Here is a 44668-nt window from a genome sequence, read left to right as displayed (position 1 = left end):
TCTGTCCATCATCAAAAGCTATGGCTCGATAAATGAGGAAAAACAAAAACTTATATTATTGTCGGCTTGAATCACTAATCAAGCCTTCTCTGGGTCTTCCATTATTTATTCAGCAAGCCCTAACTAATGACGAGATTATCTCGATGGATGACGGTTTCGGCTCCGGTGTAGCCTAAGATGGTGGGAATTTCTTCGGAGCGGTGTCCGCGAACCATCTGTAGCTCGTCGCTGCTGTAGTTCACAAGCCCTCTGGCGATTTCCCGCCCTTGTTGGTCGCACAGCTTTACGGCATCTGATGCCTGGAAGTCTCCTTCGACTGCGGTAATGCCAGCAGCTAAGAGAGATTTTCCGGCTTGCGAAATTGCCGCGATCGCTCCCTCATCTAGCATCAGTTTGCCAGATGGAATCAAACCATGAGCTATCCAGCGCTTCCGGGCATTCCCCGCTGTGTCGCGGGGTTCAAACTGGGTGCCGATGGGTTCTCCCTGCAAAATTTTCTGGATGTTACCGGGAAATCGTCCTTCTGTAATTACTGTCCGCACGCCTGCGCTGGTGGCAATCCGGGCAGCAGTAATTTTTGTAACCATGCCACCAGTACCCCACGCAGAACCGCGATCGCCTGTTTGCACTTGTAATTCTTCTAACTCATCAATGTGGTTCACCAGAGTTATCGGCTGCGCGTCCGGGACTTGGCGCGGATCGGCAGAGTAAAGTCGATCTACATCGGTCATTAAAAACAGCCAATCTGCTTCTATCAAGCTGGCTACTAAGGCTGAAAGGGTATCGTTATCCCCAAATTTCAGTTCATCTACTGCTACGGTGTCATTCTCGTTCACCACGGGAATCACGCCCAGCCGCAGCAGTTCCCGAAAGGTATTGGAGGCGTTAATATACGCCGTGCGTTCTCTAAAGGTACTGCGGGTGAGGAGAACTTGGGCTATGGGTTGTTGCAAGGTGGTAAATAAATCATCGTAAACGCGCATCAACCGTCCCTGACCTACCGCTGCTACAGCTTGTTTTAGTGCCAGCGTCCGGGGGCGATCGCGTAGTCCCAATCTAGCGCAACCAACTCCCACGGCACCGGAAGATACCAGCACTACGTTATTACCTTGCCGCCGCAACTCCGTGAGGCTTTCTACTAAGGAGGCTATCGTGGAAAGTGCCAGATTACCTGTTTCTGGCGATGTCAGGCTGGAAGTACCAATTTTTACAACAACGGTTTGAGACACTGGGGGCTGGGGACTGGGGGCTGGGGGCTGGGGGCTGGGGGCTGGGGACTAGGGGGTGGGGACTGGGTAAGATTCCTTGCAATTCCCAATTCCCAATTCCCCATTCCCCATTCCCTATCGAAAATTGTAAAACGCCAGTTCCGCTTACAGGAGGAACTGGCGTTTTACGCAGGTATTTACGGGGATTTATTTTTAGGGTCTTTATATTGGCTGACCCCACTTGAACCATAATTATAATCTCAGGAAAATTTGACAATAATGGATTTCATAATTATTTTTTTATATTTCCCTTTCTCATGAATTGTCAGGGTTTTTAAAGTTTTGTTGCTTTGCGTGGAGAGAAACGCCCAAAGCTTGAGATATCCAGACTTCAACGGTGCGGACTGGGTAGTATTTCGCGGCAACTGAGGGGTCAACCATCGGCTCCACGAGGATAGTAAACATACCTAGTCTGTTACCTGCTAGGACATCTGTGAATAAGCGATCGCCTACCATCGCCACCTGTTCAACTGGTAAGTTCATGGCAGTGACAGCTTGCCTCAACTTGCGTCGAGAAGGTTTGGCTGCACTGGTAATATAAGGCAGGTTTAACGACTTGGCGATGCCGCTAATCCGGCTTTCACTGAGGTTATTACTCACCAGCCACAACGTTGCCACATTTCTAATTTGTTCCACCCACTGCACAAGTTCTTCAGAGGCTTGCGCTACCGAGAGTGGTACTAGCGTTTCATCGACATCCAACACTAAACCTTTGAGATGATATTGCTGGAGAATTTCCGGCGTGAGACTCAAAATTGGTTTACCCAAAATTAAGTCAGGTTGTAACGGTGCTATTAAGGACATAAAAGTATGGGGGCTGGGGGCTGGGGACTGGGGACTCTTCAGACTCCACGAACAATTCAGGGAATTTAAACTTATAGAGGTATGGGTGAGTTGTTAGATTTTTGTCAGTGGCTAATGGCTAAAAGCTGATTATTCTGGCTATTAGCCATTAGCTTATAGCCAGTATCCAATGACTACTGATTTTGTTGTTGTCGTTGTCTGCGAATGGCATTTTTCGCGGCTTCGTGTTCTTGTACTGTTCGACTAAAAACGTGAGTGCCATCGTAACGAGCCACAAAAAATACGTAATCTGTTTTTTCCGGATTCAGAGCGGCTTTCAGACTAGCTAAGCCAGGGCTAGCGATGGGAGTAGGAGGTAATCCTGGGTTGAGGTAAGTATTGTAAGGAGAGGCAGTTTTTACTTGAGCAAAAGTCAGTGGCTGATCCGCAGTTTGCCGAATGCCCAATCCGTACTCAACAGTAGGGTCGGTTTCAAGTCTCATTCCCTGTTTGAGGCGTCGAGTGAAGACACCAGCAATCAGACGGCGTTCGGTAGGAATTACCGCTTCTTTTTCGACGATGCTTGCCAATGTTACCCACTCAAGAAGGGTTAGCGCTGGTTTCTGTTCGCCTTGTTGATAGAGGGGGAGTGCGACCGACTCAAACCGATCGAGCATTTGTTTGATAATTGCCTCTGGAGTGACGCGATCGCCATTTAGCTTGTAGGTATCCGGATACAAAAAACCTTCCAGATGAGGCACCTTATTTGGAAGCCAGGGATATTGGTTTAGAGGAATCTGAGTAACGGCTGCTAAGAAATCTTGGCTTTTGAAAAATCCTTGTGATTCAAAGTATGCAGCCATTTGAGTTAGCGACCATCCTTCCGGGATGGTGAAACTTAGCTGTACCACTTCGCCAGTCCAAATTTTATCCGCGATCGCAGATAGCGGCTCAGTAGGTGAGAGTTGGTAAGTCCCGGCTTGAAACCCACCTGGTCGCTTTTGCCATCGCAACCAATATGCCCACAGATCCCAAGCTTCAGCCGAGCGAATCAAACCTGCTGCTTCTAAATCCTTGCCTATTTGCTGGCTCGAAGTTCCTTGCGGTATGCGGATTTGCAGCAATGCGTCTTTTTGTTCAGCAGAGGAAGGTGATTGAGTTTGAGTCACAGGAGGCCCACTCGCCCAACTCCACCATGCCCAGCCCTGCCATGTACCGACTCCCAGTACCACAGGTATGAGGGCGAGAAACGTCCATTTGGAGATGCGTTGGATTGCTTTCATCTTGATTGCGGGTAACAACCCCTGCGTGAAGAAAAGTTATGAATTTTGAGTGTTGAGTTTTGAATTTTAAAATTCTAATTTAACTCCTCACTCATTACTCATAACTCATCACTTTGGGTGTTTATTCCATGTCATCAAACAGTTGATCTTCTAGTATCGGTTGCACTTTTTTAAATTCCTCTGGAGAAAGTAACTCTGGTTCACCCGCTTCGTTAATGCGAGCAAACAACAACAACGGATCTAAAGGAGTGTAAATTGTATACTCTTGTTCCTTGTGGTAGAAGCTGGCGAGTTTCTGAAATTCCTCTGGTTCCAACTGAGTATCTTCATCCTCAATTTCCAATGTGAGGATTTCGTCCTCATCAACAGCAGGCAATTCCCCGGCTACAGTCAGGGCAAATGCTGTCCGCTTTAAGTCCAGATTTCTTTCTGCCAAGACTGCTTGAGCCGTAGAAAAGATTTCGTCAATTTCGGCTTCGTCTTCGACCAAGGTGGCTTCTTCTTCCTCCTTGTCCTCGTCCCAGGCAACAATTTCTACAGGTGAATCTATCGGCAGGAGGATGACGTATTCTTCACCTTCTACCTCTATGGAATGTTCAATGTAACAACTAAGCGATCGCCCGGATTCATCGGTCAGCGAGACGGCTGGCACTGAAGATCCATTCTCGTCAGGGGGTTGGGATGAGAACATTGCAGATATGCTGCTATCGACTCTGGATTGTGGACTTTGAAACTGCACTCCCCAAAGTTTTTACACTTTGAGGAAGCAGCTTGCAAAAATCAGGATATCACGACGTTAGTAACCAAAAGTTAGAAGCTACTAAATACCCGCTGATTAACCTGTCCAATTTTATTATGTCAATAGACCTATCCGTAAATGGGTGTAGAAATTAAGCAGGACAGGGATCTAAATCCCTCTTAGAGAATTAAATGACTAACACCTTCGCTGCGTACTCTGGCAGGTCGATGCTCAAGCCATCTTCACTGGCTTCGACCTGGGTGTCACCCATCCAATCTTGCCACGTCCCAGAGGCAGGGAAGTTAGGAAGGCGATACCCCGACAGAAATTTATCTGATAAATTTGCCACGACGACAACACGGGAACCCTCATCATTCCAGCGGACGTAAGCTAGAACTTTCTCCTCTGGGTTTTCGTAGAAAAAATCAATGTTATTGCTACAAAGAGCTAGATTTTGTTTGCGGAGGGCAATTAATTTTTTGTAATACTCAAACAAACCCCGATTCAAATCTTTTGACAATAAAGGCCATGCTATTTTATTTGGCTGAGTCACTGTTTCACTTTTGCGCTCGTGTTCGCCAAACTCTTCTCCCATCCACAGCATCGGTACACCCATCGCCGTCATTAACAGAATAGCTGCTAACTTGGCTCGTCCAAATGCGGCTTCGCCAAAAATACCGCGATCGCCTAACTCTCTCATCAGGTGTTCGCGATCGTGAGTTGCCAAATAATTCACCACATTCGTAGCAGCCGTATAACCCTGTCGTTTTGGGTCTAATACCTCTTTGAGCTTTTCTAATTCAAATGTTTCACCACAAATATGCGGAACCACAAAGTAGCGGAAACTTTCATGCCAACAGCCATCTAACGGCCCTTGTGGATAAACTACAGTGTGTGTATCGGGAATGTGTTCGGCAATGTTGTAAAACGGCTTCGGTGCAGTATTTTTTTTCGCTTGTTTAGCAAGCCAGTCCATAAATTCATAGTTAGCCAATTGGCGCAGGGCATCAAAACGAATACCATCAATGTGATACTCCTGAACCCAGTAACGCACCACATCCCCGACGTATTTCCAGGCAGGTTTGATATCTAAGTTTTCGTCGTAGTTGTCGTAGTTAAACTCTGGCCCCCAGTAGTTTGCAGGATCTTCTAGATAGTGCATATTCTCGTAGTACCAGTAATTCCGGTCTATGAGCATTAAAGGGCATTCTTCATCTGTATGGTTATAAATTCCATCGATGAAAACGCGAATACCTCTACCATGACACTCGTCAATAAACCGCTTCAAATCTTCTGTCGAGCCATAGCTGGATTCTGTAGCGAAGAAATGGCGGACTTTATACCCCCAGCTATAATCACCAGGATACTCATTCACTGGCATTAATTCGATGGCATTTATTCCCAGTTCGCTCAAGTAATCTAACTTAGCGATCGCGTCCACATATTTCCCCCGCTTGTGAGGATCGTCCTCACCGCCAGAAAAGTCCGCAACGTGCATTTCATAAATGACTATTTCGTGATTATTAGGCAACAATGTATCGTCGTGTTGCCAGACATAAGTATCAACTATCCTTTTGCCATCTTTTATCCGCACTACACCCTGTTTTCGCCCTTCATCCACATCTGTCGCGTAGGGATCTATAACATCCACCCATTGATCTGGTTCAAAATTCGGGCTTTTTGTTTGGAGGCGGAATTTATATTCATAAACCCCATCCTCCAGTTCTACATTGGTGCGAAAGTAACCATCCTCACCTTTTTCCATCGGTATTTCTTTCCATTCAGAGAAAGAGCCAATCAACGCGATCGCATTGTTTCGAGGAGCAAACAAGTTAAATTCAATTGAGCTTGCCATGTAACCTTTTTTTGATGTAAATCACTTAAGTTAAAACTTGCAATTTTTTCCTAAAGTTTTTAACTTAAGTTACAGTATTTCTTTAAGTTAAATTAAATTTTAATAATAATTCATCTGCTATACCTAAAGAAATACTTATACTCAAAGCAAATTGTAATGATGAATACAATATTATTTACTTTCTGGATTATTATCGCAGTGTCCTACAAATACCAAAGCTTTTAAAACTTTAGACAGAGTTATTCAAAGAGAATAAATAACGCTCTAGAGAGAGGTGATTCAAGGAGTGAATGGAGAGGATTGGGACATAGAATATCAGCTCAAAGGAGCTGAAATATGAATAAATTACAATGGATTCCTCTTATCTCTACCCTTAGCATTGGTGTTGGTTTCATCATCCTGGCTCATCGCTTTGCAGCGCTTATTGTCTACTCGCGACTTGTTTAAAAAGTAAATTTTACCTGATTGAAGTTAAGGAGTGTGACGTGATGAAACAAATGTGCTGGTTGCCTGTAATGGGAACGACTGGGGAGAAAATATTGCACTTACGAACTGCACCTAATCAGCCGTGGCGACCTTATACAGCTTTTCCGGAATATGCTGTACCAGACTACGAAATCCCTGGAGGTTCTAAGGGCTGGGCAACCTATCAGAAATTAATGTCCGCCGGATGGAACTTAGTAGCTAGTATGCCGGGACAGCAACTGAAAAGTGCTTAAAGTCATCCGCTGATTTTAACCAAACGTAAAATTAAGTGGAAGATTTTTTATTGTAATCTTCACAGCCGCCTTAAGAAATTTATTAAAACTTATTTCAGGCGGCTGTTTATTTACATCTGCTAAGTTACTGCCAAACAAACACCTTAGCTTCGTAAGATCCCAAGTCAGTTATAATACCTTCTTCCCCAGCTTCAACATCATAATTACCCGTCCACTCGTGCCATGTTCCTGCTTCTGGGAAGTTAGGAACGTGATACCCACCAAGGAAGTTGTCGGAGAAATTCGCTACGACAACTACACGGGAACCTTCACCATTCCATCGGCTGTAAGCTAATACTTTAGCTTCAGGGTTTTCATGGATGAAATTAATGTTCTCGGTGTAGAGGGCATGATTGTTTTTACGAAGATGAATTAACCCTCTGATAAACTCGAACAGACCACGATTTTCGTCATTACCTAGTAGAGTCCAATCAATCTTTGCTTGTTCAGTTGTTTTGTACTTGTACTCGCCAAACTCTTCACCCATCCAGAGGAGAGGGACTCCAACTGCTGTCATATTGATGACAGATCCCAACTTTCTCCGCTTAAACGCTTCCTCTCCCAAAATGCCGCGCTCGCCTAATTCTGCTAATACATGATTATGGTCATGATTTGTTAAGTAATTGACGACATTGGTGGCACCCATAAAGCCTTGCCGTTTGCAATCAATCACATCTTTGAGGCGTTCTAAATCAAAAGTGTCGCCGCAGATATGTTCGAGAATGCAGTGATAGAAACTATCGTGCCAGCAGCCATCCATCGGACCATCTACATTTGTGATACTGGTAGTTTCCGGAATGTGTTCGGCAACGCTGTAAAACGGTTTCATGCTAGCAGCTTTTTTGGCTTCTTGAACTGCCCAGTGCATAAAGTCGTAGTTAGCGATTTGTCGGGCAGCATCAAAACGAAGCCCATCAATGTGATACTCTTCAATCCAAAAACGTATAGTGTCACCAGCAAATTTGCGGGCTGGGAAGGTGTCCAGATTTTCGTCGTAAAATTCGTAATTAAACTCTGGCCCCCAGTTATTATCTGGGTCACGCGGCGAGTGGTGATACCAATAATCGTGGTCAATTTGTGTAAGCGGACTTTCGGCTTCTGAGTGGTTATAAATCCCGTCCATGATGACGCGGATTCCACGGGCATGACACTCATCAATCAGATGCTTTAAGTCTTCCGTTGTGCCATAGCTGGATTCTGTGGCAAAAAAATAGCGAGGGTTATAGCCCCAGCTATGATCGCCCGGATATTCTTTTACTGGCATCAATTCAATGGCGTTAACTCCCAGGTCGGTGAGGTAATCTAACTTCTCAACAACGTGTTTATATTTGCCTCTGGCGTATTTGTCATCTTCCCCACCGGAAAAATCGCCTACGTGCAGTTCATAAATAACTAATTCTTTATCCGCCGGCAGTGGTTTATCGTCGTGCTGCCAAACGTAGGTATCAACAATTTTTTCACCATCTTTAATGCGTATAACACCGTTTTGGGTAGGGTTATCAATATCTGTCGCGTAGGGGTCAACAACGTCTATCCATTGATCCGGTTCAAAAAACCATGATTTTGATTGGACGCGGAATTTATATTGATAAACTCCATCTTCTAACTCAACTTTGGTACGAAAATAACCATCTTTACCTTTTTCCATTGGGATGTCCTCCCAATTAGAAAAATCACCTATTAAAGCTGCTCCTTTGTTATAGGGGGCAAATAAATTAAATTCAATGGAAGTTGCCATATAAGTGTCTGGAATTTCGGGTAAAAATTGCTTACAACAATATTTTCCACGTCTTCATCTCGCTTGGAAATCAATCTTGAGATAGAAAATGGCTTTATCGGGAATAATAATTAGGGAATAAGAGGTAATAGAAACTAAAGGTGATTTAGGATAGATTTTGGCGATTAATGCTAAATATGGCTAAATAAAGGAGCGATCGCGCCATAAAAAAAAGCCGGACGACTAGAAGTCGCGGCTAAATAAAGAAAGCCAGCTTGCGTAGGCTAGTGGGTTATATGTTACAAACTCAACCACGCGATCGCGTGTCTGATCCAATCTTCTGCATTTTGGCTTTTAGCCAGCAGCGCGTCTTGACTAACAGCAGAAAGTGCTTGCACAACCTCACTGCTGCTATATCCCAAGGCAAGTAGTGTCATCTCCACATCTTCTAAAATTCCTGGTGGAGGCCCAACTCCGGCGCTGGCGGCACCAGCAGATTGTCGCCATTCTGCAAGTTTGGTTTTGAGTTCCAATGCTAGACGTTCTGCGGTTTTGGCACCGATACCGGGAGTTTTGGCTAAGGCGCGAGTGTTGCCATTGACAATTGCTTGCACTAAGTCTTGCAGTCCCAAAGTGTCTAAGAGGGCGATCGCACCTCTGGCACCAATGCCACTCACGCTTAAGAGAGCGCGAAACAAATCCCGTTCCGCTGCCGAGGCAAAGCCATACAGGGTGATTTGGTCTTCCCGAATTTGCTGGTGCGTAAAGACTTGAACGGTTTCTCCTGCTGCTGGTAACTTATTCACCAGGGTCGGCGGGACTTGCAGTTCGTATCCTATTTGATTAACTTCCAGAATTAGAATAATGCGATTGGCGGTGCTTTTCTGGATGCCAGCTACCGTTCCTTTGAGATAAGCGATCATGGGGTTGTATCCCGACGACTAAAGTCGCGGCTTTCGCGTACAAAGTCCGCCTGCGCGGACTTTTAATATTAGCCGATGCCAGTCTGCTCTCGCTACGGCTTGGTTTATGTAGCGCCTGACTTTAGTCAGAAGGGATTTTTGCCAGAATTCTATCCTAAAAAGCCGAAGTTCTTCAGACCTTCTAGAATACCTCCAGCACAATAGGCTTTAGCAAAATAGCGATTTTCAGAAGGATTGGCTTGATGCCACTTCAGCAGTTCTGGCTGAGCATTACCGACAATGATTCCCCGTGTTTCACCTGACTCAAACATAGACAAATCGTTGCCGGAATCACCGCAAACAACGGTTTGAAGCGGAGGGATGCCAAAGCTTTCCCGCAGAAAAGCTGTTGCAGCTCCTTTGTTACCGTAGCGAGGTAGAATGTCTAAGTCTTTGCCGCTGCTGTACACGAGTTTGACATCCAGCCCCCGCTCTTGCAATAAATCTTCAAGCTGGGGGAGAACTTCAACTGCGGCTTCTGGGCTGAGGAAGTAACTAGCTTTGAAAGGGCCTTGTTCTGATTGTGGTTGGGGAACTAGGTCAGAAAAGTGTGCGGTGGTGGCGACGACGCGATCGCGATCCCAATTTTGCGAAAGGCGTTTTATCCAATCGGGATCTGGCTTATCGCTGCCGTTATGATAAATTTCCGTACCCACAGATAAAACCAAAACATCAGGTTCTATTAACTCTCTTTCAGTTGCGAGTTCCTGGTAGAGAACAGGCGATCGCCCCGTGGCATAAACAATTTTAGTTCCGCATTCTTCACGATGCTTACTCAGGTGGCGGTTCAATTCTGCCAGAGCGTCGTCATCACCCACTAAAGTATTGTCTAAATCGGTCACAAATAGAAATGGCTTCACATTCACATCGCTCATGGCTACGGATTTGATTTTTGGATTATTTTCCTATGCAGGCGCTATTAATGGTGCTGTGCGGTAAAAATCGCACTATCCATCTTTGTCAATTAACAATAAAAAAGCCTGGAAGTATTCAAAACACTCCCAGGTTGGAAATTGAGGTTACATGATGTCAGACATTAAGCAAAATTGATTCTAGATCAAGCCCCAGAAGTGCAGAAAACCTTGACCTGAAAAGATTTCGATAAGAGCAGCGGCTAAAAAGCCAATCATAGCTAGTCGCCCGTTCCAAATTTCGGCTTGAGGATTGAAGCCATATCTCCAAGCGTTGCGGTCATCCATCACGGGAGGTGTTATTTTCTTTGTCTCTTGCATGGTGGAAACTCCGGTTTCGCTATTTTGTTAAGCTTTATATGCTTATGTAACTAAATGTAACGTTGACCGAGGAGAGTGTTCTCTATCTCAGGGTAGAGACTGCAAGCGATCGCACCAGCAGTTAAAACTATCTTTATCACCCACAGAAAGTTAATTTTGCTCAATTTAAGCAATTCCTCAATTTAAGCGATGCGCTAGACGTGCTTTTGTACACAGGATTATTTTTATAAGCTTGATTAATTTATCCTTTGGGCATGAAATTTTTTCGCAAACCCACATCTTCCTGGTTGCCTCAGCTAAATTCTCAAGTTTGGATTCTTGCGGCTGGGCGATTTTTATCAGGAGTTGGCACTGGCTTTACTTTGTTTTACGCGCCCATCTTTTTTGTAAATCAAGTGGGGCTATCCGCCACCCAAGTAGGCATTGGCTTGGGTAGTGCCTCCATTTCTGGCGTACTTGGGCGCATTTTGGGCGGTTCGTTTGCGGATTCGCAATTTTGGGGACGCAGGCGCACCCTGTTACTTTCAGCAGCGGTTTCGGCGGTTGCTTCACTTGTATTAGCTATTAGCAACGATTTTCACATTTTTGTTGTGGGTAACTTGCTCATGGGTATGGGCATGGGTTTATACTGGCCGGCTACTGAGTCAGTAGTAGCAGATTTAACCCAGGGAGAACAACGAAATGAAGCTTATGCAATAACGCGGCTGGCAGATAACTTGGGCTTGGGGATAGGAATTGTATTAGGGGGTGTATTAATCGGCACAACGGGGGCTTATCGAGAGCTGTTTGTAATTGATGCAATTTCGTTTGTGGTGTTCTTTGGGGTGATTTATGTAGCGATCGCAGAAACTTACAAGCCAGGAGAACAGGAACAACAAGCATTAAGCAGTTGGACATCTGCACTACGCGATCGCCGTCTGTTAATTTTTTGCTTAGTTAATATCATTTTCACCACCTATATCTCTCAAACCCAAAGTACAATGCCGCTGTACTTCAGCAATTTCTTGCTTGTAGGATCTGGCAAAGGTTTCTCACCCACAACAATTAGCGCCTTATTTACCTGGCACCTAGCTTTAGCAATTATCTTACAGTTGCCAGTTGTGAGAATATTTAAACGTTTGAGCCATCCCTACGCTTTGTGTATTTCCGCCTTATTTTGGTCTTTGGGATTCAGCTTAATTTGGTTTACGGGAGTAGCCGCATCTAACCAGCTATTGTGGGCAATTTTAGCAATGGGAGTGTTTGCGATCGCTGTCGTCTCCTACACACCCTCTGCGTCTTCCCTAATTACAGTCTTAGCCCCCGAATCTCAGCGTGGCGTATACTTCTCTATAAATTCCCTGTGCTGGGCGATTGGCTATTTTATTGGCCCTCCCTTGGGTGGTTGGGCATTAGATCAACCGCCAGTAGTGGCGCATGGTTTCTGGCTGGGTTTGGCGTTAAGTGTAGCCATCACAATTGCGATTTTGCAATATTTAAATCGGATATTGAACAATCAATAAATCGCCGAAACCTTGAAAATTAGGGTTTTTCTTACTTTTAAACCTGTGTGATGTTAATTTGTATTGATTTCAGTGATTACTTTGACCTAGTAAGATTAAGTGTTTCGTAACGTAATTTATGGTTATACCGTTAGTACGGTTTTCTCTACATTTTTTAGCTAGAAAACCGTACTACCTGTGGTACTTTGCCAGCTAGTATATAGTGCTACTATATACTGGTGAGCTTTATTTAGGAGTTGATGAGTGATGACCATAAGCCAAACAAAACTTTTCCCCAAAAAATTATTATGCAAAAAAATAAGTTACTTCAATCAATTTTCTGTTTTCTATGTTTCCTTCCTCTAATCTTTATCGCTACCTCGGCGAGAGCAGATGGGGAAAGTGAATGTCCAGTATCTCAAAGTAAAGAAATACACAAAGTAAACCAAACCCAGAGTGTAAATGTAAATATTAAGCCAAATGATGAAGAAGCGAAGCAGCAAAGGAATAAAGATTCTACTCCAGAAACGCCTCCTGAGCATATACCAAAATCCACTTATATTTTTTATCTAATTATTTTCCTGTCCTTAAACATAAAAAACCTTGATTTAAAAGTAGTAGTTTTGATCAATTGGTGTTCAAAAAAAATAAGTAGTTAATATTTTAACAAAAATTACCATTAAATAAACCTCAAAACTTTAAATAAAGCACACAGGCAGGGAAGCTTACTTAAGTCTCCCTGCTTTAATTATAGTTTTAAAATCAATCAGTAAATGTTCATAATTCCATTAGTATAAAATTTTTAATAACTAGACACTTACTATCTGCGACGTTCCTGCAACTTGCGATAAACGTCTCTAACATCGACGTGATGGTGAGCTAAAGCAACCAAGGTGTGATACAACAAGTCAGCAACCTCACCGGCGATCGCTTCCTTATCATCATCCTTGCAAGCCATCACCACTTCAGCTGCTTCCTCACCAATTTTTTTCAAAATCTTGTTATCACCACCAGCAAATAGCTTGCAAGTGTAGGAAGTTTCAGTTGGATTGTCGCGGCGATCGCAAATAGTCGCAAACAGATCCGAAAGGGTATCTGCTGGCGGCGGCACTTTTTCCCCATCTACTTGATGAAAACAGCTGCGTTCGCCAGTGTGACAGGCAATATCTCCCACCTGTTCCACACTGATAAGTAGCGCATCGCTATCGCAGTCATAGCGAATACTTCGTATTTTCTGAATATGACCGGAAGTTGCCCCCTTGTGCCATAACTCGCCGCGAGAACGGCTCCAATACCATGTTTCGCCCGTTTCCAGAGTTTTTTGTAACGACTCCCGATTCATCCATGCCATCATTAGCACAGTGCCATCAAGATAATCTTGCGCGATCGCACTCACCAGTCCCTGCTCGTTGTAGCGGATTTTATCAACCGGGATGGCTTGACTTAAAGCAGAAGGTTCAACTGGCATTTTCAGAATAATAGACTCGCCTTGTACAAGATATCATTGTGCAACCGCCAGCTGTTCAACACAATTTTGCTGCCCCAGAAATTACACCGATTCTTGGCTAAATTAATAAGAAGGCGCAAAAATTGGTTCCAGGCATTTGCCAATGGTACTGTTAAGGTTTGCCGATTCACTTCTAACCGCCCGCCGAGCCACCTCGTGAGCTTTAGACTCTTCTGCGTACCATTGAACCGCATTGAACGCAGCCCGATACAAGTCTTGGGCTGCCTCAAAGAGGCGAGAACCGATACTCAAGGGTTAAATCCTGATTCTTTCCTAGGAAATGAATTGGTATTGCCCTCAGTAGGATAATTTAACAACGTAATCTTTTTCATCAATACTCGCGCCTATCTAGCGGCAGAGATTTTATCATCAAACGGAGGAATAGCATTGGTTACTTCAACAAATTTGAAAACTAGCAAATCAGACGAAATATTTGCAGCCGCTCAAAATTTGATGCCAGGAGGCGTTAGTTCACCTGTAAGGGCGTTTAAATCGGTGGGAGGACAACCCATCGTCTTTGACCGCGTAAAAGGAGCATATATTTGGGATGTCGATGGCAACCAGTACATCGACTACGTTGGCACCTGGGGGCCAGCGATTTGCGGACACGCCCATCCAGAAGTTATCAGCGCCCTTCACGAAGCGCTGGAAAAAGGCACCAGCTTTGGTGCGCCCTCAGCGCTGGAAAACGTGCTGGCAGAGATGGTAATTGATGCCGTACCCAGTATTGAAATGGTGCGGTTTGTCAACTCTGGGACAGAAGCTTGTATGGCAGTTCTGCGCCTGATGCGGGCTTTCACCGGACGGGACAAGGTAATTAAATTTGAAGGCTGCTACCACGGTCACGCCGATATGTTCCTGGTAAAAGCGGGTTCTGGGGTTGCTACCCTTGGTTTACCCGACTCTCCCGGCGTTCCCAAGGCTGCAACCAGCAACACTCTCACCGCCCCCTACAATGATTTAGAAGCCGTCAAAGCTTTATTTGCGGAAAACCCCAACGAGATTGCTGGCGTTATTCTAGAGCCTGTGGTCGGAAACGCTGGCTTTATTACACCTGACGCTGGTTTCTTGGAAGGCTTGCGAATGCTGACTTCTGAAAATGGCGCATTACTTGTATTTGACGAAGTGATGACCGGATTCCGAATTGCTTACGGTGGCGCACAGGAAAAATTTGGCATCACTCCCGACTTGACAACGCTGGGTAAAATTATCGGTGGCGGCTTGCCAGTGGGAGCCTATGGCGGACGGCGCGATATTATGTCGATGATTGCTCCAGCAGGGCCCGTGTATCAAGCTGGAACCCTTTCCGGGAATCCTCTGGCAATGACTGCTGGTATCAAGACGCTGGAGTTGCTGCAAAAACCGGGTAACTACGAGAATCTAGACCGGATTACCAAAAAGCTCAGCGATGGGTTGCTGCAAATTGCCCAGGAAACTGGTCATGCTGCTTGTGGCGGTCAAATTAGCGGGATGTTTGGCTTGTTTTTCACCTCTGGGCCAGTCCACAACTACGAAGATGCTAAAAAGTCTGATTCGAGCAAGTTTAGCCGTTTCCATCGTGGGATGCTAGAACGTGGCGTTTATCTAGCACCTTCTCAGTTTGAGGCTGGGTTTACTTCCTTAGCACACACTGAGGAAGATATTGACCGCACTTTGGCAGCTGCGCGTGAGGTAATGTCGAGTCTATAGACATGATTGCTTTTTAAACGCTCTCGTAAGGCAAAGGATATCGCAGAGGAACGCAAAGAAAGTTAGCCTCTGCGTATCTTTGCGTTTAAAATCCTTCTCTCAAGTTGTTCGCTGCGGCGGGAAGATGGGGTACTAGGAGTGGATGGTTGTCGCCACAGAACGAAGGGAATGCTCAAGACTCCTACAATCATCACAATTCCCGCCGTTATCCAGACAATCAGGCGGTTAGGCTGAAAGTTACCCCGCTCAATTTGCCAAAAAACCTGGTTGTAGCGCCACGCTGATAATGGGATAATTAGAATGCCAGCAATTACCAACCCTACACCCAAGCTTTGGGAGTTGATGAAGGGTTCGGAGATGGCACCTTGACCTGTAACAGCTGATTGTAACTCGCGCAAAAATAAACCAAAACGAGCGATCGCAAATCCAAATCCAATCAGCGCAATAGAAGTCCGCAACCAAGCCAGGAAGGTACGCTCGTTGGCTTGGTGTTCTCGTTGTCGGTCAATTTTCGGCTCCTGCCCATTCGACATCTAAATCAACTTTTGTATCGTGGGCATTGTACTAACGATAGTTGGTAAATTGTAGGGCAACTGGCAAATCTTCCTGCTTCAAACGTTGAATTATCTGTTGCAGTTCATCTTTGGATTTCGCCGAAACTCGGACGGAATCGCCTTGAATGGAGCCTTGAATTTTTTTAAATTCGTCTCGAATCAATTTGGTGATTTGTTTGGCGATTTCCTGGCTGATGCCCTTACGCAGCTTAATTTCCTGGCGAACGCGATTACCACTGGCTGATTCAACTTTGCCGTAATCAAATATTTTCAAGCTCAGATTACGCTTAGCTGCTTTGGTTTGCAAAATTGTGTGAACGGCATCCAGAGTAAATTCGCTGTCGGTATTAACTGTAATTGCTTCTTCGCCTAGCTCTATGGTTGTTTGAGTGTCTTTAAGGTCAAAGCGACTTTTGATTTCCCGTTCGGTTTGGTCTACGGCATTAACTAATTCTTGCCGATCGAAATCGCTGACAATATCAAAAGAGTATGTTGCAGCCATAAAAAAAGTTGTTTGTTAATTGTTAATTGCTATTGGCTTGCAGCAGGCTTAATACAATGAGGGTACCACTGGATAGGGAGCCGATGGCGAACATGAGACTTCGCGCTAACGGAACATTCAGTATATAAAAAACAGAGTATAACAACCTCGCCACAACGAAAGCGATCGCTGCCCATGCTGCCAGTGACGAATTCACCCCCGCCACATAAGCCATCAGGGAAGCCGCCGCGAATATCATAAACGCCTCAAACGAGTTCTGGTGCGCCCAGGTGGCTCTTTGTCCATAGGGAGGCAGTTTGTCAAACATGGCGCGGGGTGCCGCCGTGTCATACCCCACGCTAGCACGGGCGTAGCCTACCACCAAAAATGGTAGATAAATCAGGACTGCGGCTGCGGCAATGCAGTCCAACAAAACAGTTGATACAGGGAAATTTATCATTTGGTTGTCGAGACGATAGCGACCCGTCCTCTTAATCAAAGTAGAACAAAGTCACCAATTTGCGTTGATCTTCCGCATCCTGACAAGTTTTTAGCAGGGTGTGGCTGTCGTGAAACGCAAAACAGATGAGTTGTTGACACCGGGAAACAATCTCTTGATTGCACAAGGCGCTAGCTTCAGCAAGGGATAGATTGTCATTTTCGGGACTTTCTACCAAGTGCATCACCTGTTCTAGCTGTTCTCGCGATTCCCGTGGCTGACGTTCCAAACTTTGGGGCAAAATCACCGTCAGCAGGCTAGCATCGGCACGCATGGCACCGCGTATGGCGGCTAAATTAGTTCCCGTAGCACCGGAAGTGAGTAGACGATTGCCGGATAAAACCAGGGCATAACTCATCATCTCAATCAGATGCTGGTGAGTGATGGGAACATGACGCGACCCCAACAAAGCAATCCGCTTGGCACCCGTTTGTTGGATTGTCGCAAGTTCTTGCGCTAAGGCATCGACCTTGGGTAGGTCTATAGATTGGCTCAAAGACGATTTCTAGCTGAACGACCATAAGATTTTAACAGACCTAGTAACTGTTGCGATTCCCTTTCAGCGGTTTTGTTGCTAATTAAAAAGTTAAGAGGCGGGAGTTATGAGTTATGAGTTTTGAATTAACAACTCCTCACTCCCAACTTTTCCCATTCCCCTTGCACATTTACTAAAGCCTGTGTTATATTGATAAATCGTCGGACGCATAGCTCAGTTGGTTAGAGCACCACGTTGACATCGTGGGGGTCACTGGTTCGAGTCCAGTTGTGTCCATTACAGAGACTGCTAACCCTATAAGGTTGTCATTTAAAGTTTGATTTTGCCGCTCCGGCAAAGTTATGCCTGAAAACCATAGCGGCAAAAGTATGCGTAAAAAAAATGACGAGAAAATAGATGTAGACGATCGACTATCCTCATTCACACTGAAAGCTCACAAGCTACTTAGAGTAGATTGAAGCTCTTGCTTATACAGTAGCCGAATGAACATTAAGCTATAGGTGACGACTGCTGCTGACTTAAATTTGCACTGAGAACAGTTCGCCTCTCGGAAAATGGGGCGACGCTTTAGGTTCCTTTAACTGATTAAATAGGACGCTTGAAATAAGCGGCAATCCCATAAACTTCTGACTCTCCGCCTCCTAATGGAGCTACCGCAACAAGCTCCCACTGCTCTTGTGCCATATGATTCAAGAAATCTGTCCAGTATTTTCCTTCCCATTGGACAACTTTCTCCCCCTGTATACGAAGCCAGGCAATCTCCTGAGTCCATCCTCTTCCAATCCAAGCGTAGGCGACGCTGCAATATTCCACCATTAATTTATCTTCCAGTTTGCATCTCTAGAAGTGCATTTGTATTAATAGCTGGTATCCAATACCTATAACCAATGACACCTTTAACTCTATCAGATTTGATTTCTACTTTGTATGTCTAACAGCTCAACTAAATTACCTTGCTAAGAACGCTCCACCGACAAAGCCAACGTACCGCCCCAAAAATAATCTCGCAGTAACTTGGCGCTGAACGACAGCAGATAATTTGGAGGCATTTCCCTCACCGAGGGCTCCAGTGGGTTAACTACTTATTAGACAATCTTTTTTTACCTAATCTCTCTTACCCGTAAAAAGTATATATTTGCTCTAGGGAGTGACACGCGCCCCCTCAGCATTACCTCCCAAGTTTTCCAGCTAACAAAAGTATTGATGTTATGATTTAGCCCAAATTTTCAAAAAAGGTATTTCAGAATAAATGGTCTTGCTACTTGATAGAGCAGAGCTAGAGTAAACGGGATAACGATCGGGAGAGTCACTATCAGTCCCCATTTTCCAAATTGAAGTTCTTGATTATCGGATTTGAGGACTGCGACCACTGCTGCGGCTCCCATTAGTATCCAGATACAACCAAAGATAATGAAAAGAGTATATGCTGAGTCTTGCATTTGTTTTCCCTACTAGCGAAAGTAGTCTATTTTTAGATTAGCTTGACCCCATTTGTATAGTTGACTTCCTTTAGTTAGGTTATTCTTATTGGCTAAGGAATGTGGATTAAATAAGTTATAAAATTCGCGTTCTATAGGGGCATGGCACTACCATGCCCCTACGTAGGGAATTGGAGGTTAATAAATCCACTATTTTAAGGTTGATTATCATCATTTAGCCGACAGCGCCCCTGCGTCTCGCACTCAATGCGCTTCTGGCGATCGCTTACAATGGTCGCCAAATTCGGTCGTCCAGTAACGGCGAGTCGCCAGTCAGCCCAAATCCCATACAGCCAGTCCACGGCTGAACCGATAATCGGCAACTTTGTCACCGCATAGATCCACCCCATCCCCAGAATCTCGTAGACGCGACGGAAAACTTCTACATTCTTGATCACCGTACCATCAGGAAGCACGGCATGGATTCGCCCCATCGCCGTTTCAAAGTCAACACCGCCATGCGCTTCTGGGGTGTAGCGATCGCCTGCGATGTCCACAAACGCCACCAACCCTCGACCTGCATCCCGTCTCTTTAAGAAGTTGACCTCTCGCAGACACAATGGACATTCACCGTCGTACAGCAGTTCAATCTGCCATGACTGGGGTTTAGTAGCGACTTCCACCGATTCGGGAAATTGGGTATTCAACGACATAGGTACTTCTCAATTAGCTTATTCCTCAAGCGAGGATTCTACTATTTTAAGAAACTTAACATTTTTAGGTGTCATCGGTTTCCTGCCCTAATTGCCGCTTGCTGAGGCTTGTGTGTGCCAGTAACGCGATCGCCAGGTTCTAACAGACGCTACAGTAATTCCAATCGCGCAGGTAAACAGCACCTAATCAATTAAATAGTATGTTTGCGATCGCTACTTGCCTGTGGGATAGATCAATATCTTCAAGCAGCTTAGTGAGATAATAGAGAAGTGTGAGGAAGAAAACGGAACCAACCTTTGTTATAAAGGGGAAAATCATGAAACTCAAGCTTTTAGCAATATGCGCCTTATTCACTCCCCTATTTTTCATTAACCCAGTTCAAGCTGAGAATCCGCTTCACGTAAAGCAGCTATTGTCCACTGGGCAATGTTTTCGGTGCGATTTATCAGGGGCGGATCTCCGTGGCGCACATTTGCTTGGTGCTGACTTGAGAGAAGCGAATTTACAAGGCGCAAACCTTACGGACGCCAACCTCGAAGGCGCTGACCTGACTAATGCAAACTTAACAGGAGCTAATTTAACCTTAGCTTTTGTAACCAATGCGAATTTTCAACAAGCAAATCTCAACCAAGTTAATTTTACTAACGCCAAGATTTATGACGCGAATGTGTATGGCGCATCTATGGATGGGCTGATCATTACTGATGCCGAAATATTTAACACGGGCATTGGTATTGGTGGAGAAGATGCGGGTATGCAACCTTGGGACTAGGTTGTATTGAACGGCTAGACCTGCTTTAAATAGCTCTCATAGCACAGATGATTCTCCCATTTTTTGAGTAAAACTTCAGAAAATGGGAGTTTTCTATTTAGTGGGTTTCTGGCAACCTTAAAAGAATTTTTTCTTCTTAAAGCTTAAACCCGTTAAAATGGGTTGAAACATTTACCCAAAAATCTTAACGATTAACTTTAGCTACCAAGCCTCGAACTTTAGTTCAGGGTTGATTGTAAGAATTCTAGTAGATAATTAATGCAAGACTGCAAAGCAGTCCAGTAACTAAGTTTATTTAACACTTAAAACTTTCAGATAGTAAAGTCATGGTCACGACTCAGGATTATCTTGTCCACCCAATGGCAACGCTGACCGTCACCTGGGAAAAGTTGCCTGACGACTTTCAATTAGAAGAAAAACCTGTGGAAAATACTGGTCAACCTCTGATTGCAGGCGCACTCCGAGAAATTCTAGAACTTATGGGGTATATCAAGCCAGAAATGCTCATTGCCTCAAATTTTGGGCTGTGTGCAACTGTTAACGGGAACTTGATAATCAAAGCGCCAGATTGGGTTTACGTCCCTTCTGTGCTAGAAGCGGGTAAAGAACGCAAAAGCTATACCCCTAACCTAGAAGGCGACAACCCCAGCGTCGTCATGGAATTCCTCTCTGAAACTGATGGTGGTGAATATTCAGTTAAACGCACCTACCCGCCTGGTAAGTGGTTTTTTTACGAACAAATACTTCAAGTCCCAACTTATGTAATTTTTGACCAAGAAACCGGACTGCTGGAGGTATATAAGTTGGAAGCAGGACGGTATGAATTGGAATTACCAAACGCCGAAGGTCGCCATTGGATAGCGGACATGGGATTATTTTTGGGAGTTTGGCGAGGGGAAAAGGAAGAACGTACAGGTTATTGGTTGCGCTGGTGGGATGAGGGGGAAAATTTGCTGTTGTGGGGGAAAGAATTATTAGAACAAGAACGCCAAAAAGTTGAACAAGAACGTCAACGGGCAGATAAATTAGCCGAATACTTGCGTTCTCAAGGAATTAACCCTGATGAAATTAGCTAATGACTAATAGTTTTTTTACAATTAGCTTTTGCCTTCTATCTTGCCTGGTTTGGTTGTACTGTTGGTTTTACCGTTGGAAGTGGTCTAGAGGGAGGATTGACAATAGTTACATCTGTCGAACGCATCCCATAAGAAGTAAGATACTGGTAAAAAACTCCTGCTGTTTGTGGAGTGGGAAATGGGCCGATTTGGATGCCATTCACATTCCTATAGGAAGTGGTGTCTTCCCAGTAACATTCGCTGAGTCGTAAACTTGGATACTCTCTGGCTAGACGTTGAAGAACAGTGCGATTCACGTTTTTAGCCCGAACTAACCACTGACCTCCGGAATAAGGACAGTTTGTTTTAGGAGTTACCTGAGCAGTAGCTTGAGCGCAGGACAAGGAATAACCTAAAATTATGGCGAGAGCAAACTTAGCGCTATTGTTCATTTAACCTCTGGAAATTGAAGAATGACGAAGGATATCTTTGATCAGCAAGTAAATACTAGAAATGGTTAATAGCAATTGCCCAAATTGTAAAACCGGATCGAGTCGCCATCCCTGGAAAAAGAATATGATACCGGACAATAAATATATTACAGCAAAAACTATATCTTGAATTACATTTCCCACTCTGAAGGGTCTACGAAGCGATAATCCTAAAGGTATAATTAATATACCTATAAGTGCTAGTAAGATGCCTAAAAGGCTGGCTATGTTGAGTCCAAAGTTTATCATATTGACTTTTATTAATTCGCTAGGGGATTAATTCATTTTTAGAACTTACAAAATTTCTACAATTCCTTGTTGACCATCAATTCTAACACGCTGACCATCTTGCAACAGCCTAGTAGCATTGTGAATATCCATCACTGCTGGGATACCATATTCACGCGCAACAATTGCACCGTGAGAAAGTCGCCCACCTACTTCTGCAATTAAACCGCCAGCACGAGATAATAGCGCCGCCCAACCAGAATCGGTGTAAGGTACAACTAGAATTGTATCGCGGTCAATATCAGAAATTGCTTGTAAATTGCGGATAACTTTCACTTTTCCCTCAGCTTGTCCGGGACTAGCACCAATTCCTTGCAACAACTTTGTAGAAATTGAAGATTGAGGGATAAAGTTGAGAGTTGGCGGCGCATTACCGTAAACTAAGGGGGAAATATTAGTAAGCTGACTATCTTGTTTAAGTTGCGATCGCCTTTTTTCCACCAACTGCGAAACTTTCTCAATTAAACTTTTATTCTCCCCTTCAATTATCCGCCGAACCTCATCAAATTCTAGGAAAAAGATATCACCAGACTCAGATAGTAAACCCGACCGTAACCAAATTTCCTCCAAAGCAACAAAACACCATCTTACCTCAGCCAACAAACGGCTATAAACCTCAGTAACCTTTCCCTTCAAATCAAGTCGCCGCTGCACAGCATCAACCTTCCATCCCCTTTTCTCTCTGCGTTCTCTGCGCCTCGGCGGTTCGTTCTCTCCCAAAAACTGAGTAAACAATTCTCGCGCCGCATGGGGATCTTCCTTCCAAGTTGGAACCGCGATATCTGTCGCCACCTCACTCAAATAACCGTAACGATCAAGCCATTGATCGAATCGTTCCAAAATAGTCTGTCCATCGGGAATTTCAGCCAGCGTTGCGAATAAAGAAGGCGAATCCGAGGATAATTGCGAAGATGGGAGCAAATTACGGGCTTCCCGTGCAAGTTCTTGGAGCGATCGCAAAGAAGCAACTTCCGGAGCTATACTATTATCCAAATCAATATCTTTGACTTTCCAAACCCCCTGCCGGATTGCCAAACTCAAAGGAGCTAAAATGCTGTAATAAGTCGCAGTTTTTAGCACATCCAAAAGTTTCTCAATCCGTTGGAATAACGCATCTTGGTTATTTAAAGCAGTTTCTACCGTTAGAACCGGAAAAAGTAAATTTTTATAATCTTGTTCAAAATCTTTTTCCAAACTCAATTCGCGTCCAAGCAACCGCATTAAACCAGGCACATTTTGCACCGTAGAACTAAAAGGCGGCTTAGAAAATTTGGCACCTCTAGTTAAAAATTCCAAACTTTCCGGCGGTAAACCCATCCGAAGGAAAATCTGACCCAACAGCGTTGCATTAAAATAGGCGTGGGAAAAGTGTAGAGTAGCAGTTTCATTAAAGTCTAAACCAGCCGCTCTTTCTCCCAAAACTAAAGTAAAAATTTCTCCCCAAACTCCACAGGTCAAAGGACGATTAATCGACCAAGTAAGAGGACGAATTATTCCCGGAATCACCTCAGCGGCAATTTTGCGCGTCCAAATAGGTTGTAAAGTGGTGATAGAACGCGATTGTAAAAGCCACAGCGTTTGTCCGTCATAACTCCATTCGATATCTTGCGGAATACCGTGAAATTGCCTCTCAAGTTGACGCGCTAAATAGGCGACTTCCCGAATTAATCCCTGCGGTACATCACCACTACCTTCAACTTCTAGAGAATTTACATCCAAATTTTCTACATTGCCGAGAAAAACCCGATACTGTTCTGGTGTAACTTGTCCAGAGACAACTTGCGTAGCATCTCCCGGTAATGCTTCAATTACCACAGCATCGCCTTGCTGGAAAATCGGATCGCGACTGAAAGCAACGCCAGAAAAAGCACCCCGGATTTGTTTTTGAATCAGCACCGACATTGAGGATTCTGGCAAGTCGCGAGGAGCGCTTCGCGCATAGGCTTCGCGATCGCGTCTATACTGGACAGCAGCCGGATTATTGTATGAAGCTAGAACTCGCGTAATCGCCTCTTCCAAAGCTTCCCCACTCGTCACATTTAATATTGTTTCGTATTGTCCCGCCGCCGAAGATTGTTCCGAATCTTCGCCCACCGCACTAGAACGCACTACCAAAGGTTCTGCAACAGAAGGCTGTAAATACTCAATTAGCAGCGCCGGATCGTCTCCTGGCGGCAAAACCCAACCCATCGGCACCGAATAACCCCAACGCTTCAACTGGGATAACGTGGCGGCTTTCTGACCGACTTTGTTTGCGTCTAACGGTTTATCCAGAGAAACGATAGCTCTATCACCTCGGAAAAAACGAAACACAGCCTTATTCCCATTTTGTGCTTGCGTGGCTGGAAGATCGAGGTCATCGGGGATATTTTGGTAAATCCAGGCGATGATAGAACTGAGAGCGATCGCGGCGACAACTTCGCCGGTGGTACGATTCGGCAAAAGTAGCTTCAGCACGGGTAACAAAATCAAAACCCAGATGCGCCCCAGCTTCCTCTCGCGTACCAGTGTAAAGCCAATTCCCCCAATTATAAATACCAAGACCGACACCACCGGGTCATGCACTACATAACCCCACACCACATTCGTTGTCCCCGCACCCCGCGCCATCCAATAACGCCCCATCACCAGCGCAATTAGGGCGATTAGCTCCCACGCTGGATCAGTCTCAAAGAAGGCACGAGCTAGCAATACTGCGGCAATGCCTTTCAAAGCCTCCGACAACACGGCTAGAATCCCCGCCAGCCGTCCCCCGTGATAAAAAGCCGCCGAGACTGACACATTCCTCGTGCCGAGTCTTGACAGTTGCCTTCCAGACAATGCGCGAACAATCCAGGCAGTTAGCGGCAATCCTCCTAGTAGAGGACAGACAATAAAGATAAGTAGCGCTCCCCAAACTTGAGTCAGCGTCATGATTTCCGTTGTAATAACCACTCACCTGAATTGTAGTAGTGTTTTTCAACGCCAAGGTACGCTCCAAGCGATCGCGCAAATTAAAATAAGCCGGACGACTGTAGGCGCTTCGCCTTCCCGAAGGGTAGCCGCCGCTATATAAACAAAGCCTGTCTAGACAGGCGAGAAATCATACTTCTTCTTGTGCGTTCCTTTGCGTTATAAAAATCTAACCTATGCCACTTTCCCGCTTTGTCACGTATAGCCCCGCTTACACTGTTGTCCCTACCTACGAATGTTTTAATCGCTGTACTTACTGCAACTTTCGCATTGAGCCAGGTAAAAGTCCCTGGCTGACTCTACAAGACGCAGAAAAAATATTAAACCGGTTACAAAGTCAAGAAGTTTGTGAAATTTTAATTTTAAGCGGTGAAGTACATCCCCAATCCTCACGTCGAGAGTCTTGGTTTCAGTTGATTTATGACTTATGCGATTTAGCATTATCAATGGGGTTTTTGCCTCATACCAATGCAGGCCCATTGAGCTTTGCGGAAATGGCTAAGTTAAAAGAAGTTAATGTTTCGATGGGGTTAATGTTGGAACAATTAACGTCGCAACTTTTGCAGACTGTTCACAAACACGCGCCAAGTAAAGTTCCACAATTACGGCTGCAACAATTAGAATGGGCGGGAAAGTTGCAAATCCCCTTTACAACAGGGTTGCTTTTAGGGATTGGCGAAAGTTCAACCCATTGGTGGGAAACATTGGATGCGATCGCGCACCTCCATCAAAGCTACAATCACATTCAAGAAGTCATCCTCCAACCTCACAGCCCCGGCGCTCAACAAACCTTCGACGCACCACCTTTTAACCCGCATCAATTACCAGAAGTCATTGCGAAAGCGCGTCAAATTCTGCCAGCAGATATTACCATCCAAATTCCCCCCAATTTAGTTACAGATTCAAGTTGGTTACTCGCTTGTATAGAAGCTGGTGCCAGAGATTTAGGAGGAATTGGGCCAAAAGACGAAGTTAATCCCGATTATCCTCATATTCAGCATCAGGAACTAAGAGACATTCTAGAACCTACGGGTTGGGAATTAGTGCCTAGATTGCCAGTTTATCCTCAGTACGATGATTGGTTGTCGGAGAGGTTAAAGGAAGCTGTTAATCGGTGGCGGAGTGCTAGTTTATTAGAAGAAAGAATGAAATAGAAGCGATTAGATTAACGCCCACATGACGAATCCGAAAAAACTTAAACGAAAAACATACTCCAATGAGTACAGAACTTTTAAAAAGCTACAAAGAAGCAATCATCAGGCTCGAAAAAATTCTAGACATCAAACCTGACAAAGACGAAGCCTGGTACAATCAGGGCAATGCGCTGTTTAACTTGGGACGTTTTGAAGAAGCGATCGCTAGCTACCACAAAGCTCTAGAAATTAGAAATGATGCTTACGATGCCTGGTACAATCAGGGCATTGTGCTGGTAAAGTTAGGACGAATTGACGAAGCAATTGTCAGTTGGGACAAAGCTCTGGAAATTCAACCAGACTTCTATGAAGCCTGGTACAACCGGGGAATTGCCCTAAGTGAGTTAGGACGAATTGACGAAGCAATTGTCAGTTGGGACAAAGCTCTGGAAATTCAACCAGACTTTAGCGAAGCCTGGTATCACAGAGGTATTGCACTATTTGACTTAGAACGCTTGGAAGATGCTTTTGCGAGTTTCAACAAAGCCATCCAGTTCAACCCTAATGATTACTGGAGCTGGTATAGCCGAGGTGTCATTTTTGCTAACCTCGGTAGCTATGAGGAAGCAATTGCCAGCTTCAACAAAGCTCTAGAAATTCAGCCTGACCATGACTGGAGTTGGGGTAGCCGAGGTGTGGCTTTGACTAACCTCGGTAGCTATGAGGAAGCAATTGCCAGCTTCAACAAAGCTCTAGAAATCCAACCAGATAGTTTTGAAGATTGGTATAACTTGGGTAGTGTTTTATATCGATTAGGTCGATATAAAGAGGTAATTGTTAGTTACGACAAAGCTATACAAATAAAATCTGACGCTCAAGAAGTCTGGTACAACCGGGGCAATACACTCCTAAAATTGGGACACTTAGACGAAGCGCTTGGCAGCTATGATAAAGCCTTGAATGTTCAACCCAACCTTTACCTAACTTGGCAATACCGAGGCGTTATACTGTTAAAATTGCGGCGCTTAGATGAAGCGATATCTAGCTTTGATAAAGTCCTAGAATTAAAATCTGACTATCCCGACGCTTATTATAACAAGGCTTGCTGTTATGCCTTACAGGGTAATATTGAGCAAGCAATTGAGAACTTGCAACAAGCCATTAACTTGAGTCCTGATAAATACCTGGATATCGCCAGAAATGACTCAGATTTTGACGGCATTCGAGATGATGAGCGTTTTAAGGCTTTGATTCAGAAAGGAAGTAATAGGAAAGAAGAGGCACTGCAAGCTGCTTTACTTAAAAAAGCAGAACTGGAAGAATATGAATGGCTGAAAGCAGTTGTCAGAAATCCAGCTTTTGATTTTTTGAAAGACCCAGAAGAAGACATCTATACTTTAGCTGACGGCGAACCCTTCCATGACCCAGAATGGGCGAAAACTGTAGCCAGTGACCCAAATTATGGTTTTATAACAGACCCAGAAGAAGACATCTACACTTTAGCTGACGGCGAACCATTCTATGACGAAAGGTAAAATTTTTCTAGCACCTTTTCCTTATGATGATTTATCGACTAATAAGGTGCGTCCAGCCGTTTGCTTAACTAACCCAGTAGGAGCTAAAAGGCACATCATCTTAGCTTATATTACCAGTCGTATTCCATCTAGCTTACTGGAAACAGATATCCTGTTAGATAGCGCCCATCCCGATTTTGGTGCTTCAGGGTTGCGCGTACCATCGACTATCAGATTGCATCAAATGGTAACAGTTTCTACAACCGTAATCCAGCGAAAATTGGGTGAATTGTCATCTGATACGCAGGTGAAAATTGCTGAAAAGCTGTGCAAGCTGCTGAGTGACTGATTGCGCGATCGCATCCTCACTCACCTCACAAACGCGATCGCGCACTCCACCAACCCAGGCATAACATTTAAAATTTGTCTTTATAATTATTTTCGATGAGAAATGCTACAAATTGACAATTTTAAAGGATATAGTATTTTATGAAGTATTTAGTAGGGTTATTAGTTTTTTCAGCTATAGGTTATTTTTTGATTGTAGATACAACGAATTTTTATATACAATTAAAAATAAATAATCAGCGTAATCAATTAATAGTAGATTTTGGTAGGCTTTTGATTTTAGGAGCAATAGCAGGAATTGGATATAAGGTTGCCTCAGAAACTTTTCAACAACCTAATGATTGGATAGTATTTTTAGTCAAGGGCATAAGCGGAGCTTTCGTAATACGTCTAGTTCGTGCAATCGTCTAGGTTTTTTGCATTATTAGTAGATTGGCTAACCAAATTAATGGTTGAATCAGTAGATAAGCGCGATCGCATTCTCACTCACCGCAAAGCGCGATCGCATCCGCACCCATCCTCTACTTCGCATCCCTTAACATAACGATCCCAGAGGAAAAACCCATCGTAAAATAGACTAATGTCTTCTGAAGCCAAGTTTACTGGCGTAAAAATACCTATGCGTAGATTAGGGCGCTACGAGCAACCGCTGGGAATTGACTCCGACGACCACGAAATCTGGTACCGTCGTGGCGAAGCGCTGGCTAACTTAGGACGCAACGAAGAAGCGCTGATTTGCTTTGACAAAGCTGTAAAACTGGCCCCAAAAAATCAAGCAGCTTGGACGTTCCGAGGCGTGGTGTTAATTCACCTCAAACGCTATGAAGAAGCGTTAACAAGTTGTGACAAAGCTTTAGAAATTGCACCAGAAGATAAAGAAGCTTGGATGTTTCGAGGCGCAGCGCTACATGGGTTGGGGCGTTACAAACAAGCTTACGCCAGCTATGACAAAGTCTTGGGAATCAAAAAGACATCCCTTTGGCAAAGACTAATTCAGAAAGTGGGTAATTGGTAATCGGGAATGGGTATTTTCCCCTCTCCCTTGTAGCAGGAAATTAGTAAAATAAATTTATAGAATTCAGGAGCCAGGTTATCTGGCACAAAACGCCTATCGAAACCATCTACGGTAATCTTCAAGGTTTAAAGTCCAGCCAGCTGAAGCAGCTAGAGAAACTTTATCATCAGCGGCTACCAGGCGATCACATTACGACAGCGGAATTCGCCCAGCGGTTGGCAGCAATTAGCACCGAAATCAATCAGCCTGTATCCGTCTACATTAATCGCCGGGGACAGGTGATTCGCGTCGGAGTGGGAACCCCCAGACAAACGCAGATTCCCGCTCTAGAATTGCCTCGTTACGGTGCAGAACGACTCAGTGGTATTCGCTGCATATCTACTCAACTGAAATCAGAAGCACCGAGTGAAGCTGCATTGACCGCAATGGCAATGCAACGGCTAGACGTGCTGGCAGTGCTATCGCTGACTGGGGGAGGGTTTGAGCGACGCGGTGGGGGAGCCACAGGTTACATCAAAGAAACTTATCTAGCTCACCTAGTTCCTCATCCGGAAGCAATTTGGAATCTGTCGCCACCGATGAGCCTGGATGCGCTGAGTAACCAGGATTTTCTGGAACTGGTGGATGGACTAGAAGCCGAGTTTCAGCGAGAATTTGTTGCCAAGCAAGTAGACAGCGATCGCGATCGCGTCCTTCTGGTGGGGTTGATGACTCAAGACATGACACCCCTGCAATTCCAAGATGGATTGGAAGAATTAGCGCGGTTGGTGGACACCGCTGGGGGGCAAGTGTTGGAAACAATGCAGCAAAAACGTCCCCGTCCCCATCCTCAGACCGTGGTTGGGGAAGGTAAGGTGCAAGAAATTGCCCTGACTGCACAAACACTGGGAGTTAACCTGATCGTCTTTGACCGCGACCTCTCACCCGCGCAAGTCCGCAATCTGGAAACTCAGACTGGTATCCGCGTGGTAGACCGGACTGAGGTGATTTTGGATATTTTTGCCCAACGCGCTCAGTCTGGTGCTGGTAAGTTGCAGGTAGAATTGGCGCAAATGGAATATATGCTGCCGCGCCTGACTGGTCGCGGTCAAGCGATGTCTCGACTCGGTGGCGGTATCGGTACTAGGGGGCCTGGTGAAACCAAGTTAGAAACTGAGCGCCGGGGAATTCAGCGTCGCATTGCCAGACTGCAACAGCAAGTGAACCAGCTGCAAGCGCACCGTTCCCGCTTACGTTTACAACGGCAACATCAGGATGTTCCTTCAATTGCCTTAGTTGGATATACCAATGCTGGTAAATCTACGTTGCTGAATGTGCTAACTAATGCTGAAGTTTACACAGCAGACCAGTTGTTTGCAACTCTAGACCCGACTACGCGGCGTTTAGTCATACCCGATGCGGTGACAGACGAGGCGCAGCAGATTGTGATTACAGACACAGTGGGATTTATTCACGAGTTACCGCCTTCCTTGATGGATGCTTTCCGTGCCACATTGGAAGAGGTGACAGAAGCGGATGCGCTGCTTCATGTGGTGGATTTGTCTCATCCAGCTTGGCAAAGCCAGATTCGTTCTGTGATGGCGATTTTGTCAGAAATGCCAGTAACGCCGGGGCCATCGTTGATTGTTTTTAACAAGATGGATCAAGTGGATGGCGATACTCTGGTACTGGCAAAAGAGGAGTTTCCCCAAGGGGTGTTTATTTCCGCAAGCGATCGCCTGGGTTTAGAAACTCTGCGTCACCGCATCAGCCAACTGGTTCACTATGCGATCGCGCCCGGCTAAGCCGCTGGGTTCTCATGCAAAAAATACTTAACAATAGCCCCCCTTTTTTAGGGGGGTTTGGGGTATCAAATGCTTAGCCTTAAGAAAATAAAATGGGATTAAACGCCCTCTTAAGTTAAACCTTAATCACTGGTTGCATAATAAGTGTATTGCTTGCCATCCCAATAGAATAATCTACTGGATGATGCTGCTTTGGAGAGAGAAATCCCCTCTCCTTGTTTCCAAGACGAGGGAATCGAGGCATTATATTTAGCAGCCTCAGCTCTTGGAATAACTTCCCAAACATCATCAGCACCAAGCTCTTTGTTGATTAAAATAACTTCTTTGGTTCCACCATGAAAAATTGCCATCGCCAGATTAAAAAACTGTGTTTCACCTTGAGGCTTTTTCTCTGCGAGCATTAGAGCAATATCTATTTTATTATCTCCGTTAAAGTCACCCCGCAAATATAGCTGTCGGATATCTCTAAAATGAATATTATAAGTTTTGTTTAATCCCTTATCAAAAAAGGACTTCCTAACCCAATAAGGAATATTTACATACCTAATATGTGCAATAAATGACTTCTGATCTTTAACAGCATCATTATCTTCAGGTGTTATAGGGTTGTAAGTTATATCACGCGCAGCTTCTTGTTCATTGCTTTCGCCTTTCTTATCTGTATTTTCTTTCTCCGTCACAACAGGTTGCTCGGCAACATTCAAAGAAGCGGGGGATTCCACTGGGGCTTTAGAGAGATTATCTGAAGAACAACTACTAGCAAGTCCTAGTAAAAGGTAAATTACTATTACTTGAATTAATTTGAAATTTTTCATGATATTCATACCAATCATTTAAGGATGTGAACAAGTTAGTAAAAACGCCTGACGACCAAAGTCGCAACCGCATAAACAAAGACCGCCTTCGCGGTCTTTGAAATTAGGGGAATGGTATTAATCTACCGATAATTTAGGTTGCTTTCCGGTTAAAACCCAGGAAATTTGTCTTTTGGATGGAGAAATTTTCTTGCTTGTTTCAGCATCGCGCACCTGGAAATGTAGATGAGGGCCAGTGCTGTGTCCGGTGTTACCAGTACCGCCGACAATTGACCCAGCATCTACCTTAATCTTGGGGCCATTTGCGATCGCTTTACACCAAGCTAAGTGCAGAGCGTCAAACTTCCTTGACGGGAAACTGGGAGTTGTCATCGTCGCTACCAATCCTCCGCCTTTGATGTCTTCCCAACATTTCAAAGTTGTCTTAGTTCCAAGTTTGCCAATAGCGTAGATGTTGGTGTTCCTGGGAGTTGCCAAGTCTACGCCACCATGAAAATGCGATCGCCCACTAATCGGATTAATCCGCTTTCCGTAACGGGATGTCACTCTGTATCCTGCAACTTTATCCCCAATTTTGGGTGTCTTTCTCAGATTGGGTGGATCATCAGTAACCGACTCAGTAATAATGGGTTGAGTTGGTACGATGCTGACTTGCTCTGTTATTGGTTCAAAGTCTAACCCTACGGGATCAGGTAATGGTGATCCTGGCTCTGACTTGTCTCGGCTTTCGGGTAGGCTTTGAGTAGACTTCCCGGTGTCAGGAACGGTGAAATCTAGCTGATTCTCATCGGAAACAGGAGCGTCTGTAGGGATTGGAGATTGGGAAAACGTCTCCTGTGCGCCTGTGCGCCTACGCGCCTGGGTATCGCTTTCTACTTGTTGCGCGATCGCTCCAATGTTGCTTTTTAAGGCTTTCCTTACTATCCCGACTCGTCGTCCTTGATCGAGGGCAATGCAACTCCAGCGCCAAGATTCTGAGTAAGGTCTATATCCGCGCAGTTTGTTCTTATAATAAGACTCTCTGACACAGATGCCAAATAGTCCACTTGCATCTAGCTTTCCGGCTGGATTGCGAAATGCTTCGACTCGCGCATTAACTAAAGCTTTCTTCCCCGTGAGTCCTTTTTTCAAAGCTTTCTGGTACGCACGAGCGAATCTGGGGCCGGCGGAGTTGGATTGATTCCACAAATCAGTTCCGTTGACTAAAGCATGGTAGTCAATCTTTGGGTCGATACCTACACGGAAAAGCGATCGCTCTGTCTTAGCTGATTGACGTTGTAGTGCCTTTAGACAACGCCGATCGGCTTGTTGTACAGTTAGATTCTTGGCGCGGTTCCAGCTGCAAAAGCCTCTATTTACAACGTGGTTGCCTGGATCTGTATGACCAGAATACAGTGATGTGGCTTTTCCAGAAGGGGTGAGGTTGCCTTCTGCTGCTCCCACTGCGATACTTCCTGGGGATTTCCGATTGGCAAATAGTACGGCGGCGGAAGTTGAGAATCGCTGCTTTTTAGTGTCAGTTTTGACTGATGGCTTCTCAGGTTTTGGGATAACTTTCGGTGAAGGCGCAGCAGGTTCCACCTCGAATTTTAGCTCGACAGGATCGGGAGGAGATGGGTTAGCACGGCTCTCAAAAAGCGACCCTTTCTCTGAAATTCCTGTTTTACTAAGGTTTTGTGGTGCAGAAAACAGGTTAGTTGAATTCTCTCCCACCCGGTTAGGGCTATGGGAAAGAGCCTCTTGGCTGGATGCAGTCGGGGTAGGTTCAGGAGTGGCAAGCACAACATTTGCATCTGGATCAGAAAAATCCAACAAAACTTCATCGGCTAGAGCCGATTGGCTTCCCAGCACCAGCATTAGAAAACTGGCAATAATTTTGATGAGCTTAAGTTTCATGGTTTTGTCCTTTGGTCGTAAAAACGGCGAACGACTAAAGTCAAGGGCGAACAAAGTCTGGGTACTTTTAGGATGGCTGTAACATTTTTTCGATAATCTTTTTGGAAGGCTCAACTATCGCCCAGCGACCATCAGGTTGCTTAGTAAGCAGAGCCAAGCGCAATTCGTCGCCAGTACCGAGGGCTTGACCAGCACGCCGAAATCCAAAATGTTGCTGGTTTAGTCCGCACAGTCGAAACAGGTAAACGGGCATCTCCTCGCTAGAGAAAATTACGCAATTTGGTTTGTACGGCTGCACCCGACCATCAAACGGCGCATAGATAGCATCGCCGTTCAAGGCAAGTGAGATGTCACCAAGACCGCCCAGCACCTGACGACCCGCCACCACATCCCCCGGTTGCAGTTCCCACTTCTGGGACAGCTGGATGTCTCTGGGGGATTCTGTCATTGAGGCTGGGGTACAGCCAAAAGCTGTCAGTAGCACTATCGAGAATGCGATCGCCCTTTCGTCTTTAAGGACGTTTAAAACCATATCCCACATAGGTTTCTCCTTCATAAAGAACGACTAGCGATGTTTGCGGATCAAACGCCAAAGGGTGAATTTCGCGCTCGGTTTTGGCTCCTGCTCGAATGCTCACATTCGGCAAGCGGCAATAAGGCTCTTTGACGATTTGTTGCACGTTGCGCCGAGAGCTGCGCTCAGGTACTGTTAAGAGTCGTGCTAATTGCGATCGCGATAGCGTCGCCTTCGGCTTTACAATTTCTGTGCAGGCGGTGGTGCTACGTACTGATTGCCGTTCCTTAAGTGCCGAGGTCGGATTGAAAGGCAAGTTGAGAGTGGCTAATAGGTAGCCACTGGTTAACAGACAGCAACCTGCCAGCAGATATTGCAGCACGAGAGACGGGGCTTTAAACTCCTTCATCATCTTCTTTACCTCCTTGATGGCTCATTGTTGGGTAATACAGGACTTTGGCAGGCTGGCTGCTCTTAGAAAGATGTGGTTTATTTAGTTTTTTGGAAGAATATTTATTTGGAATGCGATCGCTTCGCCTCGGACTCCGTACTACGCTGTTCCTGCCAATTACTTACAATAAATCTAGGCAGTAATCCCTAGTTGATACAATCGGGAATATCGCTTTAAAGAGATTAGGATCAGTTACACCCGATGAAAGCGAGTGCTATTTGCTTGTACGTGAAAGCTTTTTCAAAAGGCTGACAAACGGTTAAGCTGTAGGGTTTGCAGCCGTTGTGTCAGTAAATATAGCGTTTCTGGGCTGGGTGGAATATATCGCGGTTGTTTTGTTTTCGCCACCTTGGTAGGGACATGGCAATGCCATGCCCTTACAGATGTATCGCACCCAACCCTTGAATTGCTATAAGGCCTGAGTAAAATCAAATAAGCTGAGTACCCATTTACCATTCTCGCTTTTTGTCGAAGTAGGGTTTCCTTTGCTTTCTTCCTCTCACCACAGGCGATACACTTAACGTGTCTTTGACTGCAACTCCTTGACTACAGTGTACTACTATTTTTAGTACATTTGTACTAATATTTTAGCGTGATAACCGCACCAAAAAAGGCAAACGAAAAAAAATGGTTGCCCCTTCCAGTCAGAGGCTGGGAACGAGGATAATCTCTGAGACCGCTTGAGCGGATCGGAGTCGCGGGTGAGGGTGGACAAAGTTCCTCAAAGCTCAAAAATCTTGAATTCCTGCAAACTGCGAACTCCAGCAGCATAGGTGAGGTTATATTGCAAGGGCGTTACGGTAATGTAGTTTTTCCGAATTGCCTGCACATCGGTTTCTATGTGACTGGGTAAAAGCGGATCTTCAGGTTGTTCAACTTCTTCCAAAGCTTCACCAGCTAACCAATAGTAAGTTTTGCCGCGTGGATCTACCCGCTTTTGAAAAATATCAAAATAGCGACGAATCCCTTGACGAGTCAGGGCGACACCCGCAACATCTTCCCATTTCACAGGTGGCACATTGACGTTGAGTAACATCGCCTCTGGTAGCGGCTGCAAGCTTAACTTATCCATGAGGATTTTGGCAAATTTGGCAGCGGTTTGAAACTCCCTTGAGGTGTAACTCGTCAGACTAAAAGCGATGCTGGGAATTCCCTCTATTACGCCTTCCATCGCCGCTGAAACTGTGCCTGAGTATAAGACATCAGTGCCAAGGTTAGAGCCGTGGTTAATCCCAGATAAGACAAAATCGGGGGGTGCATCGAGCAAAGCACCTAGCGCCAGTTTTACGCAGTCCGAGGGAGTTCCCGAACAAGACCAGGCTTTGACTGTGGGGTGAAAAATCGACTCGACGACTTCAGCGCGGATGGGGTCGTGCAAGGTAAGACCGTGACCAGTGGCAGACCGTTCCCGGTCGGGGCATACTACGGTGACATCGTGTCCGGCTTCGGCGAGGGTATTGGCGAGATTGCGAATGCCCAAGGCGAAGATGCCATCATCGTTGCTGATTAACAGTTTCATTAACTTACTACAGGAGGAGTCAAATTCTATTTTGCACCGCAGCTTGTAATAGATGAATGCAGATGAATGAGTCAAATCGCGTTAAACTCAAGCAAAGATGCCAAACTGAAGACTGTCTGTAGAAAATGACCACTACGCTTTCGGAGCTTGAGGCTCAACTAGCCGCGCTTAAACAGGATGCGACGAATGCGATCGCTGCTGCTTCTACTCTTGCACAACTAGAGGAACTTCGAGTCGGCTACCTGGGTAAGAAAGGGCAGCTGTCCAAAGTATTAGGGGGTTTGGGTAAATTAGACGCAAGCGATCGCCCCCGGATTGGTGCTTTAGCAAACGAAGTCAAAGAAGCGCTGCAAAATGACCTGGATCGCAAGCGGACAAACTTGCAGGAAGCCCAAATCCAAGCCGCATTGGAATCGGAAACCCTGGATGTCACTATGCCAGGAGTTTACCGCCCCCTCGGTCGCAAGCACCCGCTCAACAGTACAATTGACCGCATTGTAGATATCTTCGTTGGTCTTGGCTACACCGTCGCCCAAGGGCCGGAGATGGAGACAGACTACTACAATTTTGAGGCGCTGAACACCCCGGCAGACCACCCTGCCCGCGATATGCAGGATACCTTCTACCTGCCGGATGGCAATCTGCTGCGGACGCATACTTCTTCGGTGCAGATTCGCTACATGGAAGAAAATGAGCCGCCAATCAGGATTGTGGCACCAGGACGCTGTTACCGACGAGATACGGTAGATGCGACCCATTCGGCCGTCTTCCACCAAGTAGAAATTTTGGCAGTTGATCAGGGGCTAACTTTTACAGACCTTAAAGGCACTATTAAGGTGTTTTTAGAGGAGATGTTTGGTGCTGAGTTACCGATTCGTTTCCGGGGCAGTTATTTCCCATTCACCGAACCTTCGGCGGAAGTCGATGTGCAATGGCAGGGACGCTGGTTAGAAGTAATGGGCTGCGGTATGGTTGACCCCAATGTGCTGAAGAAGGTGGGTTACGATCCAGAAGTTTATACTGGGTTTGCCGCTGGTTTCGGTGCTGAGCGTTTCGCAATGGTGCTGCATCAAATTGATGATGTGCGTCGGATGTACAGCAGCGATTTGCGCTTTTTGCGGCAGTTTTAAGAAATTTGGTAGTAGGTGGTAGGAAGGATAAAACTTACAGTTCTAAGTAATTTTCTCCTTACCTCCTAACCTCTATCTCCTATTTTCTATCACCTTTTTATTCCTTAGAAGGAGAATATTCTAAATAGCTTACTGACTTGGTATTTTCCCGGATGACTTGAGGTAACTGTGTTAAAAAGAGTTAAGTCGCTGTAGTTACAGTAGCGATCGCTTTTCGGTAAACTACCTAAAGAAGTATTCTTTAAATGCGGTTGAATCCAAACGTGGGGAAAAATTTGGCTCTAGTACCGCTAGTGACAAGTATTGTCTGCCTTGGAGCTTGTACAAATCAGCCAACGGATAAGCAGCTGGAGTCCTGGCGAACTGAAGCGATCGCTCTCAACGCCCAGATGGTGAAAGCCAATACCAAAACTTCACCGGAGGAGTGGAATCTGGTTATTGAGGGGCAAATGGCCAAGGGCAAAGCGGTGACATTGAGCTGGCAACAGCTACAGGCATTGGCAAGAAATCATGTAAAAACTACAGAGCCTCATGCCGTACTCAACCAAGAGGAGATTTTCGACTTTCGGGGCATCCGTGTATCTACACTATTGAAAAAGTTAGCGATCGCGTCGGATATTACAGATATTACTTTTGTCTGCTTTGACGGCTACCAAGCGACAATCAGCTTGAAGGATTTGCTTGCCTACCCGATTACTTTAGCGATCGCTAAAAATGGCAAACCAATTCCCCGCGATCAAGGCGGCCCTATTTATTTAGTCATTCCGCATACGCAATACCCTAATTTGAAAAAAAAGTATAACGAACTATCCTGGGCGTTTTACGTTACCCACATGATAATTGGTACTGAACCAGTAAAATTACGTGTAGGAACGCGCGAACTAGACTTAGCCGCTCTTGATAAACTTCCCCAAGTTACAATTTTGGAAAATGTCGGCTACAGAATGGGTTGGCCCAACGGCGAAGTCAAACTTCACGGGGTGCGTGTACGCGATGTTCTAGCCTTCGCAGGTATCCATCTGCCCGCCAATGGGGAAATTGTAGTTCGCGGGAAGGCACCAATTTACCATGACCCCTCCAATCCAGTCCGCTTGGCAGCAACCGATTTGCGCGAGTGTGAGATTCTGGTGGCGACCAGATGGGGAAATGACAAAGAACCGATCCCCGCAAAAATGGGGGGGCCATTGACGCTGGCTTTTAGTTCTGAGTGTCAAGCAGGGGCGGGGTTTTCGCGCCCTTTGAATAGACAGCGATGGGTGACTTTCTTAGAAGGTTTTTATCCCTAATAGGAATTAATACCGAACTATGGCTACCCCATAAGGTAAAACTTTGATAGATGTTAACTAGATTGTACCGAGCAAATAGTAATCCTAATTCATTTATGAAATTCTCTTTTTACCCTTTATGGAGCCTGCTGAATTGGCGGAAACTATTTTCTACAAAAGGTAGCTTTTACCCATTAAATCGGGCTGCTACAGTTTCTCAACCATTAGATGTATTTGTACAGCGTTTCTCGGTTGGATGGATATATCGCGGTTCTGATGTTCATGCTGCCTTGGTAAGGGCATGGCAATGCCATGCCCCTACAGATGTATTACACCCAACCCTTGAATTGCTATACATAATCTCTAATAGGTTCATGGCAATATAAATTATCCTATCAATCAAACGAAAGCTTTGAAATATAATCTAAGTAAGAATTTTTCTCCCCCAATGTATAATGTTAACTTTTACTTTGCTGATAGTAGCCTTCGACATAGAAACAATAAAATACTGAGTTATACTATACAAAAAAAAATCAAAATTTCAATTTCTTTTAAGGATTACCGATGAGCAAACCATTAGATGAAACCCTCTCAAAAGAACTTTCCGAGCGCATTAAAAGCAAAGCAAAAGATCCCTTTAATAATGCTTACAAAGCGGCATTATTAACTGAAGGATGTATGTATGTACAAGGATTTTTAGTTGGGGATGGGAAGCCATACAGGCCGATTGAGCATAGTTGGATTGAGCTTGAGACTTGTATTGTCGATCCCACACTGCCACACCTCAATAAAAATGCAGAACAATTTTTCTACTTTCCGGCACAACATTTAACTGTGAAGAAACTTGTTGCAGCAGTAGAAGAAGCTAAAGAAGATTATCCAGATGATGAGCCACTGCCTGTTTATGATGCTTTACCACATGAGTATTACGGAAATTTAATTATGGGCAGTAAAAAGTATTCAGAAGCGTATAAAGAGGCTGAAGCTAAATGCAGGGAGTTGAATAAACCTAAAAAAGAAACTGATTCAACAAGTTAACTTACCTAAGCATAGCAAGCCTCATTCTTCTATAAAGAAGAGCTTAGGCAGCATAGGTAATAGGTTGTAATTCGTAGGAAAAAAGAGCCTACCTACAAACGGAAAAAAGCTTCACAACCCTGCAAAGACTGCTATAGATAATTAGAAGCAACCTATTACCTAAACCAAGTCCCAACTCTTGCTCAGATTGCCAAATGACGCTAGTTGTATTTAAACCAAAACAGAATGTTATAAATAAAGCCGGATGAAAGTTTTTGCTTTCCGCTCAATCCACACCCAATTTATGACCGCCACGACGCTGTTGATCGTCGGACTGGTTGGCTCCATAGTCTGGATTTGGGCGAATACCGAGAGTAACCTCTACCGTCAGCAGCAGCAGAGTCAAGCAAAGTCCTTAGTTAAGCTGTCAGCTTATGCTTTGGGTAACGAACTCTCTGAAGAAAATTGGGGTCAAATCCGCGTGGATCTGGATTTATTGATGAGGGAAAATCAGGATTTTTTATACATTCTTGTTTCTGATGCCCGGAAAAAAAATCAGATTCTTGCCTCGTCGCCCAGCGATTTCCAAAACCAGTATATTCCAGATATTGTTCCAGTAGAGGTGACGAATGCGGCGCTAAAATCACGGCAGTCTCATGCTGTAGAAACATTTGTTCTGCGGGATATCAAGTTCTTGGGGCGTGTGCGAGCGAAGCGTGGCGAACGATTTATAGAAGTAAGTTCGGACATCAAACTGGTATCGGGTGAAACAATTGGCACTTTGCGGATCGGGATGTCCTCACAGCAAATTAACCGTGCTGTTGTCTATGCAATAAATCAGGCTGTGTTAGTGGGTTTTGTGGGACTCGCCGTTAGTTTAGTGTGTGCCTATATTCTGGCAAAGCGGTTGAGCGATCCGGTGCAGCGTTTGCAGGTGAGTGCTGCCAGAATTGCCGCTGGAGATTTACAGCATCGTGCGGAAATTAACTTGTCAGATGAAATCGGAGATTTAGCAAAGTCTTTTAACGAGATGTCGGCAGCGTTGCAAGCATCGTTTAGTAAGTTGCACAAGACTTTGGAATCGTTTGAGCGGTTCGTGCCGGATAAATTTCTTTCAGTTATTGCACCAGAGGGAATTGAAAATATTCAGGTGGGTGTATCGGCGACGCGAACTATGACGATTTTGTTTTGCGATATCCGAAATTACAGTTCAATGGCGGAACAAATGACACCATTCGAGACGTTTTCGTTTTTGAATGATTTCTTGGAATGTATGGGATGGCCGATTGAGAAAAGTGGCGGCTTTATTGACAAATATATTGGCGATGCGATCATGGCATTGTTCGATGATGAAGCAACTGATTGCGCTCTGCGTGCAGCAATTTTAATGCAGGGGACACTGTCTCTTTTTAATGAGGAGCGAATAGAAAAAGGTTTGCCTGCGATCGCAGTCGGTATCGGCATCCATCGCGGTGAGGTGGTGATGGGTACGGTGGGATTTAACTCGCGCATTGACTCTACTGTGGTTGGCGATGTGGTGAATTTAGCCTCTCGCGTTGAGGGTTTAACTAAGCAGTATGACTGTCAGATTTTGGTAACAGAGTCAGTGGTAAATAGTTTGTACCACCCAGAAACCTTCTCGTTGCGATTGGTAGATAAGTCAGTGAAGGTGAAGGGTAAAGAGGAAGCGATCGCTATTTACGAACCAAGCTATAAGCAATTAAAAGTTTAAAATATAAATTCCCCTACTCAACTAAATAAGAAAATTATTTCTGGGCAAAATGTTCTAACAACAGCCGGTGAACAAAAATATAACCGCCGCCAACCTTTTGTAAAAAAATGCGCTTAGTGGCATAGTCGAGAAAACGGGCATAATTCCAAGGAATAGAACCACTGCAATATAGAATAACTCTCAAGACAAAGTGTTTAACGCAAGCTTCCCCGCCACCTGCTGCTACCCCAAACGATAAACCAAAAATTCCCCAATACCAAGCAGACCAACGCAATATATTAGCCGCTATTCCTAACACAATCAAGCCAATTAAACCAAAAACGACAGCATTTTTGCCAGACTGCCGAATCCCTTGATTAGGAACCGTCCGTATTTGAATGCTAGGAGCAGTTAAACCACTAATTAAACCATAAATTAGCCCCATACTTAGCCCAAAAACTATGCCGCGAGTCCAAGAATATAGCTGTAAACTTATAAACTGAGGATAAAAAATCTTCCAATGCAGCGGGTTAAAAATTATGTGATAAGTGAGTTTGACAATCAGCCCCAAAATCGAGCCAAAAATTATCCCCCGAATCAGACTATCAATACCTTTTTTCCATGACCATTTGAGATTTTCAACAGTTTTGATGCGAGAGACACCAAAAATAAACCAAAAAACTAACCCACTCGAAATTAGCAGCAAAATCATTTTACTGGTAGGTAGAAGTAGTTCGCCTATTGTTGCAGCCAAAAGGATAAAAGTAAGCCAAATACTAATCGCATAAATTAATTTTTGTCTTTTTTTCTGTAGCCAATTTGGTTGTAGTCGTTCTATTAAGAATACAGTTTGCGACTGCTGAGAGAGTCTTTGCGCCAGCCAACTCAGCCAGCGGATTGATTGCTCTTTTGAATATTTATTATTAATGCCTCGACGCTCAAACATTCTATCAATATACTTATCAAATAGGTGTTGGCGGCGTTCTTCCAAGTTCATTCCTGGCAATTCTGTAATTGACATTCCTTGATAAGCGAAAGTCATAATACTGAGCATCAGAGGTGACTTGGCTAATTCTTGCAGCGTGGTATCTGCTTCCAGCGCTGTGTTCACTGCGTCAAGTTCTGAACCTGCATTCTTCAGATATTGATGAATTTGCTCTAGAGTTAGTGGTTGAATGAAGACTGCACCTTGAAATCTCAGGCGGTTTGATAATAGTTCGTAATCTTTGATTCGGCTACAAACTACTATTTCGGTTTCTCCGTATTCTTGACAGAATTTATTAATCGCCTCTACACAGTTTTCTCGCAGTTTAGTGCTAACTTCATCTAACCCATCTAGTAGCAAAATTAATTGTTGATTTTTAATCCAGGCTTTGCCAATCTCTTTGGAAACTTGATATTTCGTGTTGAGTTCTCGAACTAGCCAATCAGCAATTTTTATCTTCTCCTTTGTCCAAGCAGAGAGGTTAAATATTACCGGAATTGGCTGATTGGTGTCTTGTTCAGCACTTGCAATTAAATCGCGGGTAAGTTCTAGTAACGTTGTTGTTTTGCCTGAACCTGGAGAGCCTAAAATTAAAAGCGATCGCCCGATTCCCATTTGTTGGAATAAATCGCTAATTCTGATATTATTAGATAGAGTTTCTCGGGCTTGATCGGGAGTTTCCCAGACCATACCCCAAGGACGATCTAAAGCATCAAGGCGTTTTTCTAAACCTAGCTCAATTAATGCTTTACCGTGTAAGGAAGTTTCTAAAACACCTTTAACCCAGTAATTTTTTACCTTGTTAAGTAATATCTGGCGGTTGCGATATCCTTGTTGGCTGTAGGTGATTTTAGGCGCTGGTGCTTTTTGACTAATAGTAGGAATAGAAACGGGTGCGGTTTCTATATCTGCCGGGTTAATCGTTTCCTTCTCAGAAGGCGGGATGGTTATTGGAAGTTTTGGCAGAACCCGATCTTGAGAGTGCAAAGCTGCTAACATTGCTTTAGCGGTCGGATAGCGATCGCGTGGATGGTAGCAAATCGCTTTATCTAAAATTGGTGCAATTTGGCTCCCTAAAGCATCGGTGCGCCAATTCATTTCCCCCGTCTCCAGATTTGTCTGCAAATCTTGCGGACGTTTCCCGGTAAGCAGATAAATCGCCGTCAATCCTAAACTATATAAATCACTAGAATATACTGGTTTACCTGCCGCTTGTTCTGAAGGCATAAAACCCAACGTACCGACGGCAATTGAGTTAGTAATTTCCCCTTTGGCATCCACGACAGTATTCATCATTTCTTTAGCGATACCAAAATCAATTAAAACGGGTTTGCCATCCCTTTCTCGCCAAATAATATTGCTGGGTTTAATATCTCTGTGGATAATTCCTTTAGAGTGGATATAGTCTAAAACTGGCAAAATATTTACCAGCATTTCCTTAACTAAATTTTCACTGAAAATTCCCTGCTGTTGTAATTTTTGATTCAGGGTGACACCTTCAACCCATTCCTGAACTAAATAAAATTGCTCGTTTTCCGCAAAGTAGGCATATAGCCGGGGAATTTGCTGGTTACACTCACCCAGTTCTTCTAAAATTGCCGCTTCCCTACCAAATCGTTCAAGAACGATTTGATAAACTTGGGGGTTGTTGGTGACGGGTTTGAGTTGCTTAATGACACAAGTACGACGGGAAGGCATATGCGTGTCTTCCGCCAGAAAGGTTTCGCCAAAACCGCCTGTTCCCAACGCCTGGATGATGCGATAGCGATTGTTCAATAGCGTCGGAGTCATCTGGTTTCACGCTGCTGGTCGTTATCTTAATACAAGAATCATAGCTGAGCGCGACTACAGATTAGTTGTGGAGGATGCGCGAGGGAGTTAACGTACTTCAAGATACTGCCTCAACAGGCGTTGCAATGTTTTCTAACTTACAGATTGCTTTTAGAACTTGCAGCAATTGGATTGAAGGTTCAGAGTCAATCAAGTTCAGTGCTGGTAATAGTTGATAGGTTGGGGAAATTCCTTGCTGTAGATACGCGAAACGATAATCCATTCCATTCGTTGTCAACCCCCAAACTGATTCTTGATACTCCAGACTTTTATAAGCATAAGCGAGCAATTGAGGTAAACCCTCTAATGCGTTAATACTACTATTTTTTGTCTCAATCACCAAAATCCAGAAAAGTGTATCTGTTGTTGTTTGAGTTTTATTTATTGCTAAAATATCCATCCGTCCTTTGATGATGGTTTCTTCATCTTCGATGGAAATATCAGCAATCCCTTCTTCTAGGGTTATCTTAATACTAGGCTGATAGAACCCAGCCAACCACATCAGCCGAGCGACGAATAAGAACTTAACTTGCCCCTCGGAAATTTTCCCCTCTGCGTAGTAATCACGAAATAAATTGCAAATTTGTAGGATTTCCTGGTGTTCAAATTCTGTTAAAGGTTCCAGCGTCAGTAATAGACCTCTTGCAAAAGTCGATGCTGAGGTAATATGGGGTCTAAACAAAGGCGCTCGCAAAAAACGGGTGAGCGATCACGCAGTCTGATTCATAAGAATATCTGATGAAATAC

Annotated in this window: 45 protein-coding genes and 1 tRNA gene; 19 read left to right on the top strand and 27 right to left on the bottom strand. The window is 44.6% G+C overall.

Annotated elements, in window-relative coordinates:
* Positions 1-119 precede the first annotated feature (119 nt).
* The 5 genes from proB to NDI42_RS20280 form a co-directional block, all read right to left on the bottom strand.
* Positions 120-1229 (bottom strand): glutamate 5-kinase, encoded by a 1110-nt coding sequence (gene proB, locus NDI42_RS20300; protein ID WP_190456106.1) that lies wholly within the window; start codon positions 1227-1229, stop codon positions 120-122.
* A 294-nt stretch (positions 1230-1523) separates the two neighbouring features.
* Positions 1524-2072: a YqeG family HAD IIIA-type phosphatase gene (locus NDI42_RS20295; protein WP_190456105.1), complete on the bottom strand. Its 549-nt coding sequence runs from the start codon at positions 2070-2072 to the stop codon at positions 1524-1526.
* A 173-nt stretch (positions 2073-2245) separates the two neighbouring features.
* Positions 2246-3334: an endolytic transglycosylase MltG gene (mltG, locus tag NDI42_RS20290; protein ID WP_190421304.1), complete on the bottom strand. Its 1089-nt coding sequence runs from the start codon at positions 3332-3334 to the stop codon at positions 2246-2248.
* A gap of 121 nt (positions 3335-3455) precedes the next feature.
* Positions 3456-4025: a DUF3727 domain-containing protein gene (locus tag NDI42_RS20285; RefSeq protein WP_190421305.1), complete on the bottom strand. Its 570-nt coding sequence runs from the start codon at positions 4023-4025 to the stop codon at positions 3456-3458.
* 235 nt (positions 4026-4260) lie between these two features.
* The gene (locus tag NDI42_RS20280) at positions 4261-5928 is read right to left on the bottom strand and encodes an alpha-amylase family glycosyl hydrolase (protein WP_190456103.1); all 1668 of its coding nucleotides are present in this window, start codon (positions 5926-5928) and stop codon (positions 4261-4263) included.
* A 485-nt stretch (positions 5929-6413) separates the two neighbouring features.
* Here NDI42_RS20280 and NDI42_RS20275 point away from each other — a divergent pair, with 485 nt between their 5' ends.
* Positions 6414-6647 (top strand): hypothetical protein, encoded by a 234-nt coding sequence (locus tag NDI42_RS20275; protein ID WP_190456102.1) that lies wholly within the window; start codon positions 6414-6416, stop codon positions 6645-6647.
* Between the two features lie 124 nt (positions 6648-6771).
* On the opposite strand, the gene NDI42_RS20270 is transcribed toward NDI42_RS20275, so the two are convergent.
* The 4 genes from NDI42_RS20270 to NDI42_RS20255 all read right to left on the bottom strand — a co-directional run bounded on the left by NDI42_RS20270 (position 6772) and on the right by NDI42_RS20255 (position 10597).
* A complete protein-coding gene (locus NDI42_RS20270) occupies positions 6772-8424 on the bottom strand; it encodes an alpha-amylase family glycosyl hydrolase (RefSeq protein ID WP_190456101.1) in 1653 nt (550 codons plus the stop codon).
* A gap of 278 nt (positions 8425-8702) precedes the next feature.
* Positions 8703-9326, bottom strand: a complete 624-nt coding sequence (gene ruvA, locus NDI42_RS20265; RefSeq protein WP_190439175.1) for a Holliday junction branch migration protein RuvA — start codon at positions 9324-9326, stop codon at positions 8703-8705.
* A gap of 149 nt (positions 9327-9475) precedes the next feature.
* Positions 9476-10240, bottom strand: coding sequence for a sucrose-phosphate phosphatase (locus NDI42_RS20260; RefSeq protein WP_199311199.1), 765 nt, complete (start codon positions 10238-10240; stop codon positions 9476-9478).
* Positions 10241-10417: 177 nt separating this feature from the next.
* Positions 10418-10597 (bottom strand): chlorophyll a/b-binding protein, encoded by a 180-nt coding sequence (locus NDI42_RS20255; RefSeq protein WP_190439176.1) that lies wholly within the window; start codon positions 10595-10597, stop codon positions 10418-10420.
* A gap of 254 nt (positions 10598-10851) precedes the next feature.
* Between NDI42_RS20255 and NDI42_RS20250 the strand changes: the two genes are divergently transcribed.
* Positions 10852-12099, top strand: coding sequence for an MFS transporter (locus NDI42_RS20250; protein WP_190456100.1), 1248 nt, complete (start codon positions 10852-10854; stop codon positions 12097-12099).
* A gap of 239 nt (positions 12100-12338) precedes the next feature.
* On the top strand, positions 12339-12737 hold the full coding sequence (locus NDI42_RS20245; protein WP_190456099.1) for a hypothetical protein: 399 nt from the start codon (positions 12339-12341) through the stop codon (positions 12735-12737).
* A gap of 161 nt (positions 12738-12898) precedes the next feature.
* Here the strand turns inward: NDI42_RS20245 and hisIE are convergent, their stop codons facing one another.
* Both hisIE and NDI42_RS20235 read right to left on the bottom strand, forming a co-directional pair.
* Entirely contained in the window at positions 12899-13546 is a 648-nt protein-coding gene (hisIE, locus tag NDI42_RS20240) for a bifunctional phosphoribosyl-AMP cyclohydrolase/phosphoribosyl-ATP diphosphatase HisIE (protein ID WP_190456098.1), read from the bottom strand.
* Positions 13547-13648: 102 nt separating this feature from the next.
* Positions 13649-13837, bottom strand: coding sequence for a ChaB family protein (locus tag NDI42_RS20235; protein ID WP_190456097.1), 189 nt, complete (start codon positions 13835-13837; stop codon positions 13649-13651).
* Between the two features lie 135 nt (positions 13838-13972).
* Between NDI42_RS20235 and hemL the strand changes: the two genes are divergently transcribed.
* Complete coding sequence (gene hemL / locus NDI42_RS20230) at positions 13973-15274, top strand: glutamate-1-semialdehyde 2,1-aminomutase (RefSeq protein WP_190456096.1); 1302 nt, start codon at positions 13973-13975, stop codon at positions 15272-15274.
* A gap of 62 nt (positions 15275-15336) precedes the next feature.
* Here the strand turns inward: hemL and NDI42_RS20225 are convergent, their stop codons facing one another.
* Genes NDI42_RS20225 through NDI42_RS20210 form a run of 4 tightly spaced genes read right to left on the bottom strand, consistent with a single transcriptional unit; the run spans position 15337 to position 17304 of the window.
* Positions 15337-15807 carry a YidH family protein gene (locus tag NDI42_RS20225; RefSeq protein ID WP_190456094.1) on the bottom strand — a complete coding sequence of 157 codons (471 nt, stop codon included), beginning with the start codon at positions 15805-15807 and terminating at the stop codon, positions 15337-15339.
* 31 nt (positions 15808-15838) lie between these two features.
* The gene (locus NDI42_RS20220) at positions 15839-16330 is read right to left on the bottom strand and encodes a YajQ family cyclic di-GMP-binding protein (protein WP_190421322.1); all 492 of its coding nucleotides are present in this window, start codon (positions 16328-16330) and stop codon (positions 15839-15841) included.
* Between the two features lie 22 nt (positions 16331-16352).
* Positions 16353-16769: an MAPEG family protein gene (locus NDI42_RS20215; RefSeq protein ID WP_190456093.1), complete on the bottom strand. Its 417-nt coding sequence runs from the start codon at positions 16767-16769 to the stop codon at positions 16353-16355.
* A 31-nt stretch (positions 16770-16800) separates the two neighbouring features.
* A complete protein-coding gene (locus NDI42_RS20210) occupies positions 16801-17304 on the bottom strand; it encodes a DNA recombination-mediator protein A (RefSeq protein WP_190421326.1) in 504 nt (167 codons plus the stop codon).
* A 202-nt stretch (positions 17305-17506) separates the two neighbouring features.
* Between NDI42_RS20210 and NDI42_RS20205 the strand changes: the two genes are divergently transcribed.
* Positions 17507-17580 (top strand) — tRNA-Val (locus NDI42_RS20205).
* A gap of 309 nt (positions 17581-17889) precedes the next feature.
* Here the strand turns inward: NDI42_RS20205 and NDI42_RS20200 are convergent.
* Together NDI42_RS20200 and NDI42_RS20195 are read right to left on the bottom strand one after the other, a co-directional pair.
* Positions 17890-18120: a hypothetical protein gene (locus NDI42_RS20200; RefSeq protein ID WP_190456092.1), complete on the bottom strand. Its 231-nt coding sequence runs from the start codon at positions 18118-18120 to the stop codon at positions 17890-17892.
* An 817-nt stretch (positions 18121-18937) separates the two neighbouring features.
* The gene (locus tag NDI42_RS20195; RefSeq protein WP_190456091.1) at positions 18938-19435 is read right to left on the bottom strand and encodes a thiol-disulfide oxidoreductase DCC family protein; all 498 of its coding nucleotides are present in this window, start codon (positions 19433-19435) and stop codon (positions 18938-18940) included.
* A 317-nt stretch (positions 19436-19752) separates the two neighbouring features.
* On the opposite strand from NDI42_RS20195, the gene NDI42_RS20190 reads away from it, so the two are divergent.
* Positions 19753-20208, top strand: a complete 456-nt coding sequence (locus NDI42_RS20190; protein ID WP_190456090.1) for a pentapeptide repeat-containing protein — start codon at positions 19753-19755, stop codon at positions 20206-20208.
* 326 nt (positions 20209-20534) lie between these two features.
* On the top strand, positions 20535-21284 hold the full coding sequence (locus NDI42_RS20185) for a Uma2 family endonuclease (RefSeq protein ID WP_190456089.1): 750 nt from the start codon (positions 20535-20537) through the stop codon (positions 21282-21284).
* Between the two features lie 35 nt (positions 21285-21319).
* Here the strand turns inward: NDI42_RS20185 and NDI42_RS20180 are convergent, their stop codons facing one another.
* From NDI42_RS20180 to NDI42_RS20175, 3 genes are read right to left on the bottom strand one after another with little or no spacing between them, the layout of a single operon-like run.
* Positions 21320-21715 carry a hypothetical protein gene (locus NDI42_RS20180; RefSeq protein WP_190456088.1) on the bottom strand — a complete coding sequence of 132 codons (396 nt, stop codon included), beginning with the start codon at positions 21713-21715 and terminating at the stop codon, positions 21320-21322.
* Positions 21716-22003 carry a Ycf66 family protein gene (locus NDI42_RS28950; RefSeq protein WP_199311198.1) on the bottom strand — a complete coding sequence of 96 codons (288 nt, stop codon included), beginning with the start codon at positions 22001-22003 and terminating at the stop codon, positions 21716-21718.
* Between the two features lie 45 nt (positions 22004-22048).
* Complete coding sequence (locus NDI42_RS20175) at positions 22049-24955, bottom strand: glycerol-3-phosphate acyltransferase (protein ID WP_190456084.1); 2907 nt, start codon at positions 24953-24955, stop codon at positions 22049-22051.
* Here NDI42_RS20175 and NDI42_RS20170 point away from each other — a divergent pair.
* The 7 genes from NDI42_RS20170 to hflX all read left to right on the top strand — a co-directional run bounded on the left by NDI42_RS20170 (position 24954) and on the right by hflX (position 30788).
* The gene (locus NDI42_RS20170; protein ID WP_190456082.1) at positions 24954-25097 is read left to right on the top strand and encodes a hypothetical protein; all 144 of its coding nucleotides are present in this window, start codon (positions 24954-24956) and stop codon (positions 25095-25097) included. The genes NDI42_RS20175 and NDI42_RS20170 overlap by 2 nt on opposite strands.
* Before the next feature lie 73 nt (positions 25098-25170).
* On the top strand, positions 25171-26148 hold the full coding sequence (cofG, locus tag NDI42_RS20165; protein ID WP_190456077.1) for a 7,8-didemethyl-8-hydroxy-5-deazariboflavin synthase subunit CofG: 978 nt from the start codon (positions 25171-25173) through the stop codon (positions 26146-26148).
* 62 nt (positions 26149-26210) lie between these two features.
* Positions 26211-27662 (top strand): tetratricopeptide repeat protein, encoded by a 1452-nt coding sequence (locus tag NDI42_RS20160; protein ID WP_190456076.1) that lies wholly within the window; start codon positions 26211-26213, stop codon positions 27660-27662.
* On the top strand, positions 27649-27990 hold the full coding sequence (locus NDI42_RS20155; protein ID WP_190456073.1) for a type II toxin-antitoxin system PemK/MazF family toxin: 342 nt from the start codon (positions 27649-27651) through the stop codon (positions 27988-27990). Before NDI42_RS20160 ends, NDI42_RS20155 begins: the two co-directional genes overlap by 14 nt.
* Before the next feature lie 140 nt (positions 27991-28130).
* A complete protein-coding gene (locus tag NDI42_RS20150) occupies positions 28131-28400 on the top strand; it encodes a hypothetical protein (protein WP_190456072.1) in 270 nt (89 codons plus the stop codon).
* Positions 28401-28569: 169 nt separating this feature from the next.
* Positions 28570-29004, top strand: a complete 435-nt coding sequence (locus NDI42_RS20145; RefSeq protein ID WP_190456071.1) for a tetratricopeptide repeat protein — start codon at positions 28570-28572, stop codon at positions 29002-29004.
* Between the two features lie 95 nt (positions 29005-29099).
* A complete protein-coding gene (hflX, locus tag NDI42_RS20140) occupies positions 29100-30788 on the top strand; it encodes a GTPase HflX (RefSeq protein WP_190456110.1) in 1689 nt (562 codons plus the stop codon).
* A 122-nt stretch (positions 30789-30910) separates the two neighbouring features.
* Here the strand turns inward: hflX and NDI42_RS20135 are convergent, their stop codons facing one another.
* From NDI42_RS20135 to surE, 5 genes are all read right to left on the bottom strand, one after another.
* Positions 30911-31603, bottom strand: a complete 693-nt coding sequence (locus NDI42_RS20135) for a hypothetical protein (RefSeq protein ID WP_190456068.1) — start codon at positions 31601-31603, stop codon at positions 30911-30913.
* 117 nt (positions 31604-31720) lie between these two features.
* Positions 31721-33499 carry a M23 family metallopeptidase gene (locus NDI42_RS20130; protein WP_190456063.1) on the bottom strand — a complete coding sequence of 593 codons (1779 nt, stop codon included), beginning with the start codon at positions 33497-33499 and terminating at the stop codon, positions 31721-31723.
* Positions 33500-33566: 67 nt separating this feature from the next.
* Positions 33567-34040: a hypothetical protein gene (locus NDI42_RS20125; protein ID WP_348231462.1), complete on the bottom strand. Its 474-nt coding sequence runs from the start codon at positions 34038-34040 to the stop codon at positions 33567-33569.
* Entirely contained in the window at positions 34012-34425 is a 414-nt protein-coding gene (locus NDI42_RS20120) for a hypothetical protein (RefSeq protein WP_190456059.1), read from the bottom strand. Before NDI42_RS20120 ends, NDI42_RS20125 begins: the two co-directional genes overlap by 29 nt.
* Positions 34426-35185: 760 nt before the next feature.
* Positions 35186-35983: a 5'/3'-nucleotidase SurE gene (surE, locus tag NDI42_RS20115; RefSeq protein ID WP_190456057.1), complete on the bottom strand. Its 798-nt coding sequence runs from the start codon at positions 35981-35983 to the stop codon at positions 35186-35188.
* Between the two features lie 125 nt (positions 35984-36108).
* On the opposite strand from surE, the gene pheS reads away from it, so the two are divergent.
* From pheS to NDI42_RS20090, 5 genes are all read left to right on the top strand, one after another.
* Positions 36109-37113, top strand: coding sequence for a phenylalanine--tRNA ligase subunit alpha (pheS, locus tag NDI42_RS20110; RefSeq protein ID WP_190456055.1), 1005 nt, complete (start codon positions 36109-36111; stop codon positions 37111-37113).
* 245 nt (positions 37114-37358) lie between these two features.
* A complete protein-coding gene (locus NDI42_RS20105) occupies positions 37359-38399 on the top strand; it encodes a molybdopterin-dependent oxidoreductase (protein ID WP_190456054.1) in 1041 nt (346 codons plus the stop codon).
* Positions 38400-38494: 95 nt separating this feature from the next.
* On the top strand, positions 38495-38764 hold the full coding sequence (locus tag NDI42_RS20100; protein ID WP_348231461.1) for a hypothetical protein: 270 nt from the start codon (positions 38495-38497) through the stop codon (positions 38762-38764).
* 178 nt (positions 38765-38942) lie between these two features.
* Positions 38943-39416, top strand: coding sequence for a hypothetical protein (locus NDI42_RS20095; RefSeq protein WP_190422285.1), 474 nt, complete (start codon positions 38943-38945; stop codon positions 39414-39416).
* 244 nt (positions 39417-39660) lie between these two features.
* The gene (locus NDI42_RS20090) at positions 39661-41127 is read left to right on the top strand and encodes an adenylate/guanylate cyclase domain-containing protein (RefSeq protein ID WP_190456052.1); all 1467 of its coding nucleotides are present in this window, start codon (positions 39661-39663) and stop codon (positions 41125-41127) included.
* 34 nt (positions 41128-41161) lie between these two features.
* On the opposite strand, the gene NDI42_RS20085 is transcribed toward NDI42_RS20090, so the two are convergent.
* Both NDI42_RS20085 and NDI42_RS20080 read right to left on the bottom strand, forming a co-directional pair.
* Complete coding sequence (locus tag NDI42_RS20085) at positions 41162-43882, bottom strand: protein kinase domain-containing protein (protein WP_190456050.1); 2721 nt, start codon at positions 43880-43882, stop codon at positions 41162-41164.
* A 97-nt stretch (positions 43883-43979) separates the two neighbouring features.
* The gene (locus NDI42_RS20080) at positions 43980-44603 is read right to left on the bottom strand and encodes a restriction endonuclease subunit R (RefSeq protein WP_190456048.1); all 624 of its coding nucleotides are present in this window, start codon (positions 44601-44603) and stop codon (positions 43980-43982) included.
* Positions 44604-44668 lie beyond the last annotated feature (65 nt).

This window comes from Funiculus sociatus GB2-C1 (assembly GCF_039962115.1).
GTDB classification, from domain to species: Bacteria; Cyanobacteriota; Cyanobacteriia; order Cyanobacteriales; family FACHB-T130; genus Funiculus; species Funiculus sociatus.
Note: the sequence above shows the minus strand (reverse complement) of the source record. Positions and strands in the feature narration are given on the sequence as shown.

Bases quoted from the DNA above. Each gene is read 5' to 3' on its own strand.
- NDI42_RS20105 (WP_190456054.1), top strand. From the start codon at position 37,359: ATGCGGTTGAATCCAAACGTGGGGAAAAATTTGGCTCTAGTACCGCTA.
- NDI42_RS20220 (WP_190421322.1), bottom strand. From the start codon at position 16,330: ATGGCTGCAACATACTCTTTTGATATTGTCAGCGATTTCGATCGGCAA.
- hisIE (WP_190456098.1), bottom strand. From the start codon at position 13,546: ATGCCAGTTGAACCTTCTGCTTTAAGTCAAGCCATCCCGGTTGATAAA.
- NDI42_RS20120 (WP_190456059.1), bottom strand. From the start codon at position 34,425: ATGATGAAGGAGTTTAAAGCCCCGTCTCTCGTGCTGCAATATCTGCTG.
- NDI42_RS20270 (WP_190456101.1), bottom strand. From the start codon at position 8,424: ATGGCAACTTCCATTGAATTTAATTTATTTGCCCCCTATAACAAAGGA.
- NDI42_RS20190 (WP_190456090.1), top strand. From the start codon at position 19,753: ATGAAACTCAAGCTTTTAGCAATATGCGCCTTATTCACTCCCCTATTT.
- ruvA (WP_190439175.1), bottom strand. From the start codon at position 9,326: ATGATCGCTTATCTCAAAGGAACGGTAGCTGGCATCCAGAAAAGCACC.
- NDI42_RS20200 (WP_190456092.1), bottom strand. From the start codon at position 18,120: ATGGTGGAATATTGCAGCGTCGCCTACGCTTGGATTGGAAGAGGATGG.
- NDI42_RS20245 (WP_190456099.1), top strand. From the start codon at position 12,339: ATGAGTGATGACCATAAGCCAAACAAAACTTTTCCCCAAAAAATTATT.
- NDI42_RS20195 (WP_190456091.1), bottom strand. From the start codon at position 19,435: ATGTCGTTGAATACCCAATTTCCCGAATCGGTGGAAGTCGCTACTAAA.
- NDI42_RS20100 (WP_348231461.1), top strand. From the start codon at position 38,495: ATGAAATTCTCTTTTTACCCTTTATGGAGCCTGCTGAATTGGCGGAAA.
- NDI42_RS20215 (WP_190456093.1), bottom strand. From the start codon at position 16,769: ATGATAAATTTCCCTGTATCAACTGTTTTGTTGGACTGCATTGCCGCA.
- NDI42_RS20250 (WP_190456100.1), top strand. From the start codon at position 10,852: ATGAAATTTTTTCGCAAACCCACATCTTCCTGGTTGCCTCAGCTAAAT.
- NDI42_RS20125 (WP_348231462.1), bottom strand. From the start codon at position 34,040: ATGTGGGATATGGTTTTAAACGTCCTTAAAGACGAAAGGGCGATCGCA.
- NDI42_RS20090 (WP_190456052.1), top strand. From the start codon at position 39,661: ATGAAAGTTTTTGCTTTCCGCTCAATCCACACCCAATTTATGACCGCC.
- NDI42_RS20225 (WP_190456094.1), bottom strand. From the start codon at position 15,807: ATGTCGAATGGGCAGGAGCCGAAAATTGACCGACAACGAGAACACCAA.
- NDI42_RS20095 (WP_190422285.1), top strand. From the start codon at position 38,943: ATGAGCAAACCATTAGATGAAACCCTCTCAAAAGAACTTTCCGAGCGC.
- NDI42_RS20260 (WP_199311199.1), bottom strand. From the start codon at position 10,240: ATGAGCGATGTGAATGTGAAGCCATTTCTATTTGTGACCGATTTAGAC.
- NDI42_RS20150 (WP_190456072.1), top strand. From the start codon at position 28,131: ATGAAGTATTTAGTAGGGTTATTAGTTTTTTCAGCTATAGGTTATTTT.
- NDI42_RS20145 (WP_190456071.1), top strand. From the start codon at position 28,570: ATGTCTTCTGAAGCCAAGTTTACTGGCGTAAAAATACCTATGCGTAGA.
- mltG (WP_190421304.1), bottom strand. From the start codon at position 3,334: ATGAAAGCAATCCAACGCATCTCCAAATGGACGTTTCTCGCCCTCATA.
- NDI42_RS20285 (WP_190421305.1), bottom strand. From the start codon at position 4,025: ATGTTCTCATCCCAACCCCCTGACGAGAATGGATCTTCAGTGCCAGCC.
- NDI42_RS20175 (WP_190456084.1), bottom strand. From the start codon at position 24,955: ATGACGCTGACTCAAGTTTGGGGAGCGCTACTTATCTTTATTGTCTGT.
- NDI42_RS20180 (WP_190456088.1), bottom strand. From the start codon at position 21,715: ATGAACAATAGCGCTAAGTTTGCTCTCGCCATAATTTTAGGTTATTCC.
- NDI42_RS20135 (WP_190456068.1), bottom strand. From the start codon at position 31,603: ATGAAAAATTTCAAATTAATTCAAGTAATAGTAATTTACCTTTTACTA.
- NDI42_RS20130 (WP_190456063.1), bottom strand. From the start codon at position 33,499: ATGAAACTTAAGCTCATCAAAATTATTGCCAGTTTTCTAATGCTGGTG.
- NDI42_RS20185 (WP_190456089.1), top strand. From the start codon at position 20,535: ATGGTCACGACTCAGGATTATCTTGTCCACCCAATGGCAACGCTGACC.
- pheS (WP_190456055.1), top strand. From the start codon at position 36,109: ATGACCACTACGCTTTCGGAGCTTGAGGCTCAACTAGCCGCGCTTAAA.
- NDI42_RS20155 (WP_190456073.1), top strand. From the start codon at position 27,649: ATGACGAAAGGTAAAATTTTTCTAGCACCTTTTCCTTATGATGATTTA.
- surE (WP_190456057.1), bottom strand. From the start codon at position 35,983: ATGAAACTGTTAATCAGCAACGATGATGGCATCTTCGCCTTGGGCATT.
- NDI42_RS20160 (WP_190456076.1), top strand. From the start codon at position 26,211: ATGAGTACAGAACTTTTAAAAAGCTACAAAGAAGCAATCATCAGGCTC.
- NDI42_RS20255 (WP_190439176.1), bottom strand. From the start codon at position 10,597: ATGCAAGAGACAAAGAAAATAACACCTCCCGTGATGGATGACCGCAAC.
- NDI42_RS20280 (WP_190456103.1), bottom strand. From the start codon at position 5,928: ATGGCAAGCTCAATTGAATTTAACTTGTTTGCTCCTCGAAACAATGCG.
- NDI42_RS20295 (WP_190456105.1), bottom strand. From the start codon at position 2,072: ATGTCCTTAATAGCACCGTTACAACCTGACTTAATTTTGGGTAAACCA.
- NDI42_RS28950 (WP_199311198.1), bottom strand. From the start codon at position 22,003: ATGATAAACTTTGGACTCAACATAGCCAGCCTTTTAGGCATCTTACTA.
- NDI42_RS20170 (WP_190456082.1), top strand. From the start codon at position 24,954: ATGATTTCCGTTGTAATAACCACTCACCTGAATTGTAGTAGTGTTTTT.
- NDI42_RS20085 (WP_190456050.1), bottom strand. From the start codon at position 43,882: ATGACTCCGACGCTATTGAACAATCGCTATCGCATCATCCAGGCGTTG.
- cofG (WP_190456077.1), top strand. From the start codon at position 25,171: ATGCCACTTTCCCGCTTTGTCACGTATAGCCCCGCTTACACTGTTGTC.